This window comes from Methanococcus voltae (assembly GCF_024807655.1).
Taxonomy (GTDB): Archaea; AGJL01; Methanococci; order Methanococcales; family Methanococcaceae; genus Methanococcus; species Methanococcus voltae_D.
Window position 1 is genome coordinate 57,672 of record NZ_JANUCR010000003.1, and the last position, 57,671, is coordinate 115,342.

At 28.9% G+C, this 57,671-nt stretch carries 42 protein-coding genes and 1 pseudogene (2 of these 43 cut by a window edge); 20 read left to right on the forward strand and 23 right to left on the reverse strand.

Going from position 1 to position 57,671, the window contains the following annotated elements:
- Positions 1-1,191, reverse strand: partial view of a methanogenesis marker 14 protein gene (locus J3E06_RS04550; protein ID WP_013180101.1) — the 5' portion only. It extends 273 nt beyond the left edge of the window; the window shows 1,191 of its 1,464 coding nt (coding positions 1-1,191); the start codon lies at positions 1,189-1,191; its stop codon lies beyond the left edge, outside the window.
- 963 nt (positions 1,192-2,154) lie between these two features.
- Between J3E06_RS04550 and bioB the strand changes: the two genes are divergently transcribed.
- Positions 2,155-3,138: a biotin synthase BioB gene (gene bioB / locus J3E06_RS04555; protein WP_418904712.1), complete on the forward strand. Its 984-nt coding sequence runs from the start codon at positions 2,155-2,157 to the stop codon at positions 3,136-3,138.
- Between the two features lie 131 nt (positions 3,139-3,269).
- Here bioB and J3E06_RS04560 read toward each other — a convergent pair whose 3' ends face one another.
- Positions 3,270-3,947, reverse strand: coding sequence for a class III signal peptide-containing protein (locus J3E06_RS04560; protein WP_013180103.1), 678 nt, complete (start codon positions 3,945-3,947; stop codon positions 3,270-3,272).
- Positions 3,948-4,326: 379 nt separating this feature from the next.
- On the opposite strand from J3E06_RS04560, the gene J3E06_RS04565 reads away from it, so the two are divergent.
- Positions 4,327-5,649: an APC family permease gene (locus J3E06_RS04565; protein ID WP_013180104.1), complete on the forward strand. Its 1,323-nt coding sequence runs from the start codon at positions 4,327-4,329 to the stop codon at positions 5,647-5,649.
- Positions 5,650-5,724: 75 nt separating this feature from the next.
- Here the strand turns inward: J3E06_RS04565 and J3E06_RS04570 are convergent, their stop codons facing one another.
- From J3E06_RS04570 to J3E06_RS04595, 6 genes are all read right to left on the reverse strand, one after another.
- Positions 5,725-7,197 carry a 2-oxoacid:acceptor oxidoreductase family protein gene (locus J3E06_RS04570; protein WP_013180105.1) on the reverse strand — a complete coding sequence of 491 codons (1,473 nt, stop codon included), beginning with the start codon at positions 7,195-7,197 and terminating at the stop codon, positions 5,725-5,727.
- A 101-nt stretch (positions 7,198-7,298) separates the two neighbouring features.
- Complete coding sequence (locus J3E06_RS04575) at positions 7,299-8,348, reverse strand: 3-methyl-2-oxobutanoate dehydrogenase subunit VorB (protein ID WP_013180106.1); 1,050 nt, start codon at positions 8,346-8,348, stop codon at positions 7,299-7,301.
- A gap of 213 nt (positions 8,349-8,561) precedes the next feature.
- Positions 8,562-8,789: a 4Fe-4S dicluster domain-containing protein gene (locus J3E06_RS04580; protein WP_013180107.1), complete on the reverse strand. Its 228-nt coding sequence runs from the start codon at positions 8,787-8,789 to the stop codon at positions 8,562-8,564.
- A gap of 268 nt (positions 8,790-9,057) precedes the next feature.
- A complete protein-coding gene (locus J3E06_RS04585) occupies positions 9,058-10,740 on the reverse strand; it encodes an AMP-binding protein (protein WP_013180108.1) in 1,683 nt (560 codons plus the stop codon).
- Positions 10,741-11,030: 290 nt separating this feature from the next.
- Entirely contained in the window at positions 11,031-11,585 is a 555-nt protein-coding gene (locus tag J3E06_RS04590; protein ID WP_013180109.1) for a helix-turn-helix domain-containing protein, read from the reverse strand.
- A gap of 394 nt (positions 11,586-11,979) precedes the next feature.
- A complete protein-coding gene (locus tag J3E06_RS04595; RefSeq protein WP_013180110.1) occupies positions 11,980-12,735 on the reverse strand; it encodes an ABC transporter ATP-binding protein in 756 nt (251 codons plus the stop codon).
- A gap of 713 nt (positions 12,736-13,448) precedes the next feature.
- On the opposite strand from J3E06_RS04595, the gene J3E06_RS04600 reads away from it, so the two are divergent.
- Entirely contained in the window at positions 13,449-18,455 is a 5,007-nt protein-coding gene (locus tag J3E06_RS04600; protein ID WP_198003559.1) for a right-handed parallel beta-helix repeat-containing protein, read from the forward strand.
- A 133-nt stretch (positions 18,456-18,588) separates the two neighbouring features.
- On the opposite strand, the gene J3E06_RS04605 is transcribed toward J3E06_RS04600, so the two are convergent.
- Positions 18,589-19,107 carry a DJ-1/PfpI/YhbO family deglycase/protease gene (locus J3E06_RS04605; RefSeq protein WP_013180112.1) on the reverse strand — a complete coding sequence of 173 codons (519 nt, stop codon included), beginning with the start codon at positions 19,105-19,107 and terminating at the stop codon, positions 18,589-18,591.
- A gap of 351 nt (positions 19,108-19,458) precedes the next feature.
- Here J3E06_RS04605 and J3E06_RS04610 point away from each other — a divergent pair, with 351 nt between their 5' ends.
- From J3E06_RS04610 to psmB, 5 genes are all read left to right on the forward strand, one after another.
- Positions 19,459-20,049, forward strand: coding sequence for an FmdE family protein (locus J3E06_RS04610; RefSeq protein ID WP_013180113.1), 591 nt, complete (start codon positions 19,459-19,461; stop codon positions 20,047-20,049).
- 167 nt (positions 20,050-20,216) lie between these two features.
- Entirely contained in the window at positions 20,217-21,431 is a 1,215-nt protein-coding gene (locus tag J3E06_RS04615) for an iron ABC transporter substrate-binding protein (protein ID WP_013180114.1), read from the forward strand.
- A gap of 268 nt (positions 21,432-21,699) precedes the next feature.
- Complete coding sequence (locus J3E06_RS04620; RefSeq protein ID WP_013180115.1) at positions 21,700-22,767, forward strand: FecCD family ABC transporter permease; 1,068 nt, start codon at positions 21,700-21,702, stop codon at positions 22,765-22,767.
- 395 nt (positions 22,768-23,162) lie between these two features.
- Complete coding sequence (proS, locus tag J3E06_RS04625) at positions 23,163-24,542, forward strand: proline--tRNA ligase (RefSeq protein ID WP_048187428.1); 1,380 nt, start codon at positions 23,163-23,165, stop codon at positions 24,540-24,542.
- A gap of 193 nt (positions 24,543-24,735) precedes the next feature.
- Positions 24,736-25,383, forward strand: a complete 648-nt coding sequence (gene psmB, locus J3E06_RS04630) for an archaeal proteasome endopeptidase complex subunit beta (RefSeq protein WP_013180117.1) — start codon at positions 24,736-24,738, stop codon at positions 25,381-25,383.
- Positions 25,384-25,501: 118 nt separating this feature from the next.
- Here the strand turns inward: psmB and J3E06_RS04635 are convergent, their stop codons facing one another.
- Entirely contained in the window at positions 25,502-26,560 is a 1,059-nt protein-coding gene (locus J3E06_RS04635) for a DUF354 domain-containing protein (protein ID WP_013180118.1), read from the reverse strand.
- Positions 26,561-26,882: 322 nt separating this feature from the next.
- Here J3E06_RS04635 and J3E06_RS04640 point away from each other — a divergent pair, with 322 nt between their 5' ends.
- The gene (locus J3E06_RS04640) at positions 26,883-27,908 is read left to right on the forward strand and encodes a methanogenesis marker 12 protein (RefSeq protein WP_013180119.1); all 1,026 of its coding nucleotides are present in this window, start codon (positions 26,883-26,885) and stop codon (positions 27,906-27,908) included.
- Positions 27,909-28,026: 118 nt separating this feature from the next.
- Here J3E06_RS04640 and J3E06_RS04645 read toward each other — a convergent pair whose 3' ends face one another.
- Positions 28,027-31,356 carry a right-handed parallel beta-helix repeat-containing protein gene (locus J3E06_RS04645; RefSeq protein WP_013180120.1) on the reverse strand — a complete coding sequence of 1,110 codons (3,330 nt, stop codon included), beginning with the start codon at positions 31,354-31,356 and terminating at the stop codon, positions 28,027-28,029.
- Between the two features lie 289 nt (positions 31,357-31,645).
- Here J3E06_RS04645 and J3E06_RS04650 point away from each other — a divergent pair, with 289 nt between their 5' ends.
- A complete protein-coding gene (locus J3E06_RS04650) occupies positions 31,646-32,080 on the forward strand; it encodes an EamA family transporter (RefSeq protein ID WP_013180121.1) in 435 nt (144 codons plus the stop codon).
- Positions 32,081-32,370: 290 nt separating this feature from the next.
- On the forward strand, positions 32,371-32,919 hold the full coding sequence (locus tag J3E06_RS04655; RefSeq protein ID WP_013180122.1) for an acetate uptake transporter: 549 nt from the start codon (positions 32,371-32,373) through the stop codon (positions 32,917-32,919).
- 140 nt (positions 32,920-33,059) lie between these two features.
- On the opposite strand, the gene J3E06_RS04660 is transcribed toward J3E06_RS04655, so the two are convergent.
- From J3E06_RS04660 to J3E06_RS04675, 4 genes are all read right to left on the reverse strand, one after another.
- Positions 33,060-33,482, reverse strand: a complete 423-nt coding sequence (locus J3E06_RS04660; RefSeq protein ID WP_013180123.1) for a ferritin-like domain-containing protein — start codon at positions 33,480-33,482, stop codon at positions 33,060-33,062.
- A gap of 714 nt (positions 33,483-34,196) precedes the next feature.
- Positions 34,197-34,634 (reverse strand): jacalin-like lectin, encoded by a 438-nt coding sequence (locus J3E06_RS04665; protein ID WP_013180124.1) that lies wholly within the window; start codon positions 34,632-34,634, stop codon positions 34,197-34,199.
- 188 nt (positions 34,635-34,822) lie between these two features.
- Positions 34,823-35,623 carry a sulfide-dependent adenosine diphosphate thiazole synthase gene (locus J3E06_RS04670; protein WP_013180125.1) on the reverse strand — a complete coding sequence of 267 codons (801 nt, stop codon included), beginning with the start codon at positions 35,621-35,623 and terminating at the stop codon, positions 34,823-34,825.
- 317 nt (positions 35,624-35,940) lie between these two features.
- The gene (locus J3E06_RS04675; protein WP_013180126.1) at positions 35,941-36,267 is read right to left on the reverse strand and encodes a hypothetical protein; all 327 of its coding nucleotides are present in this window, start codon (positions 36,265-36,267) and stop codon (positions 35,941-35,943) included.
- Positions 36,268-37,291: 1,024 nt separating this feature from the next.
- On the opposite strand from J3E06_RS04675, the gene J3E06_RS04680 reads away from it, so the two are divergent.
- The 4 genes from J3E06_RS04680 (at position 37,292) to J3E06_RS04695 (ending at position 42,631) form a co-directional block, all read left to right on the forward strand.
- A complete protein-coding gene (locus tag J3E06_RS04680; RefSeq protein ID WP_048187122.1) occupies positions 37,292-37,912 on the forward strand; it encodes an FmdE family protein in 621 nt (206 codons plus the stop codon).
- Positions 37,913-38,060: 148 nt separating this feature from the next.
- The gene (locus J3E06_RS04685) at positions 38,061-39,806 is read left to right on the forward strand and encodes a formylmethanofuran dehydrogenase subunit A (RefSeq protein ID WP_013180128.1); all 1,746 of its coding nucleotides are present in this window, start codon (positions 38,061-38,063) and stop codon (positions 39,804-39,806) included.
- A 171-nt stretch (positions 39,807-39,977) separates the two neighbouring features.
- Positions 39,978-41,255 (forward strand): formylmethanofuran dehydrogenase subunit C, encoded by a 1,278-nt coding sequence (locus tag J3E06_RS04690; RefSeq protein WP_013180129.1) that lies wholly within the window; start codon positions 39,978-39,980, stop codon positions 41,253-41,255.
- A gap of 35 nt (positions 41,256-41,290) precedes the next feature.
- Positions 41,291-42,631: a formylmethanofuran dehydrogenase subunit B gene (locus J3E06_RS04695; protein WP_259164386.1), complete on the forward strand. Its 1,341-nt coding sequence runs from the start codon at positions 41,291-41,293 to the stop codon at positions 42,629-42,631.
- A gap of 176 nt (positions 42,632-42,807) precedes the next feature.
- On the opposite strand, the gene J3E06_RS04700 is transcribed toward J3E06_RS04695, so the two are convergent.
- The 6 genes from J3E06_RS04700 to modA form a co-directional block, all read right to left on the reverse strand.
- The gene (locus J3E06_RS04700; RefSeq protein WP_259164387.1) at positions 42,808-43,806 is read right to left on the reverse strand and encodes a glycosyltransferase; all 999 of its coding nucleotides are present in this window, start codon (positions 43,804-43,806) and stop codon (positions 42,808-42,810) included.
- Between the two features lie 26 nt (positions 43,807-43,832).
- Positions 43,833-44,585, reverse strand: coding sequence for a glycosyltransferase family 2 protein (locus J3E06_RS04705; RefSeq protein WP_013180132.1), 753 nt, complete (start codon positions 44,583-44,585; stop codon positions 43,833-43,835).
- 166 nt (positions 44,586-44,751) lie between these two features.
- Positions 44,752-46,122 carry an ATP-binding cassette domain-containing protein gene (locus J3E06_RS04710; protein WP_013180133.1) on the reverse strand — a complete coding sequence of 457 codons (1,371 nt, stop codon included), beginning with the start codon at positions 46,120-46,122 and terminating at the stop codon, positions 44,752-44,754.
- Positions 46,123-46,242: 120 nt separating this feature from the next.
- Positions 46,243-47,013, reverse strand: a complete 771-nt coding sequence (locus J3E06_RS04715; protein WP_013180134.1) for a Rossmann-like domain-containing protein — start codon at positions 47,011-47,013, stop codon at positions 46,243-46,245.
- 233 nt (positions 47,014-47,246) lie between these two features.
- A complete protein-coding gene (locus J3E06_RS04720; RefSeq protein WP_013180135.1) occupies positions 47,247-48,044 on the reverse strand; it encodes an ABC transporter permease in 798 nt (265 codons plus the stop codon).
- 551 nt (positions 48,045-48,595) lie between these two features.
- Positions 48,596-49,414 (reverse strand): molybdate ABC transporter substrate-binding protein, encoded by an 819-nt coding sequence (gene modA, locus J3E06_RS04725; protein ID WP_157209437.1) that lies wholly within the window; start codon positions 49,412-49,414, stop codon positions 48,596-48,598.
- A 554-nt stretch (positions 49,415-49,968) separates the two neighbouring features.
- Between modA and J3E06_RS04730 the strand changes: the two genes are divergently transcribed.
- The 4 genes from J3E06_RS04730 to J3E06_RS04745 all read left to right on the forward strand — a co-directional run bounded on the left by J3E06_RS04730 (position 49,969) and on the right by J3E06_RS04745 (position 53,453).
- A complete protein-coding gene (locus J3E06_RS04730; RefSeq protein ID WP_013180137.1) occupies positions 49,969-51,189 on the forward strand; it encodes a molybdopterin molybdotransferase MoeA in 1,221 nt (406 codons plus the stop codon).
- A 298-nt stretch (positions 51,190-51,487) separates the two neighbouring features.
- A complete protein-coding gene (locus J3E06_RS04735) occupies positions 51,488-51,823 on the forward strand; it encodes a hypothetical protein (protein ID WP_013180138.1) in 336 nt (111 codons plus the stop codon).
- A gap of 208 nt (positions 51,824-52,031) precedes the next feature.
- Positions 52,032-52,559, forward strand: coding sequence for a hypothetical protein (locus J3E06_RS04740; protein ID WP_048187124.1), 528 nt, complete (start codon positions 52,032-52,034; stop codon positions 52,557-52,559).
- A 192-nt stretch (positions 52,560-52,751) separates the two neighbouring features.
- On the forward strand, positions 52,752-53,453 hold the full coding sequence (locus J3E06_RS04745; protein WP_013180140.1) for a sugar phosphate isomerase/epimerase family protein: 702 nt from the start codon (positions 52,752-52,754) through the stop codon (positions 53,451-53,453).
- 476 nt (positions 53,454-53,929) lie between these two features.
- On the opposite strand, the pseudogene J3E06_RS04750 reads toward J3E06_RS04745, so the two are convergent.
- Together J3E06_RS04750 and J3E06_RS04755 are read right to left on the reverse strand one after the other, a co-directional pair.
- Positions 53,930-54,449: pseudogene (locus tag J3E06_RS04750) on the reverse strand (TIGR00288 family NYN domain-containing protein); the annotation flags it as partial.
- A 320-nt stretch (positions 54,450-54,769) separates the two neighbouring features.
- Positions 54,770-55,933: a hypothetical protein gene (locus J3E06_RS04755; RefSeq protein ID WP_013180142.1), complete on the reverse strand. Its 1,164-nt coding sequence runs from the start codon at positions 55,931-55,933 to the stop codon at positions 54,770-54,772.
- A 1,015-nt stretch (positions 55,934-56,948) separates the two neighbouring features.
- Between J3E06_RS04755 and J3E06_RS04760 the strand changes: the two genes are divergently transcribed.
- Positions 56,949-57,671, forward strand: the 5' portion of a protein-coding gene (locus J3E06_RS04760) for a transglutaminase-like domain-containing protein (RefSeq protein ID WP_013180143.1). The gene runs 294 nt beyond the window's last position; 723 of the gene's 1,017 nt are visible here — the first part of the coding sequence; its start codon is at positions 56,949-56,951; its stop codon lies beyond the right edge, outside the window.

Here is a 57,671-nt window from a genome sequence, read left to right on the forward strand (position 1 = left end):
GTCTTTAGCTATTTTTATTACCCTACAAGCCACTTTCGCCGATACTAAATCCAAACAATATAACATAGTGTTAATATTTGATTTTTCGTAGAGTTCTTTACCTATTTCTTCCAATTTTATTAAATCGCTACCATTATCTCCCACATCACAGCCTATTAAATAAGTACCTGCTTTTTCAGCTGCTTCTGTGTCTAATGGTACTGTACCGTATCTTGTACGCCCATTTGGCACTCTTTCGACACTTATAAGTTTATGGAATTCATCACAATATTCTTCTGCAAGCTGTTTGTTAATTTTTCCAGTTTTATTTTGAATATCTAAAACAGCTCCTCCTTTTTTACTCACAAGTCCAGTACCTCGAACAATTGCATCAGGAATAGCCCCAGCTAAACCGCACAAATTACCTACAACTTTTGCATAAGGCAACTCATCATTTATTACCCTACCTGCGAGTGTTGTACCAAAATCAATTGATATGCAAGGATTTCTAAAGTCTACTTCTGTCCATTTTGCACCAGATTTTAAACCAGCGGTCACCAATTCTCCTTCCATTTCATTTGCTACTGCTTCCTTACCTTTTGGAGGTACTACACCTGTCACGGCACCATCAAACATTACTTTTTCAACTAAACAATATTTTTGTAATCGCTCAGGAAGTTGTTTTTTAGTCATAATTGGGGTCATCTTAGAGTTAGGAATTCCCGCATTTCTACAGCCTTGTGCGAGTGCAACAATCATATTACCTACTTCTTCAGGCGATGCAAAACCTGCAGTAACTCCAGTACTTCGTACAACAAAATCAATATCGTTAGGTGTTAAATGTGCCTTTTCTAAAGCTCCAACTAATACGTCTTTTACCATATCTGAAACAGCTTCTTTGGTTAGCTCAATACCCCATATTGTAGTACCGAATACATTTTCGTCTTTTTTAGCAACCCTAACATCACGAGTCATTCTTACATCTTTACTTACTAAATAAGTAATACCTTCTTCCATATCGGTTGCTGTAATAATTGCTTTGGTGGTAGTATTTCCCAATTCTACAGATGCTACAACATAATAAGGTTTTACGTGCTGATTAGGACCTACTTGTCGGGGATTTAAGTCCATTAAATCAACGGTTTTAGACATAGAATAATTTACTTTCACAGATTTTTTGAATATGGATTTTATAGAGTCCATAATACCCATAGTATCACTTCCACATACCGCTATATAAAAAATAAATATTTAAGAGATTAAAAGTTAATATTAAATTTTATCGTACATTTTTAAACAATAATAAATTATACATAATAAAATAGGTTTAAAAAGTATAAATATCTATTTAATTTGATTTTAAAATAATTATATTAGATACTGCCATAGCACAGTTATTTAAACTAATTTATGCCACATATTAAATTATATATTATACAATTAAATTGCAAAATTTGGGAAATAATTCAATAGATTTATATATTATAAAATACACGAATATATTTACACATATGTGTAAAACATTTTGTAAACTTACAAAGTGAACTATGCATATGTGGAATTATAGAGTATGGTAACTTTAAATATTATATAAATATGCGACACCCAAAGATAGCTAAGATAGCTAACATAATAATATTTAAACTTAAGTTAATATAATTATATTCATAATATTTTATAAGTATTATGGATAGTTTAATTGTAAAACCTAAATTAAGTAGCTAATTATTAAGGAAAACTTAAAAATGCTTTTGCAATACAATACAAATAATATCTAACACATATTGATACCTCAATATTTTCATATTGAAGACGATACACTAAATTTTAATTATTCTTATTGTATATATTTTGAGTTATAATATTATAATAATATTATAATAATATTGTACTATGTATGTTTGTATATTCTATTTTTATTTTAATTTTTTAAAATTTAACGAACTGATTTTTTTACGTTAAATTATTATTATTATTGACATTTTGATTTTATTTTAATTTTATATAGTATAATTACAATATTGTATACAAATGAAATAATGAAATAATGAAATAATACAATATATAAAAATAAATTATTAAAGAAGAGATAAAATGAATAACGAACTAAAAAATGAAAATGATGACGTGGAAAATTCTGAAGACTTATGCAAAGCGATTAACGGAATTGAAAATATAGATACTTCAAAATTAAATATACTTGACGAAGAACTTATAAATTCTTCATTAGCAGGTATTTCTCATAAAAAATCATTGGAATTATGGGATTTAGACTTAGATGTGCTATTAAACACGACAAATAATTTAAAAATTATTTGTAAAAATAATCAAAAGCCAAAAATGGATTTATGTTCTATAATAAATGCGAAATCTGGAAAATGTACGCAAAACTGTTCATTTTGTGCTCAATCAATCCATAATACTTGTGAAATAGACGAATATGGCTTAAAAACACCTGAAGAAATATTGAAAAATGCAAAAGGAATGGAAAAATATTGCAATAGATATTCAATAGTCACGAGCGGTAAAAAGGTATCTGATGAGGAATTTGAAACGATTCTCGGAACATTGATATCAATACAGAAAGAAACAAGTTTAAAAACTTGTGCATCATTAGGTATACTATCAAAAGACCAAATAAAAGCTTTTGCAGAAAATAATATACGATTACACAATAATTTAGAAACTTCAAAAAATTATTTCGATAAAATTTGTACAACCCACAGTTATGAAGACAAGTACAAAGTTAGTCAAAAAGCTAAAAAATACGGCGTAAGCGTATGTAGTGGCGGTATTTTTGGGCTTGGAGAATCTAAAAAAGATAGGCACAGTATGTTATATGATTTAAAGGAACTTGGTGTCGATAGTATCGCATTAAACTTATTACACCCTATTAAAGGTACTAAAAACTACGAATTACTCGATAATAAGGTTTATACACCCATAGGCGTGATTGAAGCTTTAAAATCAATTGCAATTGCAAAAATAATTTATCCACAAAGTAATATACGATTATGTGGCGGTAGAGAGCACGTTTTAAAAGACTTGCAGAATTTAGCACTTTATTCACTTGACGGGCTTATGGTTGGGAACTATTTAACTACCGATGGTCGAAATCCTGATAAAGATTTAAAAATGTTAAAAGAAATGGGTTTTTAATAAATTTTAAAAACTGATTAATTTTAAATTAATTAAGTTAAAAAGATAAAAAAGATTTAAATTATTATATTCTATTTTATTATTATTTTATTATTTTATTATTATTATTATTAGATTATTTTATTTTTTTACTAATTTTCATAGAATACCAAAGACCCGTAAAAGTCGTGTGGTAAAGTGTATAAATAAACACCTTCTTGAGGATATATTTTAATATCCACAGTACCATCACTATCTAAGGCAGTAGCCAAATACCTGTTAGTTCCGTATTCGTCAACTAAATTAGTATTATTAAGTTTTAACACATACTTCGCCTGAGGCAATGGATGTGTAGCTTCATCTATTGGTTTTACCATAAAATATTCAATATTGTGTAATCTATAAACTATACCTGTATGACCCGGGATACTCGTATCATTTGCCACCAATTCCGGCTGAACATCCCCATTACTCTGAACCAGACCGTCACTATTCAGCGTATAGGCGACTCCATTCGTATCCACTGCTATAAAGTTAGATTCATATGCAGTTTGTGGCTTTGCAGGGTCGTATATTAAACAAGCACCAATACGCACATTACCTATTAACGGACCCAAAACGGTTTTATTAGTTGTATTTTGAACATCTCCAGTTGAATAAGAGCCTAATATGTTCATATTGCTCAAAATTCCCGAACTTTCGGCAACGTCATTTAAAAATACGTATGCTAAAATCGAAGCTGAAAGTATTACAATCAGTAATAATAATACCAATTCCAGAGATATTTGTCCATTCCGTGATTTTAAGGATTTTAAAGATTTTAATCTCAAAATATCACCTCTAAACAATTAAGTGGGCAAGATTCCCAATAATGAGGCTTAATTACATTACATATATATCATAAGTAATATATATTAAGTATTTTTGAATTTAATATCGTTGGACTTAAAAATAGGTAAAATTAATTTGAAACATTAGTAAGATAGATTATTTTTTTATTCTATAGTATTATTTATAAAATTATTACTATATTAAGTAAATAGATACAAAATAGGAAATAATGTCAATTTTGAAAACTAAATTTTAATGATTCTGGGTAAATGCTTATATATAAGAATATATATTTATAAACCTTAAAATGATTTAAAAAGTATTTAAAAATATTTAAAAAGTATTTAAATTTATTTAAACTTAAAACACGTGAGTAAAATGGATAAAATTAATAAATATGGGAATAATAATAAGACTAAGAATAATAAAACCTCATCAAAAAATACTGGTGGAAAATTAGGGATTTTCACACTTACGGGGCTTATTATAGGTCCGTTATTAGGTTCAGGAATCGTTATGATGCCCCCTTTAGTGCACGAAACACTCGGGGACTATTCTATTTTTGGATGGATATTTATGATGACATTGAGCGGAATATTTGCATACATTGCAAGTAAATTATGCGTATTATTCCCCGGAGACTCAGGTTTAGCCGATGTTGTAGAATATTCTTTCGGAAAATCCTTCAGAAATTTAACTGCGACATATTTAATATTTTCTGCATTTATGGGGCCTGTAATCGTACTTATGGTTTCGAGTGAGTATTTATCTTCATTAATTGCAAATTTTGGATTAGCATTACCTGCAGAAGTTTACGTAATGATACTAATCTCAATAGCATTTATTACGCTTTTAAAAGATATTGCAGAAGTTGGAAAAATTTCAACCTTGTTATCGGGAATTATATCCGTAGTTCTCCTAACAGGGGGCTTATTTACAATTGCTTTTTATAGAAAAGACCCCTTATTTGTACCAATTACATTATCCAGCAGTGAAATAGGAAATTCATTTTTAATAATGTTTTGGTCAATTATAGGGTGGGAGATTTTGGGAAATTACAGCTTAGAAGTGGAGCATCCTAAAAAAATAATACCTAAATCAGCGTTGCTCGCTGTTTTAATCGTTTCAACAGTTTATTTTGTGGTTTCATTCGCAATACAGGCGATAGATACAAATATTGTACATCCGGAAAATATGATATCTATGTTATCATTAATACTATACCCTTTATTTGGGGATATCTCAAATATGCTATTAACAATTACAATTACGGGGCTTTGCTTCTGCGCATATATGATGATAATAGGGGGCGTAAGTAGATTAATAAACTCACAAGCTTTAAATGGAGCTTTTCCAAGCTTTTTGTGCGGTATATTATCGAAAAGGAATAAATCAAATGTTCCAATCGGCGGAATTGGATTCTTATATATTATGAATATAATCACTGTATTAATACTTACTTTCAAATTATTAAATTTAACTGACATAATTACTATGACAAACGCATTTTTGATTGGCAATGCTTTGTTATCATTATTAGCGTCTGTTAAAGTATTTAAAAACAGTTTACCACGGTTTGGGGCAATATTATTATCCATATGTTTTACCATTATACTTATGTTCTCCTCACCGTGGGTTTTGAGTATTTTGGGATTTTTTTTGGTAGTTGCACTATTTAATAAGTATTTAGATAAAAAATAATAAAGTATAAAATAATAATAAAATATAAAATAATAATAAAGTATAAAATAAAAAAAATAAATCAAATATTAATATTTAATTTAAATTCTCTTTTGCCCATTTTTCGCCTGCTTCTAATACCTTAACATTCATAGGTATTAATTTAGGCTTTTTAGCAAATGTTTTCTCGATTGCACTTACAAAAGTCTCTTTTGATAAACCTGTTGTGTTTAAAGCCATAATTACGCCCAACATAACAGTATTCATAGCTCTTTCGTTACCCATTTCTCTTGCAAGTTTTAAAGCGGGCACTTCAATGATTTTAACATCTTTTGAAACGTTTAAATTTAATTCTTCAATATTTCCGACGTTTTCATCATACAATATAATTCCGCCTTCTTTTACATCTTTTGCAAAGCTTTCTAAAGATGGTCTGTTAAATGCAACCAATAAATCGGGAGCATAAACCACTGGCGAGCCGATATCTTTTCCCGAAATTACAACGGAACAGTTTGAGGTTCCTCCTCTCTGTTCTGGTCCATATGATGGATACCACGAAACATTGTTCCTTGCACTACAAGCTGCTTCTGCGAGTGTTAAACCCATACTTAAAACACCCTGACCGCCAAATCCTGCAATTTTAACGTGTTTTTCATTAAATTCTGGGTCGTATATTGCATTTTCAGCACCACATTCAACGTTAAAGATTTTATTCAAAGATTCTGTTGAAAAATCACTTTCTGGTCGGTCATATGGTTCTGATTCTTCGTAATTATCCCTAAATACGCCTAATGGGAACTCTTTTTCCATTTGTTCATTTATAAACTGTTCTGCCATTTTACTATCTTGTTTTAAGTTAGTTGGGCAAGGGCTCAAAATTTCAATGAAAGAATAACCTTTCCCTTCTTTTTGAATCTGTAAAGCCTTTTTGATTGACTGTCTTGCTTTTCTAATGTGTTTAATGTCTGATACAGAAACTCTCGCAATATAAACTGGAGCTTTTAAGTTGTTCAACAATTCACACATATGAATTGGATAACCAGCGTATGCCGGGTCCCTACCATTTAAACACGTTGTTGTTCTTTCTCCGACCAATGTTGTTGGAGCCATTTGTCCACCAGTCATTCCGTAAACTGTATTATTTACGAAAAATACTGCCATCTTTTCGCCTCTGTTTGCAGCTTGCATTGTTTCATTTAAGCCGATTGAAGCAAGGTCTCCATCTCCTTGGTAAGATAAAACAATTGCGTTATCTTGAGCTCTTGATACACCCGTACCAACTGCTGGAGCTCTACCGTGTGCTACTTGTATGTTTCCACAGTTAAAATAATAATAAGCGAATACAGCACAGCCTACAGGGCTAATCATTACGCATCTGTCCATTATGTCTAATTCTTCCATTGCTTCGCCGATTAATTTATGTATGATACCATGACCGCAACCTGCACAGTAGTGTGTTGCAGTAGGTGCTGAACCGCCTTTCCTCGGGAATTCTTCCAAAAGTCCTTTTGGGTTTCTTATTACTTTTTCAGTAGCTGTTTCGCACATATTTTCTGTGTTTGTCTTCATAATTTCCCCTAATTAGTTATTCTTTATTTATTATTAAATATTATTCTTATTCTTAAAATTTTAATCTTAATTTAATCTTAATTTAATCTTAAATTTAAATATTATCTCTTAATTTCAGACATTATTTTTTCAATATCCATTAATTTACCGCCCATGCTATTAACCAAGGATACTGGTTTATTGCATTCTATTGCAAGTTTCACATCTTCCATCATTTGTCCGTTGCTCATTTCAACAGATATAAATCTTGTATTGATATCGTTTCTATCCGCTAATTCTTTTAATCTATCCTTTGGGAATGGATATAATGAAATAGGTCTAAATAAGCCTACTTTTAAACCTTCTTTCCTTGCGGTATCTACTGCACTTTTAGCGATTCTGCTACTTATTCCATATGAAACCAAAATAATTTCCGCATCTTCAACCATATACTCATCGTAAAGTACTTCATTAGCTTCTACTTCTGCGTATTTTTCCTGTAATTTATAATTGAATTCTTCCAACTGGTCAAAATCTAAGAAAATTGAAGTTATTAAATTTTCCATTGTGTCTTCTGTTCCACATACTGCCCAAGATTTATCTATTTTTGGCTGAGCTGACGTTTCAGGGAATTGTAATGGCTCAACCATTTGACCTAAAACACCGTCTGCTAAAACTACAACTGGATTTTTGTATTTTGTAGATAATTCAAACGCTTTCATTGTAAAATCGCACATTTCTTGAACTGAACTTGGGGCAAGTACAATATTTCTATAGTTCCCGTGCCCTCCGCCTTTTACAACTTGGTTATAATCCCCCTGTTCTGGTCCTATATTACCTAAACCAGGTCCTGCTCTCATAATATCCACAATTACACAAGGAAGTTCCGCACCTGCTAAAAATGAAACTCCTTCTTGTTTTAAACTGATACCTGGACCTGATGAAGCTGTAAGAACTCTGTGCCCTGTTGAAGCTGCACCATAAACCATATTTATAGCTGCTTCTTCCGATTCAGCTTGTACGAATTTTCTTCCCACCATTGGGAAGTATTTTGAAGCTTCGTGTAATATTTCACTTGCCGGCGTAATTGGATATCCAAAATAACAATCACATCCTGCATACATAGCCCCTATAATCACTGCTGTGTTTCCTTTTATCAATTGAGTAGCCATAATTTACCTCTATGCAATTTAGTTAGTATTTAACGATTATTTCATAATAATATTATCTATTTGCTGTTTTATCTTATTCTATTATTATATTTTTTAATTTTGTTTTATTTATTTTTTAATTTTATTATTATTTTATAATTTTATTATTATTTTATATTTTATTATTATTATTTTATAATTTTATTATTTTTTTAATTATTTTTGAATTTAAAGTTATTTCTTGTTTTTAAGTGGTATATGTATTTCGATTGCCAAAGGTTCCGGACATGTGTAATAACAGTTAGCACAGCCTGTGCAACCTTCTCCAATGTATTTTACATAGTGATAGCCTCTTTCATTGAACTCTTCACTCATAATTAATACATCTTTTGGACAAGCAATAATACATCTTTCGCATGCTTTACATTCCAATATGTTTATAACAGGGTATGGATTACTCATATTTTCACTCTTTAAGTTAGTATATTAATATTTTTTAAGTTTAATTTATCATATTTAATCATTATAATTAATTTCAAGATATATTATAAAACCATCGTATATAAATTTTAAGAAAATAAAGTTCATATTTTATGATTTTTTGCATATCTCTTCGGTATCCTGCGTGTTAGGATATAGAAAGATTAAAAATAAAAATTTAGTAATGTTAATATTACTATTAATTTTCTATTGATTGTTTATTCTATTTGTCGTATTTCAACAATCCGTATTATTTATTGCATAAATCCTTATCTTTATGTCTTATGCAATTTCTCCTGATTTTTCCACTTATAGTTTTTGGCAATTCTTCCACAAATTCAACTATTCTTGGATATTTGTACGGTGCTGTCGTATTTTTAACGTGATTTTGTAATTCCTTTTTCAAGTCATCTGAAGCAGTATAATCCTTTGCAAGAACTATTGTAGCTTTTACAACCTGGCCTCTAACTGGATGAGGTACACCGGTTATTGCACATTCCAGTACTGCCGGATGAGTCATTAAAGCACTTTCTACTTCGAAAGGACCTATTTTATAACCAGAACTTTTTATTATATCATCGGTTCTACCTACAAACCATAAATATCCATCTTCATCTTTCCAAGCTGTATCGCCTGTATGATAAACTCCACCATACCACGCTGAATTTGTTTTTTCTTCGTCGTGGTATCCTGCAAACATTCCTACAGGTTTATTTTCCCTATCGGTCATTACAACGATTTCCCCTTCTTCTCCGACGTCGCACTCTTCTCCTGCATAATTTAACAACTTTATATCGTATAATGGTGATACTTTACCCATAGAACCAGGTTTTGGTTCCATTCCTGGGAAATTGGCCACTACTGCAACCAATTCAGTTTGTCCAAATCCTTCCATCAGTTTTAAACCAGTGAATTCATAAAATTTGTTATATACTTCAGGATTTAACGGTTCTCCAGCTGTCACAGCATATTTCAAAGTTGAAAACTCATATTTTGATAAATCTTCTTTTATCAAAAATCTATATACTGTAGGTGGTGCGCAAAACGTTGTTACGCCGTGTTTTGAAGCTTTATTAAGCATATGTTTAGCATCAAACTTTTCGTAGTCGTAAACAAATACTGCTGAACCACATATCCATTGACCATAGAGTTTACCCCATAAACATTTTGCCCAACCGGTGTCTGCTACTGTGTAGTGCAAACCGTCTTCTTGTACATTTTGCCAGAACTTAGAAGTTAGTATATGACCTAATGGATATAAGTAATCGTGTTTTATTAATTTAGGAAATCCTGACGTACCTGATGAGAAATATCCTACCATAGTGTCGCCATTTTCTGTTTCGCATTCTTTTGGTTTAACAAAAGTTTCAGAAGTTTTTTCAAATTCTTTTCTGAAATTAGCCCAATTTTCAACGTCTTTATTTCCAACTGAAACTCTTTTGAATTTTAAATCGTCGTTAACTTCATCATAAGCTTCATTTACATATTGCAAAACGCTTTCATCGTCTATACAAACAACCATTTTCATTTTAGCTTCTTCAGCCCTGTATACGATGTCTCTTGTGGTTAACATATGTGTAGCAGGCAATGCTATTGCACCTATCTTATGGAGTGCCAATATGCAGAACCAGAATTCATAACGGCTTTTTAAGGTGAGCATTACTACATCGCCCTTTTTTATACCATTATTTAAGAAGAAATTCGCTGTTTTATCACTATATTTTTTCATATCGCTGAATGTAAATATTTTTTCTACACCCTCGTCATTGCACCATATTAATGCTTTTTTGTCAGGATGTTCTTTTGCGTATCTATCTACTACGTCGTATGCAAAATTAAAGTTTTCTGGAACGTTTATCTCAAAATTTTCCTTAAAATCTTCGTATGATTCAAAATCTACCTTGTTTACATATTCATTTAATAATGAAACCATAAATTCACCTTTTAATTATTGTCCTTATCAGTTTATAAACTCGTAAATCATCAAATCTGAAAAATGAGTGAATTTGATACTATGGAAATATTATAAAAAATTAAAAATTATTTTAATTTTAATAATTCATATATGTCAATACTTCAATGTTATCTACTTCAATGTTATCTACTTCAATAATACCTATTCTATTTTTCAATACGATTTCTCATTTCTCAAATTTAATTTTTTATACTCGTCTTTTTAATTTAATTTTTCCGTTTAATTTTTATCTTTTTAGTTATTTTTAATTATACAAGTAAATCTAAAAATTTAGCTTTTTTACCTTCTAATGCTTCCATTGCGTGTTCGTATGCTGAATCAAAGTACATTGAATCTCCTTCGTTCAATACGATTTCATTATTATTGATGTAAACTTTAAGCACACCTTCAATTACATATATAAACTCTTGTCCTAAGTGAGTATTATCTGAAGGTCTTGTACCGTCTTCTCTTGGTTCCACGGTTACTATGAACGGCTCTGCTTTTTTATGAGTTAAATTAGATGCTAAATTTTCGTATTTGTATTCTTTACGTCTATTTACTTCTACGCCTTGATTTTTACGAGTGACTGAAAATATGTGCATTTTCGTATCCTTACCAGTAAGTAGTAGACTTAGGTCTACATTAAACTTATGTGCTATTTCGCATAGCATGCTCGCTGGTATATCAGCGTCGCCACTTTCGTAGGCACGATACTGTTCTGGAGATATATGCAAATATTCCGCCATTTCTTCAATGCTGATTCCTGTAATTTCTCTAAACTCAATAATTCTCAAAATAATATCTTTAATATTGCTTTTCATCTTAATCACCATACTTTTAGTTTTGGTTTGGTTTTTTGTTTATTTATTTTTTGTTTATTTTTTGTTTATTTTTGATTTTAGTCGATTTTTTTTGACTAACTATGTAATGATAGTATATTCTAATATATTACTATCTATCAATATAATAAAAAATATAGTATATATAATTAATTATTCGGCAATTACCTTTTATAAACCATTAAAAAAGTGAAAAAATCAGGATATTTATAGGAATTGTTCAATAAAAATTGAAGTAAAAATTTAAGCACAAAATAACCAATATGATTAATCTAAGTAATCTAAGTAATCTAAGTAATCTAATTAATCTAAAAAATAATAAAAAATAATATTATGGTAGTAGTATATACTAAAATTCGTAATAACCATATATTCATTAATACATTGGAATAACCATTTTCACGCCATTTACATCGTGTATACCTGCTTCAACACCATATACTTTTTGAATACTTTCGCTGTTAATAGTTTCGTCCCCACCTTCTGCGTAGATATTACCATCTTTTAATAATAAAAATTTATCAGAGTATTGTAAAGCAAGGTTTAAATCGTGCATAACGATTATTGAGGTTATATTTTGAGTTCTTGAAATATCTTTAATGATTTTCATAACTTCAAGCTGATTTTTAAGGTCCAAATTGTTTGTAGGCTCATCTAATAAAATTACTTTTGGTTCTTGTACTAATGCCCTACCAATAATTACTTTTTGCAATTCTCCACCGCTTAATTCATTGGTATTTCTCATAGCATATTTTTCAAGGTCCAAAAGCCTTAAAACTCGTTCAGTTATTTCAATATCTTTTTTACCAACTTCCCATTTTATATGAGGTTTCCTACCCAACAATAGTGTATCAAATACGGTCATATAATTTCCTTCTGACCGTTGAGGGACATACCCCACCTTTTTAGCAAGGTCTAATCGTCCTAATTTGTCCAAATCGTGGCTGTCAATCATTATGGTTCCTTTTTTAGGGCTTATTATCCTGTTTATACATTTTAACAAGGTACTTTTTCCTGCACCATTCACGCCCAATATTGAAACTACTTGCCCTTCGTCTACGTCAAATTGTATATTTTCAAGTATTTTAGAACATTTGTATTTAAACTCTATTCCGTCAACTGAAACTATCATGTTAATCTCCCAATACACTACTTTCAAAATTTTTTATAAATTTTAGTGATATACTCAATGAATATTAGATTATAAATTTATCAATATGTAAAATTGTAATTTATACATTATAATTGTAAATTAATAATAACTATTATTCTATATTATATGTTAATACTTTTTATAATTTTGTATTACGAATTGAATATGAAACCAATATTATTATTATTATTATTATTATTATTATTATTTTTAGTATTAACGTAATCAAAAAGTTATTAAGGTTTTTTATAACAATCGAGCTAGCAATACCCCAAATTCATTAAAAATTATATATTTCGGAAAGTATATATATTAATTTTAATAAACCTTTTTTGTAATATATATTTATTTTATTACAGTCTATTAATTCCGATAAAATAGTGAATTTTAGCATAATATTTGAATAAATAACATAATTATACGTATTCAATATGAAATATCGTGAATATCTAATTTTTTATAATTAACTAACAATAATGAATATTTTATAAAAAAATTTATGTTCAATATATTTTAAACATATTAACCCGAACGTATGTGCATAACTACTTTTTGAAAATATAATACAAATTAAAAATTTAAGTACCTTAAAAAATTTAAAAATTAATATAACTATAAAAATATTACCTAAGAGGGATACAATAATAAAAAAACAATATATTTTAATGATAATGGTTATCTTGTCGTTATTTGTGATATCTGATTCATCCGCTATATTGCCTGAATCTCCAAATACGCCCAATGTTATAAATTTAACACAAGATGATTTTACGTATAAACCACTTATAATTACTGAAGATGGTATTTACAATATAATGGAAGACGTAAAAGTATATAGTATAATCATAACGGCTGAAAACGTTACTATTGATGGTAATAATCACGTTATAGATTTTGAAGGTGCCGCATCCGGTATTACTGCTGAAGATATAGACGACAGCAAACTTGTAATTAAAAACTGTACGTTTAAAAATGCAATTAATATTATAGATGTTAATAAATTAGATGATGTTGTAATTAAAAACAACGAATTTACAAATTTCTACAGTTCTGCAATACAATACAATTATATAGATAATATTCTCATCAGGGATAATCTTATTGACGGTGCAGGATATGGTAAATCGGGTATTTACGAGGGTAATAATAATGTTGAAGCAAATAACACTTTCGTAGGCAATACCATTAAAGATTGTTATGTTGGTATATACATTGAAGAAGCATCAAAATTCAATGTATCAAATAACACAATTCAATTTAATGAGTTATCCAAAACTCACCCTATGGCAGGTATATCTGTAAAGGAACTTGATGAAACAGGTAATCATATTACATATGCAAATAACGTATTTAAAAACTGTAATATTGTACACGACTCAGATGTGTACATAAGATATATAGATATGTCCAATAACAAAATAAATGGTAAGGATATCGGATTATTCGTTAATGAATCATCTAAAATTACAGTTGATGACTCATATGCTGAAATATTTGTTTATAACTGTACAAATGTATCCATTGAAGAATCCAGTGATTACTTCTCAGCATATATGGAAAAGTCAAATGTTGAAATCAATGGAGCTACATTAAAATCAACAGATAAAATAATTGGTTTATTAAATTCTAACATTACCATAAAGGACAGTACATTATATGGTTCTACCTATTTGCGATATTCCAGTAGTTTAGGAGGCAAATTTAATGTTAATATTAGAGATTCAGTATTTGATGGAAGTGAATTCTACAAATATAATTACATTGATGAATCAATACCTTACTTTATTGATGTTTCAATTAGTAATACTACAATAACAAATACAACAATTGAAAATACAGTATTCAAAAATGTAAACGATGTATTTAATGATGAATTCCCATTATTGTACATAAATAATTGTACCTTTGAGAATATTGTAGATAGTGTATATGTCGAAGAAGATGATGTGTATCAACGTGTACTTAGTATTAAAAATTCAGAATTTACAAATATAGGTTCTGGAATTACACTATTGGAAAAATTAGATAGAAATTGTACAATTCAAAATAACGTATTTAAAGATACAAAATATTTCGAAATTAAATTGGATTGTGTAAGTGATAAAAATCCATATAATTATGTGTTAATTAATGATAACCAATTTGAAAAAGGTATAATATATAAAGAAACTAGATTCCGTGAAGAATATGTTAAATTGGAAAATAACACAGTAAATGGAAAAATTTTAAAAATTGTAAATTCGACTAATTCATCCGATACTATTTCAAGTATGGAATATGGTCAATTGATAATTATAAACTGTAGTAATAAAATATTTAAAAATATAAATATTTCCAATTCAGCAACGGGTATTACAGTAATACACTCTGAAAATATCACATTTAACAATGTAAATGTAAATAATTGTTATATGGGATATATATGTCAAGATGAAATACGTAAAAATGATAATATAAATCCACAACCTAAAATTACCATTAATGATTCCACATTCTCAGAAAACGGAATCGGCATTATAGGTAATCCAGAACTTGTGATTAACAATTCTAAAATTAAGGACAATGGTATCAATACATTAGATTTCATAAATTCAGTGCTACTACTTTCGACAACAGACGACGATGGAAGCCAAAGTATTAGTGGAATTATCGACTTATTTACTGAAGGAACTACATTCCATAAAATTGGCGTAGGTGTAATTGGTAATTCAAACATTTACAATTCCGAAATAACTGGAAACTCAGGTATTGGTATATTAGCGACTGATAAAATAACCGTCGAAAACTGTAATATATCAAACAACAAAATAAATGTAGATAATTCAGAAAAAATACTCATTGATATATTAACCAATATTCAATATATTGATGCAATGGATGAAATTGAATCAAATAATATTCAAATAATCGCTAAAACAGTAAATGATGCACTTGAACTTCCCGAAGTTATTGATACATTTGATATCAAAGGTGATTTTGGTATTGGGGTTATAAGTACACACAGTTTAATTGCAAAAAACAACTACATAGATAATAACGGTATTGCGGGTGTAATTGTAAAAGATTACATTATACTTGAAAATAACACTATTGTAAATCACGAAGGCTTTGATATAGAGCACAGCGACAAATCAGTGGTTGTTAAAACAACATATAAATCACCAGAATATTTCGCACAAGACTTCGGAAACCGAGAATACATAAAAATGGGTAGAAGTGTTGAAACAGAAATCATAGATGACGACCAAGGTAGACTTACAATATATACAAACATTACCAATGCCACATTAAACATTACAATCATACCAAATGACTGTACAATAGGTGCTGGTGTGATATACCTCGGTAAAGAATCCGGAAATATTAAAAATAACACCATTATGGATAACTACATTGGTATAGCCACTGTTTCATTAGGTGGTGCAGATATAGAAAAACCATTCTATAATAACTCAATATACAATAATGAAAGAATGGACATTGATACATTAGATGCAGGTATTATTGACTTTGACGTAGGAACTTCTGACGAAAAAGTTAATTTCTCATTTCCTATGTTCCCAAAACCAATGGTACTCCCATCAGAAATAAACATTACCTGTTATGTACTTGGATTAGGGGAACCAACTGTAAATGACGGAGAACTTTATTTAAACCCTAATTTAGATGGATTAGATGTTTTAATAAATTCAATCGTATCACAACTTACTGGAAAGACTTTTGACATTAACAAAGTAATTGATAGTATGGTTGTAGGTTCAGTTTGGGAATTAGATACCCCAACAGTTAAAGACTGTGCAATATCTGATGATAATTTAATTCTTGAAGGATACATTGGATATAATAAACCAAGTTTAAATTATGGTAATTCAACCGTATACGCATATTTAGTTAAGGATACAGCTGGAAACGGAGATACAACCTGCAAATACTATGGCGGTGGCTACAAATATCTTGGAAGTATTGATGTAGATAGTACTGGTGCATTCCAAGGTTCAATAAACGTAAGCAATTCTTCGGTTGAACTCGCAAAAGGAGACTTAATAACAACTCAAACAATATATAAAGGAATGATTTCAGAGTTTGGTAGAAACTACAGAATTGAAAAAGATTTGGGAGAAGCTCCTTACTTTAATGTAGTTAGCCCTACACCTGAAACAGTGTCATCAAATGAAAACTTTACAGTGAAAATTTCAACTGTAGACCCTGAATTAACTGGTAATGTATCATTCAACGGAGATACACACCCACTTTCAAAAATAGACGGCACTACAAATTACAGAACATACATTACTGCACCATTAGGTGATGAAACATTAGATGCTACAATACTTATTAAAAATAAATACAATAAAACATCTGAAAAAACAATTAGCATTAAAGTGCAAGATACATTAAAATTAAGCGTATACAATATTACGCCGGTAAACAATGGAACTGTTGTTTTACAGCTTAATGTGTCAGGCATTCCTACATTGCGAAACATTACGAACTTTACAGGTACTTTAAAACTATCAAGTACGAGTTCAATAAATGTGTCTGAATCCAATATTACAAAAGGTGCAATAACCTCAGAAGGTGTATTCTACAACAATATGAATATTTCAGATATAAATAACGGTGGAATACTCAGTATAGGTAATATTACACTAAATTTAAATGATGATTCAAATAGTAGTAAATTTGATATAAGAATTTCAAATATTGAATTAATAGATACTCATTCAAAAGAATATGAAGAAATATTAATTAACAATACATTATCTGATAAATTATCAAATATTGTACTTTCTTCAAAAATGAATGGTAAAATTGCAAGTATTAAAACTTCGACAGTGGAAAACGTTAATTTCACAGAAATAACATTCGATAACGGAATAACTATCGAAATACCAAGATTCGAAAATACATCTGTTGAAATTCCAGACAATTTGTTTGACTTAGATGGAGAATCCAAAAAGGTAGCTTCAGAAATCTATGGTGAAACATTAGATGATACGACTGCTGATGAAATATTGTATAATATTTCAGAAAACATTATGCCAATTATAAATAGCGGATTTGAAATCAGTTCAACAAGATTCTTACTTAAAAGTAATCCTGGAGAAACCATTAAAGCAGAAGTTCAGTTTACTGCTACAAATACCTCTGCAAAAGGTATATCTGTGATAAGAGTTCCGTTAAGTAAATTTAAACTTGTTGGAGTTTACGCAAAAACTTCTGAAAATAACATTACAAAATTAACAACTGAAAAAAGTTCTGTTGGATGGTATACCATAATCGATGACAAAATGGTGGAAGTTACATTAATACAAGACCCTGAGGTAGTTCTTAGTTATGAAGGTACAGTACCTACCCCAGCGCCAACTCCTACGCCAGTATATAGCTCATCAAATCGCCATCATCATACAAATGTGTCTGTTGAAAACACAACTACAATAAACGATACACCTATTGTAAACACTACCCAAAATGACACTGAATACGATAAACCAATTGGACCAATCGTGCCAGATGTGCCAGAATTAGAAAACGATACAAAAGCATTAAGTGAAAATACCACAACAAATGCAACCACCATACCAGGAGAAGCTCACGATGCTCTTTCCGATATGTTGATACCTGTAATCGTTGTAGTCGTTTTAATAGGCGTTGCTTTAGTTGCTTACAAGGGCAGAAAAAAAGAAGAAGAGATTTAAAAAATCTAACAAATAAAAATAATAAAATAAAATAATAAATAAAAAATAAAAAATAAAATATTTTCATTTCTTTTTTTTAATTTTTAAAAATAGATTAATAATTCTAAAAAATAATGTTATATTATAAGTGTATTTATTTTTCAATTAATTCAAGAACTTTCATACCGAATTCTTTTGCAAATTGAGGACCTTTTGCGGTTATGATATTACCATCAACCACAACACCATCGTCTAATAAGTTTACACCGGCTTTTTTCATTTCTTCAATACTTTCAGCATCTTCAAATACTGTAGCATTTTTATCTTTTAAAACACCTGCGTGTGCAAGTACTACTGGAGATATACAAATAGCTGAAACTACCTTTTTATCGTCATTAAATTCATTTACAAGCTTTAAAAGGGTTTCATTATTCCAAAGATAGTCTCTTGAACCTGAACCGCCCACTACAATTATTGAATCATAATCACTTGATTTTACTTGTTCAATTGTTTTATTGGTGGTTATTTTACGTCCCAACATTCCTGTATGTTCCCCTATTTCTGTAGATACTACTTGCGTTGCAATTTTATTGGTACTTTGTATTACTTGCAAAGGTTCGAACAATTCCTCATCTCTAAAATCTTTAGGTGCAATTACTACTAAAACAGTCATTTAATCCCTCTTTTTGATTTAAAATCTAAATTAATTATGTTAATTAATTATATTATATGTATATTAATTTATTTTTAAACAGTTATTTATGTATTTGTAATTGTTATTATTTTAAAAATAATATGTAAAAAACCACAAAAATATAATATTAAAATAAAGTTGAATACACATCGGAAATTATAAATAGTAATACGATTAAGTAATTTTTATTATTATAACCATACTACATATAAAATTAATATTACTTGTTAAACTTATGTTTACTTATATAGACTAAATCGACAAATAAATGAATAAAAATTAAATAATCTTAATTAATACCTAACAACTAATCCTAAAAATGGTGAATTAATGGATGAAACATACCAGAAAGTTGTAGAATTCCACGGCCACGAATGCCCAGGAATTGCTACAGGATACAGAGTCGCAAAATACGTCTTAGAAAACTTTAATAAAGAATCAGCAGATGAAGAATTAGTCGCAATCGTTGAAAATAACGCTTGTGGTGTAGATGCTATCCAAGTAATGCTTAGTTGTACTTTTGGAAAAGGTAATCTTAAATTTTTAGACTATGGTAAACACGCTTTCACATTTTACAGCCGAAATACCGGTAAAGGTTTAAGAATATACGTTAAAGGCACTGAAAACGACGCAGAAAGGAAAAGGCATACAAAATACCTTGGAAAAACTTTAAACGAAGAAGAAGCTAAAGAATTAGCTGAATTAAGAAAAGAAATCATCAGAAGAATCCTTGAAGCTGACGATGACGAACTCTTAAAAGTTGAAGAAATAACAATCGAAGAACCAAAAAGAGCAAGAATATATAACTCATTAGTTTGTGAAAACTGTGGCGAATACTTTATGGAAGTTAAAGGAAGAACCATAGACGGCAAAGTAGTATGCAAAGATTGCTTTAACAAATTAGTTCACAGAGAATACTAATAATACCTTAATTTATCATCTTATTTTATTTTTTTATATAATAAAATGATAAATTTTCATAAATGGGTAGTATTACGAATAATTTATTTGTGTTAATAATTATCATAAATATGAAATATTGATTATTAAATAATAAAATATCAAAAATTTAATTACGGAGGGTTATTTTGAAATTACCTGATATTACAAGTAAAAAAATATCCAAAATGTCAATATTTGCAATAATTATGGCATTGTTGATGATAACTGTAAGTATGGCGGGCTGTATTGGTGGAGATGCTAATACAACCATTTCTAACGCTGGCAATGATAACGGAAATAATGGAAATAAACAAGTTGATGCAGACGCTTCAGCTGATTTAATAGAAATTGTTGATACACAAGGAAGAACCGTTTTAGTTCCTAAAAAAGTAAATAGAATTGTTTGCTCCGGAGGGGGAGCTTTAAGACAGATTTCATATTTAAATGCTACTGATTTAGTTGTGGGTGTTGAATCAATCGACCACGACAGTGATTTAGGTAGACCTTATACAATTGCAAATTTCGATACATTCAAAGAATTACCAATTACAGGTTTAGGCGGGGGTAAAGACGTAGGAAACGGTCCATACCCAGAACAGACTTTGCTTGTAAAACCAGATGTAATATTCTTAGTAAACATTGATGCTACAAAAGCTGACAGTATTCAGGAAAAAATAGGTGTTCCTACTGTAGTTTTAGCATACGGAGATATTACAAACCTTAACGATGAAAAATTATTCAATTCACTTAATTTAGCTGGTCAGATATTAGATAGAGAAGAAAGAGCTGAAGAAGTTATTAACGCATTTGATGAATACCAAGCAGATTTAACAAGAAGAACCGAAAACATTACTGAAAAACCAACTGTTTACGTTGGAGGTATTTGTAATAGAGGTTCCCACGGTATTGATAGTACAAAAGGTATCTTCCCACCATTCGAAGCTTTAGGTCTTCACAATATCATAACAAAAACAGGACACAGTTTCATTAACCCTGAGACATTAGTTGCTGACAACCCTGACTTTATCTTTGTAGATGAGGGTAGTTTAGAAAATATTGTAAAAGATTACAATGATAATCCAGCATACTATGATTCATTAGGTGCATTCCAAACTGGAAATGTATACTGTACATTACCTTATACATACTACAGTACTAACTACGGTACTGCAATCGTAGATGCTTACTACATCGGTAAAGTTGTTTACCCAGAACAGTTTGCAGACGTTAACCCTGAAGAAAAGGCAGACGAAATATACGCCAAAATCGTAGGAAAACCAGTATACTCAGAAATGGCAAAGAACTACGGCGGATTTGGAACATTTGAGGAAATTATAGGTGCAAGTGATTTCACAGCGTAATAATATTAAAAATAATAAACTAAAATAAATAAATAACTAAATAAAATAAATAAATAACTAAATAAAATAAATAAATAACTAAATAAGGTTAAACTAAACTAAAATTAATTTTCATCTGTTTAATCTTTTTAAATTACAATTTTTATCGTATTAAACTTTATAGTATCGTTATTGTTAAAAATATGGTAGATATTGTAATAATTACGACAATTTACAATTTAAATAACATAAAATTTATACAGGCAGACAATGAATTAAAAGGGGTATTATGGACTCTAAAAATAACTCAGAAGATACAATAAACTCTTATAAAAAGAAAAATTTACAAAAAATAATTCTTGGATTAATTTTAATCGTACTGTTAATACTTATAAGTATATATTCAATATGTACTGGAGAATACCAGCTTTCTATTATGGATATACTAAACTCCATATTTGGAAATGGTAGTGCAGCATCAGATTTGGTAATTTGGAATATCAGAATTCCTCGAGTTCTTGCAGCAACCATTGCAGGCATCAGTCTTGCAGTCTCAGGTGCTGTAATGCAGTGTGTACTTAGAAACCCACTTGCATCACCATTTACGATGGGTGTTTCACACGGTGCAATGTTCGGTGCTTGTATAGCTATTATGTTTTTAGGCGTAGGAAGTGCTGACAGCCACGGTTCAATTGTAATTGACAACTTTCAGGCAGTTTCACTATTTGCCTTCGTTGGTTCGTTGGTAGGGGTATTCGTTGTATTAGGATTAGCAAAATTAAGAAGATTAACACCAGAATCTATGATTTTAGCAGGGGTGGCGATGAGTTCGCTATTTACTGCAGGTACTACATTATTACAATACTTCGCAGATGAAATGCAATTGGCTGCTATGGTTTACTGGACTTTCGGGGATTTAGGTCGTGCAGGCTGGACCGAAATAATGATAATGTTCGGAATTACAGTTATTGCGATGATTTACTTTATTTATAAACGATGGGACTATAACGCTCTTGAAAGCGGGGAAGAAACAGCTAAATCAGTTGGGGTTAATACAGAAAGAACAAGATTAGTAGGTATGATAATGTCATCCCTTTTAACGTCTGTTTGTGTTTCATTCCTTGGAATTATTGGATTTATTGGTTTAATTTGTCCCCACCTCGTTAGAATTGCCGTAGGTGGTGATTACAGATATTTAATACCACTTTCAGCACTTGTCGGTGCTGTAATCGTCACGTTTGCAGATTTAATTGCTACAACGGTTATATCCCCTACAATTTTACCAGTGGGTATATTAACCTCATTCTTGGGTGCTCCGATGTTCCTTTACTTATTAATGAGAATGTACAAAAAATAAAATAATAAAAATAAAATAAAATAAAATAATAATAAAATAATAATAAAATAAAATATTTCTATTTTTTCATTTTTTAATCTGTTGGCTTAATATGTTAATGCAGATATTAAATTCTGTTTATACATTTGTTTTAAAGAAATACATAAATTATATAAACTTATTTTATATAGATATGAATATATTTTAATAGAATTTATTTTAATAGAATTTATTTTAATAATGGTTTAATAAATAAAAATTAGATAATTACTAAATATTATAACAATATTATGATGAATATATTGATTATTTAATTGAATAATACGAAAATAATTAATTATGGTGAATGAATGAGTAAAGAAACACAAAAAAAGGCAAATTCGGAAAAAGACATTTCTTTAAATAATATGGACAGTTTGGAATTCTCTGAATGGTATAATGAGATTTTAGAAACTGCCAAAATATATGATTTAAGATACCCTATTAAAGGATGTGGCGTATATTTACCATACGGGTTTAAAATAAGGAGATATTCTTTTGAAATACTCAGAGACTTATTGGACAGTACAAAACACGATGAAACATTATTCCCTATGTTAATACCTGAAACTTTACTTGCAAAAGAAGGAGAACATATTAAAGGTTTTGAAGATGAAGTATTTTGGGTAACACACGGTGGTAAAAACGAATTAGACGTTAGATTAGCTTTAAGACCTACATCTGAGACGGCAATATACTATATGATGAAGCAATGGCTTAAAGTTCATACTGATTTACCATTTAAGATATATCAAACCGTTAACACATTCAGATATGAAACAAAACACACAAGACCTTTGATAAGACTTAGAGAAATTATGACCTTTAACGAAGCTCACACTGCACACAGTACAAAAGAGGAATGTGAAGCTCAAGTTAAGGAAGGAATGTATGTATACAGTAGTTTCTTTGAAGCTCTTTCAATTCCGGTTTTAATTTCAAAAAGACCAGAATGGGACAAATTCCCAGGTGCTGAGTATACAACTGCTTACGATACCATATACCCAGATGGAAAAACTATGCAAATCGGTACAGTTCACAATTTAGGTCAGCACTTTGCTACGACCTTTGATTTAGAATTTGAAACCGCAGATGGTGAAAAGGATTACGCATACCAAACTTGTTATGGTATATCCGATAGAGTAATTGCTTCGATTATTGCAATTCACGGCGATAAAAACGGACTATTAATACCTCCAAAAGTTGCACCTGTTCAAATTGCAATGATTCCTTTGTTATTTAAAGGTAAAGAGGAGAAAGTTCTTGAAAAAGCTAATGAAATATACGATAAATTGAAAAAATTCGTAAGAATTGAGTTAGATACGAGAGATATTAGACCAGGACGTAAATTTAACGACTGGGAATTAAAAGGCGTTCCTTTAAGAATCGAATTAGGTCCACGAGATTTGGAAAATGGCAAGGTAATGATATTTAGAAGAGATAAAAACGAAAAATTCGACATAGCTATTGAAGACTTAACTGCGGAATATTTAGCTGAATTAATGGAAACAATTCATAAAGATATGGCTGAAAAAGCTTATAAGGCATTTTTAGGACATATTGAGATTTTGGAAGCTGTTGAAAGTAATTTATTACTTGAAAATATTAAAGAAGCTATAAATAATAGAAAAGTTGTATTAATTCCATTCAACGAAGAATTATACAATGAAGAGTTTGAAGAAGAAACAGGAGCTTCAATACTTGGAGAATGTGAATTCGAAGGAAATAAATATATTTCAATTGCAAAAACATATTAAAAAATTTGATATAGTTGATTTATATTTGTTTAATCAAGTAATTTAAATGAAAAATAATATATTACTTTAAAAATATAGATTACTATATATTGTATATACCATATTTATCATATAATATAAAATTAAGATAAAATTTGATAAATTTATAAAAAATTTTAAAAAATTATTTAAAAAGACAGCGGGTGATTTTACAATGTCTGAAGAATACAAATATATGAAAGGTACTACAACAGTGGGTATTGCTTGCGCTGATGGCGTAGTATTGGCTACAGATAAAAGAGCGACGATGGGGAACCTTATTGCAGATAAAGAGGCTAAAAAATTGTACCCTATCGATGAATACATCGCAATGACGATTGCAGGTAGCGTTGGAGATGCCCAATCACTCGTAAGAATTATATCCGCAGAAACAAAAATCTACAAAATGAGAACTGGCAATAATATGTCACCTTTAGCTTGTACAACGTTAATGAGCAATGTATTACACGGAAACAGGCATTTTCCATTAATGAATCAATTAATTGTGGGCGGTTATGATGTTTGCAATGATGAACCACAATTGTACTCACTCGATGCAGTAGGTGGAATCAATGAAGAAACAACCTTTACATCGACAGGTTCCGGTTCACCTACAGCTTACGGGGTTTTGGAAGCTGAATATGTGAATAAACTAAAAACTTCTGCAGCTTTAAAATTGGCTGTAAAGGCTATTTCTTCAGCTATGAAAAGAGATGCTTATTCAGGGAACGGGATTTCTCTCGCTAAAATCGATAAAAACGGTGTGAAAATTTATACTGAAAAAGAAATCGAAACTATTGTAAAAAAAGCAGAAAAGAGATAATTTAATTTATTTTATTTCTTTTTATTTCATATTTTTTTATTTTATTTCTTTTTATTTCTTTTTATTTCTTTTTATTTCTTTTTTATTTTTATCATCTGTAGTTAGTACGTTTAGTAGTTTATCTACCCATTTTTTCACAGATTTTTTGGAACATTAACTCTGTAGGGTCTTCTAAATCAACAATCTTATTTTTAACACCGATATTAGTTATAGCATACTCTAAAATTTCCTTTAAATCGGTTGTATGAATCATAGTACCTTTTTCAGCCAAATATTCATCAACACCGAGCAAAGTCTCAGGATAACAAGACACAGTTGGTACACCCATAACAGCTGCTTCTCTATTCATCGTACCGCCTGCTCCTATCATCATATTTGAAAAATGCAATAATGAAAGTGCATCTATGGTTTTAGGGACTATAATGTTGTCATATTTAGAATATATTTCCCTTTGCTTGCTTGTTCTTGGAAATACGACTATATTACAGCCTATTTTATCGAACAATTCTTCAATGATTTTTGGCAATAAATCAGACTTGCCTGTACAGTATGACGAATTTGGACAAGAACGTAATACAACAATTGGTAAATCTGTATCTATGTCTAAATTATAGAGTATAGTATTATCAATAGGGTATTTATCGCTTTTAGACCTTGCATTTACATTTGCAACCTCGCAAGTTCCGTCAAAAGATAATACATTGTCCATATTAAAATAAGATATATTTTGACTTTTTTGTAGTTCGTCTAATTTGTTTTTCGTACCTATTGGACAAATTAGCTCGTCAATGAGGGGTAAAGTTAATTTATTCTGTGCCACTGCTGTTTCATTGTCTAAAACAAATATTGAAGGGATATCCAAACCAAAAGAAACCCTTGGAAGCTCTACGGAGTGTTTAGCTACTGCTACTTTTGGCATATTTTCTTTTTTTGAAATAAACTTTGTAAGCTCTATTATTCTATTAGCCGAATTTACAAGCTTACCGCTCAAACTACTTGAATGTTCTCCGAAAGAAGTATATTCATACCCGTAAATATTTATTAAATCCTCTAAACTCTGAAATCTACGAGCTGTTATTATATATTCGAGTCCTTCTTTTTCTAATTTTTCAATCAACCTTGAAAAATAGTGTATATGTGGAGAATTTGTCAAATCAATCCATACGTCAGTAGTCATTAAATCACCGAAATCCCATTAAAATTATATAAAATTATGTAATAGTGTATAAAATCATATTAAATTTACATTAATTCATAATATGCCGTATTTACAAGATATTTTGTTTTAATTCGTGTTGTATCCTTTGGAAAATTAATAATCCACTTTTAAAGTTTTAAAGTTTTAAAGTTTAAAATTTTTTAAAATAATACCTTTTAAAAATATACTTTAATAAAATAAATAGTATTATTTATATATAATTATTTTCATTTTATATTCATATATTAAAAAACTTAGAAATATTATCAATTGTTATTAATTGTTATTTTACGTGAAAAAAATGGTATTTGTAGGAATAGACCACGGCACTTCAGGTATTACAACCTGTATTTTATATAATAACGGAAAAAAAACATTCTTTAAGCTAAAAAGAACAGAAATTAAATCTAAATCTAAATCATACATTGAAGAATTAAAAAAATACGTTAATATAAAAGAAATTAAATTAATGGGCGTTTGCTATTCGATGGGGGACGGAATAAATAAAATAACCAATATAAACAAAGTTTTAAATCGAGGAGTTTTAAACCTTGAAGGAATCGGTGAAAAAGTAGGTGGAGGCACGATTGTATTTGATGAAATAAAAGATTCGGAAATACCTGCGATTTTAATACCTGGATTACATAAAAACGTAGATTCAATGGACGAGCGATTTAACGCACTATATTCACATATAGCTTCACCAGAAAAGATATCAATTGCATATAACGCATTTAAAACGTTTAATTATTCAAATTTCATATTATCCGATATTTCCTCAAACACCGTAAGTTTGTTGATAAAAGATAGTAAAATATTTGGTGGTTTTGACGCCTGTGTAGGAGCTTCTGGTATTTTACACGGCCCTTTAGATTTAGAATTAATAAGAGATATCGATTTAGGCAAAATTAATGCAAATAGTGCTTTTTCTAAAGCTGGAGTTGTTAAAATCGCTAAATTATATGAAGGCGTTGAAGATACTAAAAAAGCAATTATGGAAAAATACAATTCCGATGAAAATTGTAAATTAGCACTTGATAGTCTCGTATTAAGTGTTTGTATGGAAATAAATTCGTTAATGTTCTTAAATCCTTCAAATAAAGTCGTATTAGCTGGCTCCATCGGTAGTTGGAAAGATGAAAAAGAAAATATCGACGTTTCAAATATGATTAATGAAATGTTAAATAATTCGAAAAACAGTTCTGAATCCAATAAAATTGATATTTCTGTATTATATGGCGAAAGTGCCGCAGAAGGTAGTGCATTAATTGCTAAAGACGTTTATAATGGAGTAAAGGATGTTTTAGGCATAAAAATTGATTATTAAATAATATTATTATTATTATTATTATTATTTTAAAAAATGAAAAAATAGAAATATTTTATTTTATTTTATTTTTATATTTTTTATTTTTATATTTTTTATTTTATTCTTTTTTATTTAATTAATAAGTTATTTTGTAGGTATCCTCATATCGTTCGACCAATAACGGAAGGCTTGGTTTTGTATCCATTTGCGTGAAATAATCCAAAGCAACCTTAGTGCCTGTTCTATCAGAACCTGCAATATAATATACCGTATAGTTGTTTATTTTCTGTATCTGAATGTATCCCTTGCCTACACCAGGGTATTCATTAGTTATTTGCTCTGCAAACCTATTTTGATAGGTTTTAGCATATAAATTAACTACCGGACCTCCGACAATTACCATATCAGAATTAACTGTGATATTTGCTACACTCATACCTTGAGTCCTGCATACTGTTGATTTTAAGTATTTACCGTATCCCACGTCAACTTCAGAGCCTGCAACGACTATTGCATCATTCATAAATGACGCAACCATTTTTGAAAGTTGTAATTGCTGACTTGATACATCACTTACACCGCTTGAACCCCTATTTGAATGGTAAATACTTGATGGTTGTGGTGGTTCTGGGTCAGGTATTATCGAATCTATTAATTTTTTAAAGATAATATCTATTTCAGGGTCTTGTACGACCGTTATTTCAATTGTATTGTTGTCTATTATTGTATACCAACCTAATTCATTGCCTATATCATTTAATAGTAATTCAGTTTTTGAACCATTTTGTGTTGCATACACGCCGTCTATATCTAAATTACCCTTTGGAACTTGAAGTATCAAAAATCCTTTACTCGTAGTATTATTTGCAACGATTGTAAGTTTTGATTTAAATTCCTTCTCTTCTTTTACGGTTTCAGTCGTTATATTGGATATATTAAATCCTGCATTTAATATAACGGTTATATTATTTTTCAAATCTCGAGTAATGTTTTCCATTTGTGATTGATTTGTAATATTTGTATAATTCATAATTGATGCTACTTCAGCTACTTTATCCATATTTTGTAATGTTTCATTTGTAATGTTTATTGAAACATTTTGTAAATTTGGAATTACTAATGTTTTATTACATTTACCCTTATTTGTGTTATTACCAGTACTTTTACCTGCATTTTTACCTTTGAATTTTATTACAGTAGTGTTATAAGCAGTGTAATTATTTACTTTAATGTCAGAGGTTTCATTTTCAATGTCTCCCCATACATCACTACTTAAATTAATATTACAAAGTTTTTCTTTTATTGTAGCATTTAAAACGTTAAATGTTAAGTTTTCATATCCCTTATTTCCAAAAATATCCAAAACTTCAAACGATACCTTATAGCTACCTGTGGTTTTATTAGATGTAAAGTTTATCCAGTGATTTTTACATTTTCTATTAACTATATCCCAAGTTTCGCAACCTTCGACACTTACCTTTAACGAATCGTTGTTTACAAGTATGTTGTCGCTTAATTTACAGGATAAATTTACATTTGTACCTGTGGTGTTTATACCATTTGGACGTATTTTTCCAGTAATTACCGGCGGTTCAATGTCAATAAGAACCGTATTTAACTTTTCCATGGTAAACTTAAGCGGGTCATCTTTTTCTTCTTCGTTTGTTGAGATATTACTTATTCCCCGTCTTTCATCTTGCACTAATGTACCATTTTGCAATATAACTGCCATTTTCGATAATATTTCAGTGCTATTCATTGAGTATATTGAATATGTTGTTTCATCTACATTATAAAATTCAATATTTGCAGATTTATTTTCAAATTCAGAATTATTTAATAAGATTATTTTTTGTTCTTCAATTTTAATTAATGATGTATCAATATTTTTTAATTTACCTTTAAATGTAATTGCTGATAAATTAAGTGGTTCTGTAATTGTTATTTTACCATAATCATTTTTAAAGTACAAATTACTGAAATTTTGATAATTAGTAGTGTCTACATCATCCAAATTATTTTCGTAATCTTTTTCTTCACAAATTTCGGAAATCGTTGTAAATTCATAATTTATTTTATCGCTATACCTTACAAGATTTTTCATATTTTTTGAAGTATAATAAGGCAATATTTCCACACTACCATAAATATCCTCGATTATTTCCTCGTATTTATTAGTACCCCAGTAGCAATGTGTTGCATTTAATACAAAATTGTTGGTAGGTACTCCATTAATGGTCAATCGAGTGAATTCGTCCAAATTGTTTTCTGTAAATGTAATATTACTTGTAATATTATATACTGGAGAAACTCCGCCGTGGTAGTTTTCTTCCAAATCTATTTGCAAATCGTCCCAATTATTATTTTCAAATACGTTATTTTGAATTAATAGGTCTTTTATGAAAGGACCTGCGTATATTCCAAATTTCTTGTTATTATATATTGAGTTATTGCAAATTGTTATGTTTTGGATAAGTAATACATTATTTATATATTTTTCACTACCTATTCTTATAAGCGTGATACCGTTTCCATACTTATATTTTGAACCTTCTGCATCGTCTCCTTCCGCACCATTGTCATATATATTGTTATTTCTTATTATGAAATTTTTAGTAGCCCCAGCTATCTCAATACCTGAACGTCTACTACCGTAAATGTCATTATACTCTATTACAGTGCCGGATAAATCGGCAACTGGATTTCCTGAATATGTCCCCCATATGAAAATGTTATTACCATTTCCACCAGAGTCAAATATTTTATTTCTTGAAAAAGTACTGTTTGTTATCGAATATTGACCATAGTGAGGTACAATATATAAGCCCATTCTACCTTTATTAAGAGTATCGTTTAAATTGGTATTTGGTCCTATTACGTTATTTTGAACTGTAATATTATTTACATTCGTATTATCAGCATTTACCCTCAATAAATGCCTATTATTTGTATTAGTGTACAAATTCTCCACTACAAATCCTTTAAAAATTACATCATTTGTATTAGTTATATCTACAGTTATTCCGTCTGTTTGAGGATTCGGTGAGCGTATTACACTCTCAACTGTTGTATCCCAGGTGTAATTTACAGGAACTTCATAATCGTCATCTTTTTCTTCATCGTAAGTTGCCCCTAAAATTGTTAAAGGCTTATTAATTATAATATCTTCTTCATACAATCCAGGTTGTACGTAGATTGTATTGTACTCGTGTGCCACAGTTATTGCAGCTTGTAATGGGGTGGCCGAATTTGTTGTATTTATAATACTATTATTTTCGTCCAACCAAGAATAATTTAACTCATAAACCTTTAAAACATCCGAAGCTACAGGAGCAGGTGCCGGATTAGGATTCGGGTTAGGATTAATATTGGGGTCTATGGCACTACATACAGTAATCATACACAACAAAAATATGATAAATGCTGTAATATTTACCCCTTTTTTAAAATTAGTATTTTTTCTCATAATTTCCCCCAAGAAATTAGTTAAAATATCGTGTAGTATAATGTTATAATGATATGTTAGATATCTAATTATATTAGAAGTTAAATTTTACAATTATGTCAATAAATATTATTTTTTTAATAAAATATAAACTTAATAGATTTAATTACTCAAATATTGTATATTATAACTATTAAAAATATTAAAAATATTAAAAATCATTACTTATTAATATAATTTAAGCTAATATTTATGGAACTATATTAAAATTAATATTAAAATTAAAATTAAAATGTAAATCGGTGAAATTATGTATTATTTATCCATTGCAATCGTTATAGTTTCAAGTATATTTTATCACATCCTCCAAAAATCGATTTCTCAGGAGGTAAATCCATTCATCTCTTTGTTAATAACATACATAATGTCAATTATTGCTTGTATATTTGTACTTTTGATACAATACTACAATGGCGAATTAAACCTTACAAATATTACAAGTGCATTTAAACAGTTGAATTGGGCTTCTTACGGATTAGGACTTGTAATAGTGGGTTTAGAGCTTGGTTTTTTACTGGCATATCGTGCAGGTTGGAATATAAGCGTTGCAGCGTTAACGACATATATCATAGTTGCTTTATTGCTCATACCGGTAGGAGTTTTATTTTATAAAGAAGGAATATCTTCTTTAAAAATAATGGGTGTGTTGTTATGTTTAACTGGACTATTTTTAATTAATAAGTAATGAAAATAACGTCTAAAAATTCTTTTTTAAATATTTTTATTAATTAATTGCATTATTTTTTATTAATTAATTGCATTATAATATATAATAAATACATCGTAAATAAATTGTAAATTTCGACTATTGGCGTATTGTTATATGTTATTTATCGAAAAATATATAAATGAAAAAAATTATCTTTTTTTTGTAAATATTTATCATGAATAATAATGATAAATATCAAATAGTAATATCAAATTTTAATATTGGATATCAATAAAATAATAAATAAATAATTTTGAGGTAAAAATATGAATATATCTGAAAAATTAGCAAATCCTGCACCTTTGGGACTTATGGGCTTTGGAATGACTACGGTATTATTAAACCTGCATAACGTAGGTATCTTTGAACTTGGTTCAATGATATTAGCAATGGGTATATTTTACGGCGGTCTTGCCCAGGTTATTGCAGGAATTTTGGAATTTAAAAAAGGTAATACATTTGGAACTACTGCTTTTACATCATACGGCATGTTCTGGATTTCTTTAGTGGCTTTGAGGATATTACCAAAATTAGGGCTCGGTCAAGCACCGGAAACTATTGCAATGGTAGCATATTTAGGTATTTGGGGATTATTTACTTTAGGAATGTTTTTAATAACTTTAAAAGGTAATAATAAACAGCTTCAGTTAATATTTGGGACTTTGGCTCTATTATTTATCTTGCTTGCACTTGGGGATTATACGGGAAGTGCAGTTATAAAAACAATAGCTGGTTATGAGGGTATATTCTGTGGAATAACTGCAATAGGCTCTGCGTTATGCCAAGTTAAAGAAAGTGTAGTAAGCCACAACTAATTTAAACGTAAAAACCCCTTAAAATATAAAATAAAACATAAATAACTATAAAAAAATAAAAGATATTAACTATAAAATATAAAATTAAAAGTAAATTACAATAAAAATAATAAAAATAATAAAATAATTTATTTTTAATTTTATTCACTTAAATATCTTTCAAGTATTCCTTTTAACATTTTAGCGTGTCTTGCTTCGTCTCTTGAACTTTCTTCAAAGAAATCGTGCACGTGCTCTAAATTATGGCTTTCTGCCATATCAGCTGCAGCTTTTTTTTCTTTATTTGCCATAATTTCGCCTTTTAACATCATTTCAATGTTTTCTTTTAAAGTAGGCTTAATTACTTCGTTCATTTCAGCAAATTTGGAAGCGTGTTCAGCTTCTTCCCAAGCCATTGTTTTTAAAACTTCTGCGATTTCTGGATAACCTTCTCTTTGAGCCTGTCTTGCCATAGCTAAATACATACCAACTTCTGCACATTCTCCTTTAAAATTAGCCATTACTTCTTTTTCCATAGGGGTGTTTTTTGAAACCCCAATTTTGTGTTCATTCACTAATTCCATGAAATCACCATCTTATTTTTAGTATACCTATTAATTTCAAACTATATATACTATTTGGATTAATTTAAGTCGTAAAATTAGATATATACGAATTTATGGCGTTAATTTAAAATTTTAAAGGTTTTTCGGATTTTAAATACGTATTTCGTATCCGTATAAAATAATAAAATATTGTATAAAAAATGCACTCGAATTATAATTTTAATCCAAATTATAGATATTAGTCCCAATAGAAAGTTATATATACTATAGTAAAGATAGATATTACCTGTAATTAATTATTATATTAATTTTTTAAACTATTAGTCCATTACTCTCAATAGTTTAAAATAACTTAACTTATTTAGAAACTACCAATATGCTAAACATATATTAATTAAAAAACAAAAAAGTGATAAATATGAAGAACGTGACTTCCTCAAAATATACTGATATTATAAATATAATTAGAATAATTACCGAAATTTTTAGAATAGTATATTATGTTAAAATATTAGGTATGGTCTAAACCATATTATATTATATAACTAATGTACATTATTATTCTTGAACAAATATTATTTGTTATTAGTTCTATATATCAGTTATGGTAAATAAGTATTCAAAATAAGACTATTATAGATTTGAAAGTTACTTTCAATAGTTTAGAAAAAATAGAAATAAGACCATTATAGATTAAAATAAAAAAATATGTAATTATTATTTTTAAATATATTATTTTTTTAGGAATATTAAACCTAATCTATCAATATCAGACCCCGCTCCGCCTTTAATACCTGCTAATTTACCCGTATACGTGGTTATTAGACTTTCTTCGAAATAACCTGCCATAATTGATTTACCTTTTGAGGTAGTAAGTTTTACACCAGTACATCTGCCATCATTGCCTTTTTTATAACCTATTACACTACCAATAATCGTCTCATCGTCATCTATTTCCAATATTACTTCGTGATTTCCCTTTGGGTCCCCAGTAGCATATATATTTGCGTTATTTATGAATTTAACTTCAATATGGTGTAATAATTTGTATTGGTCCGACCAGTTAAATTTAATAGAGGTAATGGTTCCCGATTCTTGCATAAATGTGAATGGAGTTCCGCCTACGCCACCTACCTCAGTGCTGTATATATAGTTGTCATTTTGTGCCATAAAACACCCCCAAATTTTATTATATGGTACATATTATACTTTGAATTTTAAAATATATATTCATATATGTACATATATAATATTTATCGATATTAATGGACAATAAAATAATTAAATAAAAATAAAATAAAATAAAATAAAAATATAAGATATAATATAAAAAAAATAAAATAAAATTCAGTTTTAAATTATTCTCTTAATTTATCAATGATTAATTCAGCAACTTTTTTTCCTGAAAGGTACATGCCACCAAAGATTGCACCCATTCTATAACCTGCGTTATATGCGTTTGAAGCCATTCCACAAGTGTAAAAATTAGGGAATATTTCTTTAGTATTTTCTACGAGTGTATTTTCACCAACATCTGCCCACATGGATTTTTCACCAGGTACTACGATGTTTAAGTCCTTATTTTTTCTCGCAAGTGTATGTACAACTGAAGCGTCGTGTCCTGTTGCATCGATTACACATTTTGCACTTATTGTAATAGGGTCAACATGCAAACCTGCTTTTTCAATTGAATATGACTGTATAACAACCCCAGAAACCTTATTTTCTTTTAAAATAAGGTCTTCTACTACAATACCAGTTAATATTTTAGCTCCTGCGTCAATAGCTGCTACGCCCAATTTTGCAGGGACTTCTACAGAATCAGCCGTGAATAATTCTGCTTCAATTTCGGGATTATCTCCAATATTTACAGGCTTTAAGTTAATTCCTGCTTCTTTTAGGATTTCGTCGGCTGGTTTTTCAACTACGATGTTAGGGAAGCCCATTCCGCCACCCCAAGTTCCGCCACCAAACGATAAGTGTCTTTCTAAAATTACAACTTTTAAACCAGCTTTTGCTAAGTATTTACCGGCGGTTAAACCACTTGGTCCTGCCCCTACAATCACAACATCGACATCTACTATATCCATCCACATTTCAAAAGTAGATTTTAAAATAGATTTTGTAACTATTTTCTCTTCAGCCTTCAATTTTTGCATATTTGCGCCTCTTTTATAGTACTATTGTGTCTTTTTAAGTTTTTTACGATTTATTTTTTTTAAAAAACTATTTTTTAACATATTTTGACACTAAAACAGTATAATAAAATACGTCATAATATATAAATATTGTGGTAATTTATCATTATTAATCATTATAAATAATTATTAATCATGATAATTAGGAATATATTAAAAAAATAAAACTTAAACTTAAAATAAAACTTAAACTTAAAAAAATAAAAAAGAATAAAGAGAATATTATGATAAATAACAATAATAAAATACCATAATTTATCCTAAAATACCGTAATTTATCATTGCATTTTATAATTATAGCTCAATTTTATTCTCAAAAGTCTTCCAAAAAATAAACCCAATGTAAAAAGACCGACCCCTGCTATTGAGAACATTGCCCCATAAATTATAAAATCGTGGCATAAATTCAACGCCAATAATATATTAAAACTTGATAAAGCACTTAATATATCTATAGACTGTATTGAAACTTGTAATAATATAATAACAATGGAAATATCTACCACATATTTAAAAATATCATCGAATAGATACCCCGATAATGTCCCGATAAGCAATAAAACCGGAAATGTGAAGTATTGAAACAGTAAATATTCAGGTGTCATAAAAACCCTCAGTAATTTAATGAGTTTTTACAAATAAATCTACTATATACCTAGTTATTTAATTAAATAATATTTAATACGTACTAATTAATAATTAATAATTAATCAATTTAAAAAATGAAAAATGAAAATATTTAATATAGGTATGTAATTTTATGAATATTTTTATGTGTATTTAATTTTAATAATTTTTTAATAGTATGATATTGGCCCCTAATATTCCAGTATTATTTAACGTGTTTCTATGTATATGGTGTTATTTTAGTACTCAATCGATATTGTACCAATTAATATATTCAACGTGCAATTTCCCCCTTCACACCTCTTCAATTTATAATATGATACTATAGACTATATATTATTTTGTAAAAAACTATAAAAATGGATTATTTTAAAATTAAAACCCCCTCATTTAATTAAAATATATAATAAGACCATTATATTATTTAATTAATAATTGACTTTTAAACTATTTTATTGTAAAAAATTATAATTATTGTAGATATTGCATAGGTATTCTGAATAAAATATATTTTAAAATATAACTCAAAATACATTATTATCCTGTATTTTATAAATATTAAAGTATTTAGATTTTCAATTCTAATATATATAATTTTCTTCTTAGTTTAAATGCAAAGGATTATCATTATTAAAAAGAGATATGGTAATCATATTAATTTACATACATTATATAATGTCAACATATTAAGTAGTATTAGTTAACATAAATATCCGTTAAACGTAATGGAACTACCAAATAAACCGTTTTATATCATAATAACTTTAAAAAATACTTTAAACTAAAATTAATTACTACAGGGCTAAATAATTAAGTAAATAATTTTATTAAGGATTTTAAATTTATGAATGATATATGTTAGGTTATATCGAATAATATCAATATAATGAGCATAAATATTATGGTTTTATGCTGAATTTATACCGAATTGTTCGGAAGTATATGAATTATATGAATTATACAAATTACTAAAAATTGTACTTAATGAACTATGGTGTTTCTATGAGCAAAAATGCAAAAGCAGTAAAAATTGAAGATTTGGACGAGATGAAAATCGTTTTAGAAAATATCGACGACGATGAGTATATTGACCAGATAAGAAAAGTATTCGATTTTCACGGACATATATCAACTGGTGCATTTATCGGTCTTCAAATGTACAGAATCGCTAAAAGAGAATTGAACATTGAAGATGGAGAAGCAATATACATAACGTGTGAGTGTAAAAACTGTATGCCTGACCCATTCCAAATTTTAGGCGGTTCTACCATAGGTAATAACAAGCTAAAAATAAATGATATCGGCAAAATGGCTGCCACATTTAACAGATTTGGGGTAGTTGGCGACAATATTAAAGGTTTAAGAATAATATTAGACGCTAACAAAATGCAAGATTACCCTAAAATATACAATTGGTATATGAACATTGAAAAAGTTCCTCATACTGAAGCTATTTTCGATTTAATTAAAGCGGGAGATTCTGTTTATTCTTGGGAGTATGTAGACGTTGAAGTACCTCCAAAAAATAAAAAAGATGTAAAACTCTGCGAAATATGTAATGAATCGTTTATTAGTAAAGATGGGAGTCCAATCTGCGAAACGTGTGCTAAAAACAAAAAATAAGAATATTAATTTAATAAAATTCTAATAAAATTCTAATATATTGATATAAATTGATAATATATACATAATAAATACGGAATAAATACGGAATAAATTTATAACCCTAATAATTCAATGATATCTAAAATTCAATTTAGATGGTGGTATAATGACCAAAATGATTATTAAAGGAGGTCATGTTTACGACCCACTTAATGGTGTGGACGGAGAGGTAATGGACATCTACATCAAAGATGGCAAGATTGTCGAAAGCCTTTCGAGTGACGAAATAAAGGAAGCAAAAATATTAGACGCAAAAAATAAAGTTGTAATGGCCGGTGGTGTTGATGCACACACGCACATTGCAGGACCTAAAGTAACCATCGGTAGAGTAATGTTCCCAGAAGACCACTACAAGTGTGTAAGGGAAAAAACATACAACACACACTGTGGAACTGGTGAAATAGTACCTTCTACATACATGCAAGGTTATAAATACGCAACAATGGGTTATACAACTACCTTTGAGGCAGCTGTTCCTCCTATGATTGCAAGACACACACACGAAGAGTTAAAAGCACTCCCTATTCTCGATAAAGCCGGATACTTACTTTTAGGTAATAACTGGTTTGTTATGAAATACTTGAGAGAAGGAGACATCGAAAAAGCTGCGGCATATGTTGCTTGGGCTTTAGATGCTACAAAAACCTACGGTATTAAGTGTGTTAACCCAGCTGGTGTTGAAAACTGGGCTTGGGGTAAAAACGTAAACTCTTTAGATGAGAAAAACATCCACTTTGACGTTTCAGCAAGACAAATTGTTGACGGATTGGCTCAAATTAACGAAATGTTAGGTCTTCCAATGTCAATTCACTTGCACGCTAACAACCTTGGACACCCTGGAAACTGGGAAATTACTAAGGATACAATGGATGTAACTAAAAACATTAAAGTTAACGTAAAAGACAACATCTACAACGAAGTTAAAACAAAATTCGACAGTAGAAGAAAACAATCTGTTTATATGACTCACGTTCAGTTCCACTCATTCGGTGGTACAAGCTGGAAAGACTTTGAATCAAAAGCAGACGACGTTTCAAAACACGTTAACAAATCAGACCACGTTGTAATTGATAGTGGTTGTGTTCCATTCGGTAAAGCTATTTGTATGACTGGAGACGGTCCAGGTTTATACGATATCGCTACAATGAACGGTCAAAAATGGACAAACTGTGATGTTGAGTTAGAATGTGGTTCAGGTATTGTTCCTTTCAACTACAGTATTAAAAACAAAGTACACAGTGTCCAGTGGGCAATAGGTCTTGAATTGTTGTTATTAGTTGACCCAGCTAAAGCAATTTTAACAACCGACAACCCTAACGCAGGACCATTCACAAAATACCCAAAAATCATGAGATGGTTGCTCTCTAACAAAGCAAGACAAGATACTATGAAAGAATGCCACAAATGGGCAGCTGAAAGAAGTACTCTTGAAAGCATCGATAAAGAGTTAAACCTCTACGAATTAGCACAGATTACAAGGTCAACCCCTGCAATCGCTATTGGTATGGGATACAGAAAAGGTCATTTAGGAGCAGGTGCTGACGCAGATGTTACAATCTACGATATTACACCAGATTACAACTCTAACGACTATGAAATGCTCGAAAGAGTATTTACAACAACCGCATACACCATTAAAGATGGTCAAATTGTTTCAAAAGGAAACGAAATTGTTGAAACACCAAGCGGTAGGTCATTCTTCGCTAACGTAGCAATGAAAGACGAAATCCAAAAACCAGTTATGGACGACGTTAAGGACTTCTTTAAATACTATACTGTTGGATTTAACAACTATTCAACTCCTGAAGAGTATTTAACAAGACCTACGCCTATGGATATCGATTTAAAATAAATTAATTTAATTACTTATTCGTATATTAAAAATTATGATATTATATTTAAAAATATTATGATTATATTGTCAAATACGAGTATGATTTAATAAAATTCAATAAATTATAAAATAATAAATAAATTACTTAATTTGCATTTATTGCATGGTAATTGCAAGTACGGTGAAACAATGGGAGAAATTATATTAACTCCAAAATATGATGATAGATTTCCTGTTGAATGTGATATGATTACCCCTGATAACTTCTTTGGAAAATCAAATGAAGAAATCCAAGCTGTAAAACTCTGGAAGAGTTCTGTACAATACCCATTGTCAGAATTCTTCGATGTAAAGGGCGATGGTCAAGGAACAGAATCAGCAGCAGACATTCACATCATAATTGATGGAACAGTACCAAAAATGAAATTAATCGGTTATTCAATGACCACCGGTAAAATTACAGTTAATGGAGATGTGAACTACCACGTTGGCTGTGAAATGAAGGGTGGAGAAATTGAAGTAAACGGTAATGCTGGCTCATGGGCTGGTAGAGAAATGGAAGGCGGAACCATTATAATCCACGGTAATGCTGGCGACCACATCGGCGGTAGCTACAGGGGTAAATGGGAAGGTATGCTTGGCGGTAGAATCGTTATCGACGGTAATGCAGGTAGCAGTGTCGGTGATGGTTTAGTTAAAGGTACCATCATTGTAAAAGGAAATGTTGAAGCTTTCTGTGGTATTAGACAAAGCGGTGGTTTAATATACGTCGGTGGAGATGTTTTAAGAACTATCGGTGTAGAAATGAAAAAAGGTACCATCATTGTAGAAGGTAATATTAAAAACTTCTCACCAGGATTCTTCGAACAAACTTTATTAAAAAGCAACGAAGTTCCAAGTGAATTATACGATGAAATCTTGCCTTATGGAGCTAATTTATACTCAAAAAGCTACATAGAATACAAAGGAGACCACGCATTCTTTAATAAACCTAAAGGAAAAATGTATGTTTCTGCAAATAACAACGAGTACTTATTAAGCTGTGAAGGTTCAACCGACAGACCTATCGAGTTTAAAGGTGAAGCTTTAAAAGTTATCTTGAACACAGGAAGTACAATTGAACAAGGTAGAATTATTAAAGGTGGGGACAAATACAGCCCAGAATATAAAGATGTATGTGCTGTATGCCATATTCACCCAGATGATTACCAATTGTTGGGCAAACCAGAAAAAGTTAAAGTTTCAAGCCCTGATGGAAATAGAAGCGTTGTAGTAAGAGCAGAAATGAAAGATAACGTTCAAAGAAGAAATATCTTCATACCAAGAAGTGTTTGGGCGAACGTTATCGTTGATGCTCAATCTGTTAACTCAGGAGCTCCAATCTACAAAGGTGGCGAAGCTTACGTACAACCTACAGATGATGAAATTTTAGAAGCACCATACATCATTGAACAACAATATAAATAATATAAATAAATATATGCTAAATCTTAGGTGAAATAATGGCTGAAAAGATTTTTAAGGACATCATGTGCCCCGTATGTGGCGGTACTTGTGATGACATTGAAATCGTCTGGGATGAAGAAAATAGAAAAATCGAAGTAAGGAATGCTTGTAAGATGGGTGCAGCTAAATTTAACGAGATAGTTAGCCACCACAGGATTATGACTCCTTTAATCGCAGACAATGAAAAAGCAGAGAAAAGAGAAGCAGAATGGGACGAAGCATTGACCAAAGCTGCGGAAATATTAGCAAACGCTAAAAGACCTTTATTATTCATGGGTGCAGAAACATCCTGTGAAGCAATGACTGTAGGATTACATATGGGGGAGTACCTTGGCGGTATTGTAGACTCCAACTCCACTATATGACACGGACCTTCCTTAATGGGAGTTCAAGAAGCTGGTAAACCTGGTGCAACAGCAGGGGAAACCAAAAACAGATCCGACTTGATAATATATTGGGGAACCAATCCTATGGACTCAATGCCAAGACATTTATCAAGGTATGCAGTATTCCCAAGAGGATACTTCACAGAAAAAGGTAGGAACGACAGAAAAGTTATCACTGTAGACCCAAGAAGGTCACCTACCGCACAAGCATCTGACTTACACGTTCAGTTGAAACCTAATTCCGATTACGAATTGTTTTCAGCTTTAATTGTGGCAGTTAGAGGAAAAAGACCACACCCAAGTATTGAACAAATAACTGGCGTACCAGTTGACACAATCATGGAAATGGCAGATATGATGAAAAATGCTAAATTCGGCTCCATCTACGGCGGTTTAGGGTTAGCTTCATCATACGGTAAACACAGAAATATTGAATGTGTTATGAAATTAGTATATGAATTACAAAGATACACTAAATTTACCATCGGTTTAATCAGAGGACACTGTAATGTTGCAGGATTTAACGTTCTTGCGTCATATTTATACGGTTTCCCATTCGGTATTGACTTCTCAAGAGGATACCCAAGATATAACCCTGGGGAATTTACAACAAACGACTTATTGAGAGAGAAGGAAGTTGACGCTGTGCTTGTAATGTGTGCCGACTTAGGTGCGCACTTACCACAGGACTCATCAAGATGGTTAAACCAAATACCAGTTGTATGTTTAGACATCGCTCCTTGTCCAACTACTTCAACAGCAAACGTTGTATTGCCGGGTGTAATTGATGCAATTGAATGTAATGGTACATTCTATAGATTCGATGAAATCCCAATGCACTACAAACCATTTGCTGAATCTCCATTCCCATTCACCAAAAGCAACGAAGATACAATGAAACAATTGTTTGCTAAGGTAAAAGAGCTTAAAGAAGGGCAACCAAATCAATAAATCAATAATTGATAAAAAAATATATTATCAATTATTTTTTATTTTATTTTATTTTTTTAGATTATTAAATCATTTTAAAAAAAGTATAAAAAAGCATATTATTTTTATTACATTAAGTTTATTTTATTATTATTATTATTATTATTATTATTAGTTTATTATTATTATTTTTATTATTATTTAAACGTAGAATTTCCTTTTATTAATCCCTTAAAGAAACCATATGATATTAAACAATGAAATACGAACAATAACACTGGTAAAGTAATATATGATGGCTCTTGAGTTTTAACTATTAATCGAATTGTATCGAGCATTACAATTATAAAATAAATAAACACCAATACGCCCGTTATAATTATAGATAACAACATAAACAAGAATCCAAACGGAAAAAGCCATAAAATATTAAAATATCCTTTTCTAATCATTAAACCTTTTGCAGCTCCGTAATTTATAGTCTGTTTTATAAATTTTTTTACACTCGAACGTGTATAGTAGGAACTAACAATATTAGGATTTGTATATAATTTAAAGCCTTCTTTTATTAAGTGAAGGTTAAATTCAAAGTCCTGACCTGTTATAAAGTCCGTATCAAACAAAATATTATTTTCCTTTATCATTTTTGTGTCATACATCCCATAAACAACCGTATTTGAAAATCTTTCCATCATTAAATATCGGTAGGGACTACTACCGGAGAGTGGTGTGTTGTAAACCAATTTTGAGATTTCAGCGGCGTTATTTTCACATATGCTATGGTGAATACCCCCAACGCCAATGAGTTTAGGCTCTTCCTTTTTTATTTTGTCATACGTTTCCACACTATTTTTTAAAAAGTCATATTCTGGGTAAGCGTGTGCCCCAAAAATTATGAAAAAGTCCCCATTTGCCTGTTTAATCCCCTCATTAAACGCATAAACCTGCTTACGTTTTTCATTTGTAAATATCTTTAAATTTGGGAATTTATGCTTTTTTTGTAATTCTTTAATTACATCGATTGTTTTATCAGTACTTTTTCCATCAAAAATTAATATTTCGTAATTTTCTTGAGGGTAATCTTGATTAAACCAGCTTTCAAGACATTTTGTAATATATTTCTCTTCGTTGAATGTGGGAATTATTATCGAAATAAAATTATTATTAAAATCTATTTTAGTTAAATCCATATTCATAGTACTACCTTTTTATTTTTGCAATTTTAATCCAAAACCTTGCCAAATTTTAACATCAATAGTCTGTAAAAAATTTTAAAGCCCACCATTACGTTAGTGCCTCGTGCCATAGAATATTCGGTGTAAATCGTTTGTATTGGCACCTCTCCGATATTAAGTTTATTCTTCTTAGCGATAATAAGGGCTTCCGAACACGTTTCATATCGGTTTGCCTTAAGTTGTTCTGAAAGTACTTTTAACGCATTGTTTGAAAACGCACGGAGTCCGCTCTGGCTGTCTGTTATGAAATATCCGCCAAGTAAAAAAGTGATAAAACTAAGACCTAAATTACCAACTTTTTTTGTGAAAGGCATATTTTTAAATTCTTTAGGGTCTTTTATTCTGCTACCTACGACGTAATCTTTTGAACCATTTATTATAGGGATTATTACCTTTTCAATGTCTTCAGGTGCGTGCTGACCATCTGCATCAAATGTAATTGCCACATCTGCACCTAACTCGTAAGCTTTTTTTAAGCCGGTAATTGTAGCACCGCCGACACCTTTATTTTTATCGTGTTTTAGAGCTATTACATTGAAATTACCATTATTATTTTTATTATCGTTTATATTACTTTCTTTTTCCAATTCCTGCATACATTCGTAGGTTTTATCCCTACTGCCATCATCTACAATTATTATATTTTTATACTTATAATCTTGTAAATTTTTTACAACCTTTTTAATCATTTTTTCTTCATTATACGCAGGAATTATTAAATATATTAATTTATCATCCATAATTTAACCTTTTAATTTCCTATATCTATCTTATATTTCCAATTTATATATTAATTTATAGGATATGAATCTAAAAACAATAAAAAATTATAAAAAATTATAAAATAAAAATATAAAAAAATAATAAAATAAAGAATAATAAAAAATTATAAAAATAATAAAATAATTAATTATGCTTTTTTTCAAAAACTAACGCATAATTACATATGTGTAAATCAACATTACCCTGTTCAGACAAATCTTTTAAATGGAATCCTTTTTTAGCAGTTTCGATAATCAAATCTTGAGTATCGCCTTTGCAAGTACCGATATCTAAAATTATTCTTTTAGAATTTAATCCTGAATTATTAATACTTGTTATTCTTGCATTTAAAACCTGAGCTTTACATTTTGAGCACTTTGTACAGTTTAATGTTCTTCCTTGTGCCTCCAAACATACATTTTCAGGTCTAATGGTTAAATAACTATTGTAATTTTCATTTAACTGCTTAATAATTGTTTCAAATCGTTCGTTTACAAGATTTTTACCGTTGATTATAATCCCTGAAAATTTTAAACTATCCAATAATTTTTGGCTCGAAATTTTAATACATAATGATTTACTTTTAAAAATTATCTCGTCATTTTTTAAGAAATATTCGCCATTATATATATTTTTAAAGCCCATAAATTTTGCTACATAGGTATTTTTAGGTTGCTCTAAAATATCCTCTAAAGTACCAAACTGTTCAATTCGCCCCTGTTTAATAACACCTAAGTGTTTTGAGAGGACTATTGCTTCATTGAAATCGTGAGTAACGTGTATAAAGCACGTATCGAGCTTTTCGTGTATATCTTTTAAATCATACAATAACTTTTCATAAGTTAGTTTATCAATTGAACTTAAAGGTTCATCTAATAAAACTACTTTAGGATTCATAGATAGTGTCATTGCAAGAGCTACCCTTTGCTTTTCCCCAGAGCTTAAATTAGCTGGTTTTCTATCTAATGTATGCTCTATTTTCAATAGTTTTGCAAGTTCATTTACTTTTTCATCAGTTTTAGATTTTAAAAGTTTTTTATTCATTAATTTATCTTTCATTCGATTAAATAAAGAATTAGACTTTTTGAGTTCATTTACTTTTTCATTTACTTTTTCAGTCAATTCTTCCGATTCATTCCCCTTTTGAATTAATCCAAGACTATTGCCGTATTCTTCTGCACATTTACAACAACAATTTTCATCAAATAGGGCTTTAACAGTGTGTTTATAACCAAAACCTATATTTTCACGTATTGTAAGATGCGGAAACAAGTAATTCCCATTGCAAAGCAATATTTTACGCTTATTTATTTCCTTTTTAGTAATATCTTCCCCATCTAATAAAATAATACCTTCATCAGGTTGTCTAAATCCTGCAAGTAATTCTAAAAGAGTTGTTTTACCACTACCACTCAATCCAACGAATACGCAATAATCGTGGTCCTCAATTTCCAAATTATCAACTGTTAATGTAAAATCAGACAATTTCTTTTTTAAATTTTTTATTTGTATCATTTGAACACCGATTATTGTAGTTTAATGTAGCGTACTCGCTGTAAATAGTTTTAATTTAGTAATTAATTTACTATTTTTAATTTATTTTTAAGTTATTTTTAATTTATTTTTTATATTATATTATTCGCTTCCATAAGCACAGAATCGTTCAATAGGGTACAATTTAGCAAAACCTGCTACCGTAGTCCCGTAAAAGATTATTTTTTTATTATTCTTTTCAGCCAAATTTATTAAACCGATTATTGTACCATTTGCGGTTGTACTGCCTGTAGCAAGTATAATATCAGAATTTTCTATTAAATACTCGTTCATATCGGCGTGCATAACAAATATGCCGTTTTTCATTCTTCCAATATTATTTATGTCCATATCAGTATTTAAAACATTTTCGGCACCGAAAGTTTTAACCATTTGCTTAATTATTGCAGGGTGGTATCCGATAATTCCTATTTTTAAATTTTCTTGGTCATTTGTCTTTAAAATATGCTTTGCTAATTCCTCAGCACATTTTTCAGGGTCAGAACCTTCACAATGTTTTGTTTTATCTGTTTTTTTCAAATATTCCATTATAGCGTTAAACGTTGCGAGTATTCTCTGGTTATCATTTGAGTCGATTACTTCTGAGATAGAACCATTGAATTCCGAAAGGTTTTCCAATGTTGTAAAAGCGTCGCCAACTGAATTTTTGAAGAATGCACGCAATAAAAATTCTTTTCCGTTTAAAAGGGGGTAATCTTTAACGTTTTTAGTGTCTAAATTTATGTTTATAGGTTTTATCTCAATTTTTTCATCTAAAAGATTGTTTTCTTCGCATAATTTTACTAATACATCTTTTAATGTTTTTTGTAAGTCAAAATTCTCATTTTTTAGGGATTCAGTTTCAATTTTCATAGTATTACCTTTTATTTGCATATTTTAATTTATTTTAATTAATTTTAAGAAATTACTCATAATTACTCATACGTGTAAAATTCCATATTACATTTTTACTTTTACTTTATAATACATATATTTTGTTAAATAGTTTTAAAATAAAAATAAATACAATATTAAAACAGAAAAATGTAATATTCAATGTATTCATATTTAATTAAATTATTATTTTTATTTTATTGGTATTGGTATTATGTGTATTTTGAGCCATAATTTGCTATTGTACGTATAGTCATCAATATAATCAATGCCACCATTAAAAATACAAATGCAATTGTTAACGCCATATCTATGTTTCCAAGAGATATATTTAAGAAAACTGCCACAGGTAGCGTCTCAGTTTTCATTTTGGTAGCCCCTGCAACCATCATTGTTGCACCAAACTCACCGATACTTCTTGCCCACGCTAAAAACATTCCTGCGAGTATACCGTTTTTAGCCATCGGTAAACTTATTTTAAAGAAGCTTTCAATCTTTCCCGCACCTAAACTTTGAGCTATGTATTCGTATTTTGAATCTATCTTTTCAAAAACGGATTTTGAGGTTCTAACGATAAAAGGCGTTGCCACAAAAAACTGTGCAACAATTACGCCTTTTGGAGTGAATAAAATACCTTTCAATTGCTCAGAAATTGCCTGACCAAAAATAGTATTTCCAAAAAATACTAAAAGTGCAAATCCGGATATTAACGGAGGGATTACGACAGGAACTTCAACCATTGCATCTATAAGGTTTTTGCCCCTAAAATCATATCTTGCGAGTGCATAAGCCGCAGGAACGCCAATAATTAAACCTAAAGTCGTTGCAATGGTGGCAGTCATTAAACTGAACTGTATTGCAAATTGAACTTCACTTGAAAAAATAGCCATTTTCAAAGTTTCGGGTGTAACACTCCCCAATATCGAAATTAATACAAACAAAACCATTGATATAAATACAGACATCAAAAGCATTGATGAAAATTTTAAAGAATCGTTTATAAACCTCATATTATCCCTTTATCCTTTTTATCCTGTCCTTTTTAATTTATTTCTTTTTAAATTATTTAATTTAATTTATTTTTCTGTTTTAATTTTTTTGTAATTTTTTGTAATTTTTTGTAATTTTTTTGCATTTGTTGCATTCTGTGTAAATTGTAATAATCTTTGAAAATAGAATAAAATAAGAACAAATAGAACGTATATTATAAAAATATTAAAAATATTAAAATAACTACAATACCAAAATGAATTCCAAAATGGTTAGTTATTTTAATTTCTAAATTATTTTAATCTTTTTAGTTGATATAGTGACCAAATGTGACCAAATAATTGCTAAATCTTATTTAATATTATTATTTAATGTATATTAGATATTTATTAACCCTATGATAATTTAAATTTAAATTTTATTTAGTTATTTGATATAACGGTGATTAATTCTTACAAGTCCCCTAAAAATGTAAGAATTCAATGTGACAATATATGTATTATAGTTAATTAAATACTCAATAATTAACTAAGTTTAATTAAATAATGATATTTAATGATTAATTAAATAATTATTGGTTTGTATTATTTAATAATACAAATCCGTTCTTTTCAAATATTGGCAATCCTTCAGTAATTATAAACTGATAAAATTTCTCAGTGTTTGGATTATCTGAAGTTGTTAAGATTGCTACAGGTATTGTTTTTATTGTATTGTATTTTGGGTTTATTTCTATAATGTCAACTTCATCACTTCTTGAAAGTGCGTCAGCCCTCCATACAACAGCTGCATCAGCTTGTTTTTGGCATACATACATTAATGTTTGTTTAACAGTACCTGCTTCTACCAATGTGTTTTCTTTAACTTTATCAGTTATATTTAAACCATTGTTTGCAGCTTTACCCAATATTTTATTAAATGTTTTCCCAATTGCGATACTTTTTTCACCAAGTGATAAAGTGATTCCTTCATTTGATAAATCTTCTAATCCTTGGATATTTTTAGGATTTCCTTTTTGTACTGCAATTACTGGAACGTGTTTTGTAATATTTTCGTATTGTGCAACATAACCTTTTGATTCTTGTAATTTAAAAATATATGAACTATCTCCCGGCATAAATATATCGCCAGAATTTGAGGCAACAATTTTTGAATACAATGCACCACTACCACTATAATCATATTCTATTTTAACGCCGTATTTCTCTTCATATACTTTTGCAATTTCATCCATTGGTATTTGCATCCCTGCACCTACAAATGCCCTAATAGGCTCTGAACTACCCGTGTTCTGATTTTGTGTGCCAGCAGTTTGGTCTGCACCTGACATACATCCCGAAAATGCTGTCATCGTAATTACTGACAATATTACCAATACTAAAAAGCTTATTTTAGCATAGTTAGTCTTATTTTTAGCATTTTCTAAATTTTTATTATCTTTACTATTTTTAATAGTCATATTATCCCTAATAATTAATTGATACGTTGGTAATTAATGATATGGCATTAACTACAGTATGGAGTAAGATATTATATAGTATTAAAATTTTATAAATTTTTACGGTAAATTAATATTTTTGAAACATTCAAGTAATATTTTAGAAATTTTTATTTTTATTAATCATTTCAGATTACCATTTTAAAAATTTCGTAATTAAATATACTTACCTTAATATATAAATGTTTCTATTTTGTATTACAATATTTTTTAAAACGTAATAGTAATATATTAACATTTTTATACTATATAAATCATAAGTAATTACAATTTGTAAGGTAATCAAATATAATTAATAAGTTATATATTTGTAAACAAATATAATGGCAAATATAAGAATATAGCAATAAAATAATAATTATAATACCAATATAATAGTAAAATGAAAATAAAAATAAAATAAAATAAAATAAAATGATACATCAATAAACCAATTATGTGATAATATGATATCAATTACCGAATTAAATAAAATATTACAGAGTAAATTTCAAAATAACAAAACTGAAAAAATAAACCTCAATGACGCATTTAGCAGAGTTATTGCAGAGGACCTATATTCAAATATTGCAGTCCCCCCATACAACAAGTCAAATATGGATGGTTTTGCCGTCAGTGAAAAATTAGACAAATATGTGTTAATTGATGAAGTTCACGCTGGAGACAATCGAGATTTATCAATAAGAAACAATGAATGTACTTGGGTCGCTACAGGCGCTAAATTACCCGAAGGAACTAATTATATAATACCTATCGAATATTTGGGCATTGAAACCGAAGAAATGGTAAATTACATTAAAAATAATGGAAACACCATTATATTAAATTTAAATGAAGAAGAAAATCACATTTTAAGGAATTCATACTTACCAAATAATCCATTTGAAGAAAATCACATCGTAAAAAAGGGTATTGATATAGAAGAAGGTCAATTGCTTCTTAAAAAGGGTACAAAAATTAACGAGAGAAACGTTGGTTTATTGGCTTCTTCAGGAGTTAACGAGCTCAATGTTTATTCACTACCTAAGGTAGGAATTATATCTACTGGCGATGAATTAAAATTAATAAATGACGTTAATTCAAAAACTATTGGCAATATGGTTAAAAAAGCAGGTTGTGAACCTAAATTTTTAGGTGTTTCTAAAGACGACTTTGCAGAATTAAGAAATATTGTTAAAACAGCTTTAAATGAGTATGATGTTGTAATTACTTCTGGAGGAGTTTCTCGAGGTAAAAAAGATTTTACGAAAAGAGTAATTGAAGATTTAGGTTCAGTTTTAATGCACAGAGCCAAAATAAAACCTGGTATGCCCATATTATTGGGAGAAGCTATCGATGAAAATAATATTTGTAAACCATTGATTTGTATGCCTGGAAACGTTACTTCTTGCGTGATAATTGCTCAGGTAGTAGTTTATCCATTCTTAAAAAGTCTTATGCACGAAAATTTAAATAAAAATATTCGGCAATTTAAAATTTCTGAGGAATTGTATTCTCAGTTTGATAGAACCATATATATGCCGGTTAAAATTGAAAATGGTGTTGCTTATCCGACTTTTGAAGGTTCTAATATGATAAAATCAGTTGCTTATGCTGAGGGTCTTGTTGAAATTACAGACGACAAAAAGTATGATAAAGACGAATTAGTAGATGTTTGGATGTTTTAATCAATTTGTATGATATAAGTTATACTTTTTTAATTTTTCTTTTCTTTTTTGGCATTATTTGTAAATTGAATTAATTTTAAGATATTTTTAGTAATTTAAATTATTAATTGCCCCATTAAGATTTTATTCAATAATATATTTAAACTTGGATATTCAAATATATTATTATGTAATTAATTAAGTAATTAATCCGATATCAATAACATATTTTCATATACTCATATAATAAGCATAATTAACTGCTAAATTTAATTAATAAGTTTAAACATTGGTTTATGTTTAAATTAGGGGGATTGGGATGGATTTAATAACTGAAATATTTTGGGTTATTATTACATACATTCTTTATGTAATTTTTGAAACAATTTTTACAATGTTGGGGACTAAATTAGTGAAAATAAACGTGGAACTTAAGCAAATAGTTGTTATTTCGGCAATAAAATCAATAACATACATTATATTTGGTTTTGTACCCATATTCGGGAATTTATTGGGAATAATGGCTGCAGCATACTTAAACAAAGATATGTTTGATGTAAATTGGAAGAATGGATTTACTATAGAATTGCCTACGGTAGTCTTTATACTCATTGCTATGCTATTATCCATTATATTTGGCATAGTGGTATTATAATTATAAATACTATCGTAAATTTATTAATTTTAATTATTTACTATTTTTTTATTAGATGATTATTTTTTTAACATATTCAAATGTAATTTAGTACATTTTTTATAGTACCAAAATATAATATCTATAAAATTTTTTAAGATGATATAATTATAATATAAATAATAGGTTAATGGAAATTTCAACCATTTATAATAAATTGTGTGATATTATGACTTCAAAACAGAATGAAGAGACTAAAAAAAATCAAGAAAATAATGAAAATAATGAAGAGCAAGAGCAAGAAATTGAATACATATCAAAAAAAGAGCTTTGGGAAACTTTTTTTAGATACAATCACGAAAAAGAAAAGAAAATGCTTAGATATGCAGATAAAACACTTGAAGAATACATCGATATAAAAACAAATAATGGAAAAGTTATAGTTTCTATAACTTTAGGTTTAGATGGTATTATATTAGAAGGGGGTAAAAATAATCCTCCCGAATTATGTAATAAAGCCATTATATTAAAAGAGTATCCCGTAATTTACGATACTGATGTAATCGATAAAGTTGCACGTAATAAAAACAAATACTTCCAAATTCTCCAAAATGATAATAGATATAACACATTTGAAGTTAAAAATATTGATATGATTGAAGAATTGACGAGAAGATTTAAAATAAACAGTAATCAGTATAAAAATATCGTAAATTTTGAAATATATTATGGAGATAATTATATTAGAGATGAATAATTCATATTTTTTAATATATTATTTTATTATTTTTTAATATATCAATAGATATTAGAAAATTTAATGATATCTTTATATATCTTAATAACTAATTACTACATAACCAATAATATTGTTGGTTAATATCATCGTCAAAGTAATAAAATATTTTATAATTTACACATACTTGGTGATTTTTTGATAGGCGTATGTATGCGAAATAAGGAACCAACGGAATATAATCATATCAATGATTGGGGTTTACATTTTAACCCAAACTTTGATAAGTATACTAATGTAGTTAGTTCAGATATTTACGGATTTCACGCACCTATCTTAAATATATCGTCAAAAGAAGGAACTAATAAAATGTTGGAAACCGTAGGGTATGTTTCCGACTATATTAAAAGTACTCAAAATAAGAATAATAAAGATAATAAAAATACTAAAAATAAGAACAAAGAAGCTTATTTAACTGTCCATTTACACAATGGTATACCTCCAGAATACGACAAACTACTGGAAAATCTAAGTAGCATAGTAGAATATGCGAAAGAAAAAAATGTTAAAATATGTGTGGAAAATCTTAGGAAAGGCTTTTCTTCAAATCCCTACAATATTTTAAAAGTCGTGGAAAATTGCGATTGTAATATTACAATGGATATTGGTCATACCAAATATGAAAATAGGCTCGATACTGTTGATTTATTTGCCGAATACATTCATAATGTACACGTTTACGAAAATGAGGTTGAAGGCAAACACATTGCTCCAAAAAATTTAGATAATTTAAAGCCAGTGCTTGACAGATTATTAAATTACAAAAAAGATTTTTGGTTAGTTGAATTAATGGACAATACATCTTGCCAAAATACTAAAAATATGTTGACAAATTATATAATGAAATACGATTAAAAAATTAAAAAGAAAATAAACATTTAAAAACTAAATACTACTATTTAAATAGCTGAAAATACATTAAACCATTTTTTTATACTTTTTTTAGCTAAATTGAGATTATGTTTCAAAATTAAAAAATATAATAATAAGATAAAAATATAAAAATAATAATAAAAATAATAATAATAGAATAATAATAAAATAATAATAGAATAATAATAAAAATAATAATAATAATAAGTTATAAAATTAATTTTTCTTCAACCAATTAATTCTATTACTAATAGTTTCTTCAAATTTTGAAGTTTTTGATTTCTTGGATTTTTTATCATCTTTATCGTTTCTTTTTTCAAAATTTTTTCCGTGTTGCGATTTTTGATTTTGAAAGTCTTTATTATTGTCATTGTTGTGGCTTCCAACAGTTTCAGCATTTTCTTCATTAGAATTTTCATCTTCAAAATCTGACTCGTGTAATTCTGCCATTGCAGGATTTCTTTCTCTCTTCTTCTGTTCCAATTTTTGTTTATTTAATTCAAAATCTTCCTCCACTTTTATAACGTGGTCTGCAATATTTTGAATTGCCATACTAAAACCAGGTTCTGCACCAACTACTATGATACCAACACCATTTTCCTTAGCTTTACGCATTGCAGGTAAAAAATCGGCGTCTCGAGTCATATAAACTATGGTGTCTATATTTTTATTATGGACTAAGTCAGTCCCATCTACCGCCATCTCAACGTCGACGTCTCCTGCAGATATTCTTGGCTCAAATCCTTGATTTGCAATTGCTTCGATTAATTTATCAGAAGCATACTGATTTAAGTAAACCCTACCTACTACAATAGTACCGAATTGTTCTACTGCATCCCTTATTTTATCCAAATCAACGTTAAACTCTTTTCTAAGCATATTTGGACCGTCAATTAAGAGTGCCATTTTATTAGCTCCCTTTTTAGGATTTGGAGTTTTTACATAAAATTTTGTTAAAGTTCCTAATCTTTTCCACATAAATTCACCAAATTAATAATTAATTTTTATCCGGATTTATCAATAATTTTTATAAATTTTTTTCAGTTTAAATTTAGTCATTTTTTAAGTATTTTTAATTATTTTTAATTATTTTTAAGTATTTTTAAGTATTTTTAAGTATTTTTAAATCACGTAATTTTTTGAAAAATTATAAATGAATAATTTATTAATCCAAATTTTGTTGACATACGTATGATTATATTGTAATATACATTATAAGTATATATAGCTAATTAACCTAAAAAGCTATAAATTTACCAAAAATACTAATTATAGATTTTTTAAAGTATTTAATAGTTTTAATCATCTTTTTCTTCTTTTTTAGATTTTAATAAATTCACTATAATTACAGTCAATAACACACCTGCAAATAATATCAATACTGCAATAAGTAAATAATAACGTTCTGGGGTCATATACACCTTAACTTCTTTATCTGCTACAGTACCTATCATTATACTTTCAGCATCTAAAATTGTACTTGACGAATCGCCATTATTGGCAGTATTATCATTTGATTTTTCAAGATTTGTACCAATGGTATTATTTGATGTAATATTGTACTTGTTATCATAAATAGTAGTTAAACCATTTTCGTAAGCATATTTTTTCAAATGGTCTTCAAAAAACTTAGAAAGATATATCTTTTCATTCGTTCCTGCAAAAACCTGAATAGTACGCTTATCTGTATGGTTAATACCTATTCCATCGATTCCAATAAAGTGAATACCCTCGTTTAATGTTTTGTTAAACGAATCGCCATTTATTAATTTCCCATCGATATATATGTTAATATTTGGATTAACATTCGAATTTAATATACAAGAGGTAGTTTTTGTATTATCGGTATCAGATACAGATACATTCTGCATATTTGACATATTTGACATACTGTTCAAATCATTTAAGATTAATGGCGTTATGTCGTTTATTACTTCAATATTACCCTTACCGTCGATGATTTCAATATCAAAATTTTGAGTTTGTACATTGTAAATATATTCGTCTGCAGTACCTTCAGCATCCTTGTCTTTATTAACCATCATATAATTTGATGTAATTTCTAAAGTGTATGTTCTTTTAGGCGTATTTCCTTTTGTGTAAATTTTAAAATATGCGAATCCCGACGAACCCGGCATTATTTGGTAAATATTTCGAACATTTGGAGATATTGTAAAATATTCGTTATATTTTGTCTCTTTATCGCAACCCATTGCATTTAAAACTGTGCTGTAAAGAGTTTCCGAGCAGTTTACAACCTTTACAGAAACATTTACGTCATTTGCTACAGGAAATGAATTTGGCAAATATATTTTTATGGATATATCTTCATAACTTCCACGTTCAATTTGTAAGTCTTCTGGTGCAGTAATATCTAAATTATAGGCATTTACTACATTTATCGTAATTAGGAATAACAAAAATAACAGAAACAATGCCTTGCATTTGTCTTTTCTTACCATAATATCACAATAGCAGTTTTATAATTATATTTAGCATATTATTTGTAAATATATTGCTATCATATATTATGTAATTTTTAATTTTTATAATTATACTATTCAACAAATAAATCGTAAATTTTTGGAAAAGTTAATAATTTTATATTACATCCATAATAAATTTATAAAAAAATAAATTATTCACATAGTAATTTACTAAATTATAAATTATAAATTATATAATTACTAAAATAGTAAAATATTAAAATATTAAAATATTAAAAATAAAAATGATATGCAAGTATAATTGTTATTTATGTTTCCATACTTAATTTAAAGTTTACAATTTTTATTAAATATCTAATAACATCTAATAAGACATTTAATTGAATATTAATCCCCTATTTATGTTCTATAGTACAAGTATATAGCATTGCGTAATAATCCTCATAATTACACAGACCACTAAAATACATCGTTAAGGTTAGTTATTTCTTATAAATCTTAACCTGTATCCACGACCGATTATTCTCATATAAATCCCCATTTTTTAGATAATAATCATTGATAATATTCTGTTTTCCATATTGTGATTTTTATTAGTAATATACAAATGGTACACAATTACAAATTATATAAGTAAAAGTTATTAAAGTTAAATTAAATAAAAATTCACATTATTATATTTAACTTTATCATATATAAATATTTTGAATTTTATATAATCACCATTTATTAGCATATTAACTATATGCTGTCTGCTATAAGATAAATTTATATAGTTTTTAGAATATTATACTATTGTGGATACTTATCCCCCAAAGTGTTCCACAATACAATATAATACACATATCACGAGTTTTAAAAGATATTTTAAAAGATATTTTACAAAAATAAGATTAATATTAAAAGAATATGCCGAAACCCCCGTAATTCAGCGAAACTATAATATTTCTTTTTTTATTAATATTTTCTTAATATTGGTGAAATTATTAAATACAATAACATATCTTCCCCCAAAACAAAAAATAACGTAATGATTAGGTCATTATGCCTAATTGTAAGTTTATTAGCAATAACGTCCCTTAATACAGCATATGCAGAAGGTGTATATACGAATCCCGTCGATTTGTATAATGAAAACGCAATAATTACTGATTACACTAATGACAATATATTGTACACATTTAACAATCAATATCCAAATAAATTATCCCTTCAATCCTTCAATTATCATATGGCTCCTTATTACAATAGGTATAATTTAGAAAAAATCCCAAATATCGTTTATTCGGAGGATACTTTCCGATATTTATATTTACTCTCAAACTGGCAAAATCAAAATTTTGATTATACATATAATCGTAAAACCCTAAAATATGAAGGTCAATATGTTGAAGTACTTTCCCCCATTCAACTATTGGACTTAAAAGAAGGAGTTTGCAGAGACTTTGCCACATTTACAGCATCACAATTGCTAAAAAATGATTATCCTGTGTATTTCATACATATGATATACGATGATAAGAGCAGTCATTTATTTGTTGCTACGGAAGTAAATGAAAATGGAAATACTCAATTAATGGCAATTGACAAAGGTTCTGAAGTGGATTACCTTTCGGATTACTTGCAAAAAATAAGTAAGCCCGGTAGTGAAAATGTTGTTAAATTAATAAAACTAACAAAGAATGAAGAATTTGGAACTTATGAATTCAATTATGAATACAATATTTCAAAATTAAACATTGAAAAACCTACT

Bases quoted from the DNA above. Each gene is read 5' to 3' on its own strand.
- J3E06_RS04565 (WP_013180104.1), top strand. From the start codon at position 4,327: ATGGATAAAATTAATAAATATGGGAATAATAATAAGACTAAGAATAAT.
- J3E06_RS04570 (WP_013180105.1), bottom strand. From the start codon at position 7,197: ATGAAGACAAACACAGAAAATATGTGCGAAACAGCTACTGAAAAAGTA.
- J3E06_RS04575 (WP_013180106.1), bottom strand. From the start codon at position 8,348: ATGGCTACTCAATTGATAAAAGGAAACACAGCAGTGATTATAGGGGCT.
- J3E06_RS04580 (WP_013180107.1), bottom strand. From the start codon at position 8,789: ATGAGTAATCCATACCCTGTTATAAACATATTGGAATGTAAAGCATGC.
- J3E06_RS04585 (WP_013180108.1), bottom strand. From the start codon at position 10,740: ATGGTTTCATTATTAAATGAATATGTAAACAAGGTAGATTTTGAATCA.
- J3E06_RS04590 (WP_013180109.1), bottom strand. From the start codon at position 11,585: ATGAAAAGCAATATTAAAGATATTATTTTGAGAATTATTGAGTTTAGA.
- J3E06_RS04595 (WP_013180110.1), bottom strand. From the start codon at position 12,735: ATGATAGTTTCAGTTGACGGAATAGAGTTTAAATACAAATGTTCTAAA.
- J3E06_RS04605 (WP_013180112.1), bottom strand. From the start codon at position 19,107: ATGACTGTTTTAGTAGTAATTGCACCTAAAGATTTTAGAGATGAGGAA.
- J3E06_RS04610 (WP_013180113.1), top strand. From the start codon at position 19,459: ATGGATGAAACATACCAGAAAGTTGTAGAATTCCACGGCCACGAATGC.
- J3E06_RS04620 (WP_013180115.1), top strand. From the start codon at position 21,700: ATGGACTCTAAAAATAACTCAGAAGATACAATAAACTCTTATAAAAAG.
- psmB (WP_013180117.1), top strand. From the start codon at position 24,736: ATGTCTGAAGAATACAAATATATGAAAGGTACTACAACAGTGGGTATT.
- J3E06_RS04635 (WP_013180118.1), bottom strand. From the start codon at position 26,560: ATGACTACTGACGTATGGATTGATTTGACAAATTCTCCACATATACAC.
- J3E06_RS04640 (WP_013180119.1), top strand. From the start codon at position 26,883: ATGGTATTTGTAGGAATAGACCACGGCACTTCAGGTATTACAACCTGT.
- J3E06_RS04645 (WP_013180120.1), bottom strand. From the start codon at position 31,356: ATGAGAAAAAATACTAATTTTAAAAAAGGGGTAAATATTACAGCATTT.
- J3E06_RS04650 (WP_013180121.1), top strand. From the start codon at position 31,646: ATGTATTATTTATCCATTGCAATCGTTATAGTTTCAAGTATATTTTAT.
- J3E06_RS04655 (WP_013180122.1), top strand. From the start codon at position 32,371: ATGAATATATCTGAAAAATTAGCAAATCCTGCACCTTTGGGACTTATG.
- J3E06_RS04660 (WP_013180123.1), bottom strand. From the start codon at position 33,482: ATGGAATTAGTGAATGAACACAAAATTGGGGTTTCAAAAAACACCCCT.
- J3E06_RS04665 (WP_013180124.1), bottom strand. From the start codon at position 34,634: ATGGCACAAAATGACAACTATATATACAGCACTGAGGTAGGTGGCGTA.
- J3E06_RS04670 (WP_013180125.1), bottom strand. From the start codon at position 35,623: ATGCAAAAATTGAAGGCTGAAGAGAAAATAGTTACAAAATCTATTTTA.
- J3E06_RS04675 (WP_013180126.1), bottom strand. From the start codon at position 36,267: ATGACACCTGAATATTTACTGTTTCAATACTTCACATTTCCGGTTTTA.
- J3E06_RS04680 (WP_048187122.1), top strand. From the start codon at position 37,292: ATGAGCAAAAATGCAAAAGCAGTAAAAATTGAAGATTTGGACGAGATG.
- J3E06_RS04685 (WP_013180128.1), top strand. From the start codon at position 38,061: ATGACCAAAATGATTATTAAAGGAGGTCATGTTTACGACCCACTTAAT.
- J3E06_RS04690 (WP_013180129.1), top strand. From the start codon at position 39,978: ATGGGAGAAATTATATTAACTCCAAAATATGATGATAGATTTCCTGTT.
- J3E06_RS04700 (WP_259164387.1), bottom strand. From the start codon at position 43,806: ATGAATATGGATTTAACTAAAATAGATTTTAATAATAATTTTATTTCG.
- J3E06_RS04705 (WP_013180132.1), bottom strand. From the start codon at position 44,585: ATGGATGATAAATTAATATATTTAATAATTCCTGCGTATAATGAAGAA.
- J3E06_RS04710 (WP_013180133.1), bottom strand. From the start codon at position 46,122: ATGATACAAATAAAAAATTTAAAAAAGAAATTGTCTGATTTTACATTA.
- J3E06_RS04715 (WP_013180134.1), bottom strand. From the start codon at position 47,013: ATGAAAATTGAAACTGAATCCCTAAAAAATGAGAATTTTGACTTACAA.
- J3E06_RS04720 (WP_013180135.1), bottom strand. From the start codon at position 48,044: ATGAGGTTTATAAACGATTCTTTAAAATTTTCATCAATGCTTTTGATG.
- J3E06_RS04730 (WP_013180137.1), top strand. From the start codon at position 49,969: ATGATATCAATTACCGAATTAAATAAAATATTACAGAGTAAATTTCAA.
- J3E06_RS04735 (WP_013180138.1), top strand. From the start codon at position 51,488: ATGGATTTAATAACTGAAATATTTTGGGTTATTATTACATACATTCTT.
- J3E06_RS04740 (WP_048187124.1), top strand. From the start codon at position 52,032: ATGACTTCAAAACAGAATGAAGAGACTAAAAAAAATCAAGAAAATAAT.
- J3E06_RS04745 (WP_013180140.1), top strand. From the start codon at position 52,752: ATGCGAAATAAGGAACCAACGGAATATAATCATATCAATGATTGGGGT.
- J3E06_RS04755 (WP_013180142.1), bottom strand. From the start codon at position 55,933: ATGGTAAGAAAAGACAAATGCAAGGCATTGTTTCTGTTATTTTTGTTA.